The following is a 57,008-nucleotide window of genomic DNA, read 5'->3' on the forward strand; positions in this document are numbered from 1 at the left end:
CGGTCGGCCGGTTCGGCGCCCTGCCGGGCGGCATCACCGGAACCGTCGCGCCGCCGGTGGAGGTCTCCAACGGCTGGCTTGTCAATCCCGATGGACAAGTTGTCATCTGGCACGGACTCAACCAGGTCTACAAGATCCCGCCGTATACACCGTCGTCCGATGGCTTCAGCGAGGACGACGCCGCCTTCCTGGCCGCCAACGGCTTCAACTCGGTGCGCCTGGGGATCATCTGGGCGGGGGTGGAGCCGCAGCCCGGTGTCATCGACTACGACTATCTGGCCTCGATCGAGCACACCGTGCAGATCCTGGCCAAGCACAACATCGTGGCGATCCTCGACATGCACCAGGACCTCTACAACGAGGAGTTCGGCGGCGAGGGCGCTCCGGACTGGGCCACCTTCAACGGCGGGCTACCCCACTTCGGTCTGGGTTTCCCGGCGACCTATCCCCTGAGTCCCGCGCAGAACCATGCTTGGGATGCGTTCTGGGCCAACGATAAAGCCCCCGACGGGGTCGGGTTGCAGAACCATTACGCGCTGTCGTGGCAGGCCGTCGCGGACTACTTCAAGGGCAATCCCAACGTGGCCGGCTACGACATCATGAATGAGCCGTGGGCGGGCACGCACTGGCTGGGGACCATTTTGGGCAACCAGTACTTCGACGCCCAGCAGCTGACCCCGTTCTACGACCAGATCACCGCAGCCATCCGCTCCGTGGACCCGAACAAGACGGTGTTCTTCGAGCCGAACGCTCTCTTCGGCAGCACACCGGTGCCGACGTACCTGGGCACGGTGGATGACCCCAACTCGGCCTTCTCGTTCCACCACTACTGCCTCACGACTGCATTGTTCCCCGGCACCAGCTTCGGCTGTGACTGGAACGCCGACATCGTGTTCGGATACGCGCAGGACTACATGCAGGAGCACAACATCCCGGGTTGGCTCAGCGAGTTCGGCGCCACCAACAACCTCGGCGCGATCGAGGCCAGCCTGCAGGGTTCTAACCGGTATCTGTTCGGCTGGTCCGAATGGGCCTACAGCGGCAAGGACATCACCAGTATCTCGCCGGAGGATCAGGCGCTGGTGTACAACCCGGGCCAGCCCCTGGTCGGCGACAACGTCAACTGGGACAAACTCGACCTGCTGGCCCAGCCTTATCCGCAGGTGATCTCGGGCACCCCGACCTCCTGGTCGTTCGACAACGGCGTCTTCACCTTCAGCTACTCCACCGATCAGGCCGACGGCTCCGGCAGCTTCGACGCCGGCTCGCAGACCACCATCTCCGTGCCACCCAGCCAGTACCCGAACGGCTACACCGTTAACGTGACCGGTGGACACGTCAGCTCCGGCCCGAACGCCCCGGTGCTGACCATCAACTCGGACGCCGGCGCGTCGACGGTGACCGTGACCGTGAAGCCCGCGGCAGGTTAGGGCCGGCGACGCTCCGGCAGCGGCAGCGGCGGAGCGCTGGCGCGCACGGTCTGGCGCACTTCGCCGAGACCCTGTACCTGTAGGGTCACCACGTCACCGTCGCGCAACCAGCCCGGGAACGGTTGCGGCAGCGCGGGATCCAGGTGTTCGAGCAGCGTACAGGTGGGGACGGTACCGGACCCGAAGACGTCGCCGGGCGTCAGCGGCACCCCGCGTGAGGCATAACTGATGATCTCGCCGAAGCTCCAGTCCATGGTCTCGGTGGACCCGATGCCGATGATCACATCGTTGACGATCGCGGTGGCATGCAGACTGAGTTTGCCGTTGCGGCGGTAGGGTTCGAGCTCGTCGGGGGTGACCAGATACGGCCCCAGGGTGACGCCGCTGTCCTTACCCTTGCCCTGCCCGATCGCCAGCACGCCCTCGGCAGCTTGCAGATCGCGGGCCGACCAGTCGTTGAAGATGGTGTAGCCGATGATGGCCTGCTCGGCTTCGGCCACCGACAGGTCGGCCCCCGGTGTTCCGATGACCGCCGCGACCTCCAGTTCGAAATCCTGGCAGACACTGCCGGGTGCCGTCGGCGCGTCGTCATAGGGCCCCAGAACCGTTGACGGGCATGCGAAGTAGAACGCAGGTATCCGATACCAGGCGTCCTCGAGTTCGCGGCTGCGGCCGGTCGCGGCCCGGCAGTTGCGCATGTGGTCCAAGAAGCAGAGGCTGTCGCGGATCGACGGGGGCCGCGGGATCGGCGCCATGAGCGTCACCTGGTCGAGTCGCGGCGTCGCCGACGGCGCTTCCAGCGCGCGCTCACCGGCCTCCCGCAGACCGTCCGGTCCGAGCCGGATCAACTCCAGCAGCGTCGTGCCGGGCGCCGCGGCGTGGATCACCTCGCCGTGCAGCACCCCGCTCCGTTCGCCGTCCTCGCTTCGATAGGTCACCCACCGCACCGGTCAATCCTCACTCACCACGTCGTCGGGCGTCTTGTCGGGCCGCAGACCACGCCAGCTCGGTTGCCGCAACCGGCCGTCGGCCGTCCGCTCGCTGTAGCGCACTTCCCCCACCAGTGCCGGTCGCACGAATGTGACGCCTGCGGCGTCGGCCCGGCTCAGCGGTGCGTCGAAGGGGGTTTTGTCGGTGTGCAGCGGGGCCAGCTTCTTCTTCAGCGCGGCGAGCTGCCCCTCGGTGAATCCGGTGCCCACCCGGCCGACGAACGCGAGCTTGTCCCCCGCCGGGATGCCCATCAGCAGCGACCCGATCCCCCCACCCCGAGCACCCTCGCCGGCACGCCAGCCGCCGATCACCACCTCTTGGGTCCGCCAATGCTTGTCCTTGACCCACGCCGGTGAGCGGCGCCCCGGCTGGTAGGGCGAGTCCCACTTCTTGGCCACCACGCCCTCCCAGCCCAGCCGACGAGACTGCTCGAGTGCCTCGGCGCCGCCGGCGGCCAGCAGGTCCTTGACCACCAAGCCGGTTCCCTGGGCAAGCGTTTCCAGCAGCCGGCGGCGGTCCCGGTAGGTCGCGCGCAGCAACGGACGCCCGTCGAGGTAGAGCAGGTCGAAGGCCCAGAACTCCACGCGGGCCGAGCGGGCGCTGTTCTGCATCGCCGCGAAGCTGGGAACCCCGTCGTCATCGAGGGCGACGACTTCGCCGTCGAACACGACGTGGTGCTCGGTGAGCTGTGCGGCCAACGAGCGCAGCTGCGGGTATTCACCGGTGACATCGCGCCCGCTGCGGGAGCGCAGCCGGACCCGGCCATGGTCGGCCTCCACCAGCAGCCGGTAGCCGTCCCACTTGCCCTCGAAGGCCCAGAGCTCCGGATCCAGACCGGTCACCGGGCCGTGGGTGGCCAGCATCGGGGCCAGGTCGGTGAACGCGAACGTCTTCTGATCTTTCATCCGGTGTGCCAGCCACTGATCGCCGCCGGTCCGGATCAGCGCGTAGCGGCCCGAGATCCGACGGCCGCGCAACACGACGATCACCTCGCCCTTTTCGGCGGAGTCCTCGAATTTCTCGGTCACATAGCTGCCCGAATCCCAGATGCGCACCGTGCCGGCACCGTATTCGCCCTTGGGGATGGTGCCCTCGAAGCCGCCGTACTCCAGCGGATGGTCTTCGGTGCGCACCGCCAGATGGTTGACCGACGTGGTCGTCGGCAGGTTCTTGGGAACCGCCCAGCTCACCAGCACCCCGTCGCGCTCCAACCGGAAGTCATAGTGCAGTCGGCGGGCGTGGTGCTCCTGGATGACAAAGCTATCGCCACCTCCCGGTCCAGGGGAGGCGGCCGGCACCGGTTCGGGGGTTTTGGCGGCGTCGCGTTTGGCCCGGTATTCGGTGAGCCGGTCAGGCGTGCGCAGCGGCGGATCCAGCTCGGCCAGCAGGTCACCGTCACGGGCGACGCGGGCCAGCACCTCGTCGTAGCGCAGCTGCTGCAGCCCGGCGTCGTCGAGCTCCGCCCAACTGCGCGGGGCGGCCACCGTCGGATGCTCACGGCCCCGCAGCGAATACGGCGCGATGGTGGTCTTCGACGCGTTGTTCTGACTCCAGTCGAGGAAGATCTTTCCGGCCCGGAGCTTTTTGGCCATGGTCGCTGTCACCAGCTTCGGCATGGCGCTCTCGAGTTGCTGCGCAACGCGTTTGGCCACCGCGACCGCCCCGGCGCTGGCCACCGGGCGGTCCAGCGCCGCATACACGTGTATTCCCTTGCTGCCGCTGGTGAGCGGGAACGTGTCCAAGTCCAGCTCGGTCATCAGATCGCGTATCGCGCGCGCCACCTCGGCCAGCTGGCTCATCGTCACGCCCTCACCGGGATCGAGGTCGAAGACCAGGCGGGTTGCCAACCCGGGTTTGAGCACTTTGCCGCCGTGCGTCCACTCGGCTTCGAAACGCCACTGCGGCACGTGGACTTCCAGCGCCGCTTGCTGGGCAATCCAGGCCAGGCCGTCGAGGTTGTCGATGATCGGATAGGCGGTGATACCGGAGCGGTGCTGCACCTCGGCGCGGGGCAGCCAGGCCGGCGCCGAGGAGGCGAGCTGCTTTTCGAAGAAGGAGTCCTGTGCCACGCCGTTGGGCCAGCGTTTGCGGGTCACCGGCCGTCCGGCGACATGCGGCAGCATCACCTCCGCGATACGCGTGTAGTAGTCGAAGACGTCGGCCTTGGTGGTGCCCGTGGCCGGGTAGAGCACCTTGTCGGCGTTGGTCAACTTCACCCGTGTCTGGAACGGCTGTGCAGCCATGCTGCCAACCTACGTCGCGATAAAGCCGGTTTCGGGCACGTTCGGGTGGGCATACTTGCCTCATGCGTTCCATCTGGAAGGGTTCGATCGCATTCGGTCTGGTCAACGTGCCGGTGAAGGTCTACAGCGCTACCGAGGACCACGACATCAAGTTCCGTCAGGTACACGCCAAGGACAACGGCCGGATTCGCTACCGGCGAGTGTGCGAGGAATGCGGCGAAGTCGTCGACTACGCCGACATCGCGCGGGCATACGAGTCCGACGACGGCCGGATGGTGGTGATCACCGACGACGACCTCGCGAATCTTCCCGAGGAACGCGACCACGAGATAGCGGTGCTCGAGTTCGTTCCGGCCAGCGACCTGGACCCGATGCTCTATGACCGCTCCTACTTTCTGGAGCCGGCGACGAAATCGATCAAATCGTATGTGCTGTTGGCCAAGACGCTGGCCGATACCGACCGGGTGGCGATCGTACATTTCACGCTGCGCAACAAGACCCGGCTGGCGGCGCTGCGAGTCAAGGACTTCTCCAAGCGTGACGTGATGATGGTGCACACGCTGTTATGGCCGGACGAGATTCGCGACCCCGACTTCCCCACCCTGGACACCAAGGTCGAGATCAAACCCGCCGAGCTGAAGATGGCCGGACAGGTGGTCGAGTCGATGGCCGACGACTTCGATCCCGACCGCTATCACGACACCTACCAGGAGCAGTTGCACGAGTTGATCGAGGCCAAGCTCGAAGGCGACGAGGCGTTCACCCCCGAGGAGCGGCCCGCCGAACTGGATGCCACCGAAGACGTCTCCGATCTGCTGGCCAAGCTGGAGGCCAGCGTGCAGAAGCGCTCGGCGGCCAACAAGGAGCCCGCCAAAAAGGCGCCGGCCAAGAAGTCGACCGCTAAGAAGGCTCCGGCGAAGAAGAAGGCGCCGGCCAAGAAGGCCGCGGCGAAGTAGCCTCGCCAGCCGCCGCTGCAGATCACTGACGTCAGGGTGGGGCCTTGTTGAGAGCGCGTTCGGAGTTGATGCGGCGGGCGTGGTCTTGGACTCGGGTGCGCTTGCGGGTGGGCATCAGGAGGCCGCGGCCCGCCGATGGTGGGAGTGGTGGGGTGGTTGCCGGCGGTCTGCCGGTTGGCATGCACAGGGCGGGGAAGAGCAGGGTGCTGCCCGGTCGGGTGATGTAGGTATGGCCGGTGGGGCTGGTCCACTCCACTGTGCCGTCGGGGTGCTGAGCATCGTGCCAGCCGCCGGGGCCGGTCCAAAACGTCTTGAGCAGATGGTGTTTTCGGCATAGGCAGCGCAGGTTGGCGGGGTGGGTGGGCCCGAACGGATAAGCGATGGCATGGTCGATGTCGCAATAGGTGACGGGCCGGTCGCAGCCGGGGAATCGACAGGTCAGGTCGCGGGCCCGGACGAAGGCGGCCAACGCTGTTGAGGGCCGGTAGTGCGGTTCGGCTGGCAGATCGGCCGGGTGTCGGAGCGGCTTGACGGTGGCGCCGCTGTTGACGAGCTGGGCCAGCAGGGGCGCGGGTACGGTGCCGCCGCCGATGATGTGCCCGGAGAGGCCTCGGCGCGCTTGGCGTTTGGGGGCCGGGGCGGTTGGCGGTTCGTCGCCGTTGCCGAATCGCGAGTCGGCCGGGGTGTCCAGCGCGGCCTGGTCGGCAAGGACATAGACCGTGGTGTTGGCCGCCCGGGCATCGGTGCCGCCGCTGGCCGGGCAGGCGGTGTTGCCACATGCGCAGCCGAGGTTGTCAGCTCCGGCCGCCAAGGCGCCGAGGGCATCGGCGCGGCGCTGGGCCACGGTGCGCGGATCGTCGTCGCAGACGGTGTGGGCCAACTGAGTCAGGCGCCGGTCGAGGGCGGTGGCATCGGTGGCGAACAGCCGGCCCCACAAGGCGGTGATGCCGTTTTCGCTGTTGCGGGTGTCGACGACGACTTCGCGCCCCCGGGCATCCCGCTCTTGGCGCCGGACGGCGTCGGGGTCGTACCGGTCGATCAGGGCGTCGATGGCCGCGGCGACCTTAGCCGCCGAGAGCCGCCCGAGGCCGGTGGCGATCTCGGCGAGGTCGGTATCGACCGCGTTCAGCAGGTACGGGTTGGTGATCAGCGTGGTGCGCCAGACGATCGTGGCGACCAGCCGGGTGTTGATCGCCCCGTCGAAAAACAGCGTGGCAACCTTCGGCAGCCGCTCACGCAGCGCAGAGGCCAGATACATCTGCGATGACGCCATACCCTGGCTGATCTGCTCGGCAGCGGCGACCTCCGCGGCTGCGGCATCCCAGTAATCGCATGACCAGCGCGACCGGTTCACCGCGTCACGCCCGCGGGTACGCCGCGCGACCAACTCGCCGATCGCCGCCAACCGGCGCGCCGAGGCCGCGGCCTCCACCCGGGACCACCCCGAGATGGCCGCCACCAAGGCTTTGTCGTCGGCATCAGCCAACGACGCCGGCCCCGGCAAACCCTTATCGAACATACGTTCGATTATAGCCGAAGCGGCAGACGCCCGCACCTCGCCAATCGGACGCCCCGAATCCAAATTAGAACGTGTTTCAGAAAAGTGGTTCACCTCGCCGCCGATCCTTGTTAGCGTGCCTACGTGATCCTCGACAAATTCCGACTCGACAACTCGGTCGCCGTCGTCACCGGCGCAGGCCGTGGACTAGGTGCGGCGATCGCCGTAGCGTTCGCCGAAGCCGGCGCTGACGTCGTCATCGCCGCGCGTACCCGATCCCAACTAGAGGCCGTCGCCGAACAGGTCGAAGATGCCGGGCGTCGCGCCCACATCGTCGCCGCCGATCTGGCCCACCCCGAAGAGACCGCCAAGCTGGCCGCTGAAGCCGTCGCCGCCTTCGGCAGGCTCGACATCGTCGTCAACAATGTCGGCGGCACCATGCCCAACATGTTGCTGACCACCTCGGCCAAAGACCTCAAGGACGCGCTGACTTTCAACGTCGTCACCGCGCACGCCCTGACCACCGCCGCCGTGCCGCTGATGCTCGAACACGCCGGCGGCGGCTCGATCATCAACATCACCTCGACGATGGGGCGGCTGGCCGGGCGCGGATTCGCCGCCTACGGCACCGCCAAGGCCGCGCTGGCCCACTACACCCGGCTGGCCGCGATGGACCTGTGCCCGAAGATCCGCGTCAACGGCATCGCACCGGGATCGATCTTGACCTCCGCGCTGGATGTGGTGGCGTCCAACGACGAACTCCGCGAACCGATGGAGAAGGTGACTCCGATGCGCCGACTTGGTGATCCGACCGACATTGCCGCTGCCGCAGTCTATTTGGCCTCGCCGGCGGGAAGCTATCTCACCGGCAAGATCCTCGAGGTCGACGGCGGCATCACGTTCCCGAACCTCGATCTGCCCATCCCCGACCTGTAGAGGACACCGCTATGCCCATTCGCGTCGCCCAGATCGGCACCGGCAACGTCGGTGTCCACGCCCTCAAAGCACTGATCACCAACCCGGAATTCGAGCTGACCGGGGTGTGGGTGTCCTCGGACGCCAAGGCCGGCAAAGACGCCGCCGAGCTGGCCGGCCTGGACACGCCGACCGGGGTGTCCGCGACCACCGATCTGCAGCAGATACTCGACGGCAAACCCGACTGCGTGGTCTATACCGCGCTGGCCGACAACCGGCTCGTCGAGGCGCTGGACGACTTCCGGCGCATCCTGGAGGCCGGGATCAACGTGGCCGGCAGCAGCGCGGTGTTCCTGCAGTACCCGTGGCAGGTGCTGCCCGCCGAGATGCTGTCTCCGCTCGAAGACGCCGCGAAAGCCGGCAACGCTAGCTTGTTCGTCAACGGCATCGACCCGGGCTTCGCCAACGACCTGCTGCCGCTGGCGCTGGCGGGCACCTGTCAGAGCATCCAGCAGATCCGCTGCATGGAGATCGTCGACTACGCCACCTACGACAGTGCCGCCGTCATGTTCGACGTGATGGGGTTCGGCAAACCGATGGACGACGTCCCGATGCTGCTGCAGCCGGGCGTGCTCAGTCTGGCGTGGGGTTCGGTGGTGCGCCAGCTGGCGGCCGGGTTGGGCCTGGAACTCGACTCCGTCGAGCAGTCCCATGTGCGGGTGCCCGCACCGGAGGACTTCACCATCTCCGCCGGCAATATCACGAAAGGCACTGCGGCCGCATTGCGATTCGAGGTCCGCGGGATGGTCGACGGCCACCCGGCGGTCGTCCTCGAGCACGTCACCAGGCTGCGCGACGACCTGTGCCCGGACTGGCCGCAACCCGCCCAGCCCGGCGGGTCCTACCGCGTCGAGGTGACGGGCGAGCCGTCGTATGCGCTGGACCTGTGCCTGTCCAGCCCCAACGGTGACCACAACCACGCCGGGCTGGTGGCCACCGCCATGCGCGTCGTCAACGCCGTTCCGGCGGTGGTGGCCGCCGATCCGGGTATCCGGACCACCCTGGATCTGCCACTGGTCACCGGACGGGGGCTTTACGCTCGTCCTTGATGACGCGCGCGGACAAGCCGGTACGGCGACAGCCGGGCTGGTATCTGCTCGGACCGGCGTTCGTCGCCGCCATCGCCTATGTCGACCCGGGCAACGTCGCCGCCAATGTCAGCGCCGGTGCGACGTTCGGGTACCTGCTGGTCTGGGTGATCGTCACCGCGAACGTGATGGCCGGCCTGGTGCAGTACCTCTCCGCCAAGCTGGGGTTGGTGACCGGGCTCTCGCTGCCCGAGGCGGTCGGCAGTGTCGCCCGCCGCCCGGCCCGGATCGCGTATTGGCTGCAGGCCGAGTTGGTCGCCATGGCAACCGATCTCGCCGAGGTGGTGGGCGGCGCGATCGCACTGAACCTCATCTTCGACCTGCCGTTGATATTGGGCGGGCTCATCACCGGCGCGGTGTCGATGGCCTTGCTGGTCATCGGTGACCGGCGCGGACCGCGGGCTTTCGAGCAGGTCTTCAGTGGGCTGTTGGCCATCATCGCGATCGGGTTCCTGGCCAGCCTGGTGGTCGGTCCGCCGCCGGTGACCGACGTCGCCGGCGGCCTGGTGCCCCGCTTCGACGGAACCGAGAGCGTGTTGTTGGCGACCGCGATCCTGGGGGCCACGGTCATGCCGCATGCGGTGTATCTGCACTCCGGCCTGGCCCGCGACCGACACGGGCGCCCGGAAGCCGGGCGAGCGCGGCAGCGCATGCTGCGGGCGACCCGCTGGGATGTCGGCCTGGCAATGCTGCTTGCCGGCGCGGTGAACCTGGCCATGCTGTTGGTGGCCGCCGCGAACCTGGCCGGGCGCGACGGCACCGACTCGATCGAGGGTGCGCACGCCGCGGTACGCGATGCGCTCGGCCCGACGGTCGCGCTGTTCTTCGCGGTCGGGCTGTTGGCCTCCGGCCTGGCCTCGACGTCGGTGGGCGCCTACGCCGGCGCAATGATCATGCAGGGCCTGTTGCGGGTGTCGGTGCCGCTGCTGCTGCGCCGCCTGGTCACGCTGATCCCGGCGCTGGCGATCCTGACAGTGGGCATCGATCCCACTCGGGCATTGGTGATCTCCCAGGTGGTGCTCTCGTTCGGCATCCCGTTCGCGCTGGTGCCGCTGATCCTGCTCACCAGCGACCGCGCACTGATGGGCGCGGACGCGAACCGGCGGCTGACGACGGTGCTCGGGTGGGCCGTCACGGTCGTGATCGGCGTGCTCAACATGGCGCTGGTCTATCTGACCGTCGCCGGGCCGGGCTGAGCGTCAGGCGGAGACGCTTTCGCGCGCCTTGGCCTTCTCCTCGTAGTGCGTGGCCCGCTCGTCGACCATCTTGAGGAACCCGTCGATCTGTTCGCGGGCCTGCTCACCGTCGGGGCCAAAGCCGTCGCGCTCGAAGACCTTCCAGAACCGCAGCACCGGCTGCACCACGTCGTCGTGGTGGATGCGCAGGTCGTAGATACCGGCCTTGGCGATGAGCAGGGCGTTCTCCTGGAAGCCGGGCATGTTCATGCCGGGCATCGAGAAGCCGAGCACCTCGTCGCGGATGGCGCACATGGCCTCATCCGGCGCGATGTCCAGGGCCGCCTCCATCAGGTTGCGGTAGAACACCATGTGCAGGTTCTCGTCCAGAGCGACGCGGGCCAGCAACTGGTCGGCGATCGGGCAGCCCGAGGCCTTGCCGGTGTTGCGGTGCGACACCCGGGTGGCGAGTTCCTGGAACGACACGTAGGCCAACGCCTGCAGCGGGGTCTTGTCGCCGGAGTCATACCCGGCGATGGTGTGCTGCATCCGCATGTTCTCGAGGTTCACCGGGTCGATGCCCCGGGTGACCACGAGGTAGTCGCGCAGCGCGATGCTGTGGCGGCCCTCCTCGGCGGTCCACTGTCCGACCCAGGAGCCCCAGGCGCCGTCCCGGCCGAAGCGGGTGGCGATCTCCCGGTGATAGGACGGCAGGTTGTCCTCGGTCAGCAGATTGACCAGCAGCGCGGCCTTGGCGACCGGGTCCAACGGCGAGTCCTCGGGAACCCAGTCCTCACCACCGAGGAACGCGAAGTCGCGTCCCTTGCTCCACGGCACGTAGTCGTGGGGCAGCCACGGCTTGGCGGCCTTCAGGTGGCGGTTGAGATTCTGCTCGACAATCGGTTCCAGCTCGTGCAGTAGCGCCGTCTGGACGTTCGTCATGTTTGCTCCATCCCGGATCGACATGTGGGCAGTCGATTGGCCCCCCGGCCAAACCTACGGTTCCGTAGGTTTGGCCCCACGGTAAACATGGAGCTTGGCACATGTCAACCTCCGAATTTCGCGCTTTCGGCGCATTCAGCGACTGAATACGTGCGCACGGCCTTTCAAGCGGATGCCGCTAGCTGGTGGCGCGATTCTCCGATTCCCGCTTGAGCCCGTCGGCCTCCATATCGACGTATCGCCGGATGCGCCCGGCCGCGGCCAACCTGCCCAGCCAGGCCATCGGACCGGTCAGCGCGAAGGTCAGGACCGCCCGAACACCGGAATCGGTCGGCATCAGCTCGTGGTAGCCGGTGGACCGCATTCCCGCCGCCGATGCCGTCCAGGTGAAGGACCGCTCGTCTACCAGCTCGGTAATGGTGAAGACCAACGGCCGGCCGGCGGGTTGCTTAACGCGCGCGGTGCTGCCCACTCGCAGTGGACCGGAGTCGAGTCGGGTGATCTCGCGCATCGAGGCCGTCCAGTCCGGCCAGTGCTCGAGATCCGTCAGGACCGCCCACACGTCCGCGGGGCGAGCGGCAATGGAGTCGGTGCGGGTGTAGCGCATTACGCGTGCTCCTTTCCCCACCGGCACGCTACCCAGAATCGGCGAGTAATTGGCCGAGATGGCCCAGCGCCCGGGGATAATCGTGTTCGGCCGGGGTGCCGTAACCCACCACGATCCCCTCGGCTTTCGGCGGTCCGTGCCAGAACGGCGCCAGACCGGTCAGGGCGATCTCGCGCTGCTGCGCGGCGGCCAGGAGATCGGCCTCCGACGCGCCCTCTGGCAGCAGGAGCACCGCGTGCAGGCCGGCCGCGATTCCCTGGAGGGGCATCGTCGGGGCCATGCGGGCGATCGCGCCGGCCAGCGCGTCCCGGCGCTGCCGATAGCGTCGCCGCATCCGCCGGATATGACGATCCAGCGCCCCGGATTCGATCAGTTCAGCCAATGCCAGCTGAGCCAGGATATCGGTGCCGCGGTCGGCGCGGCGCTTGGTCTCGACCACGGCGTCGACCAGATCGGCCGGCAGCGCCAGCCAGCCCAGTCGCAGCCCGGGAGCCAGACTCTTGCTGGCACTTCCGGCATAGACGACCTGGTCGGGGGCAAGCCCTTGCAGCGCACCGACCGGATGACGGTCGTAGCGGAATTCGCCGTCGTAGTCGTCTTCGATGATGTACGCCCCGTGCGCGGCGGCAAGCCGGACGAATTCGGCGCGCCGGTCGGCCGACAGGGTGGCACCCCATGGGGCCTGGTGGGCCGGGGTGAGCAGCACGGCGGCGATCGACGCGGCGGCGAATCCGGCCGGCTGGGCCCCCTCGCCGTCGACGTCGACGGGAACGATGTCGAGTCCGCTTGCGGCGATGGTCGCGCGGTGATCGGGCAGGCCGGGATTTTCCACCGCGATCGACCGCCGGCCGGCTCCGGCGAGCGCCTCGCACACCAGCCGTAATCCCTGGGTGAATCCGCTGCAGACGACGATCCGCTCCGGGGTGGTCAGCACCCCGCGGGCCCGCCCCAGGTAGCCGGCCAGTTCGGTGCGCAGGCGCGGTGCGCCCCGCGGGTCGAGCGGCCCCAGCTCGACATGCGGCGTGACCTGCAGGGCTCGCCGCAGCGCCCGCAGCCACTCGGCACGGGGAAACATGCTCAGGTCGGGGCGCCCGAGCCGGAAATCCGCCACCACCCGAGGCGGGGCCGACACCATCGCTGTCCCCGGCGATATTCCCGGGCCCCGCGCGACCTCGGTGGCCGCCCCCTGCCGACTCCGCAGGTAGCCCTCGGCGGCCAGTTGGGTGTACGCCTCGACGACCGTTCCGCGCGCCAGGCCGAGTTGTGCGGCCAGTGCTCGCGACGACGGCAGGCGCTCACCCGGCGCCAGCCGATTGTCCCGGATGGCCTCGCGTAATGCGTGTTCCAGAGCGGTGCGGCGGCCACGCCCGGGCGGAAGCTCCAGATGTAGATCAACCCCCGAACTGGTCCATGAACCCGGCACGGAATTGGACCTTACTCGCAGACCACTGGGGCCATAGCGTTGTCCGGGTGACCGCTTCTGCCCCGCTGACCGAACGGCGCCTGAATCGGACGGCAAGTCTGACCGCGCAGATCAACGCCGCCCAGCGAGCCGCGGAGTCCATGCGGTCACCGCAGCGGCGCCTGCTCGACGATCCGTGGTCCCGGCAGTTCGTCGGCCATCCCGCGCTGCGGGTGCTGCTGGCCCATCGGTGGATTGGCGATGCGGCACTGCGGGCCTTCGACCGGCGCTGGGGCGGGCTGCACGCACATATCGTGCTGCGTGCCCGCTTCACCGACGACGTCTGCGCGGCCGCCCGCCGCGACGGGATCGACCAACTGGTGCTGCTGGGTGCCGGCTACGACCCGACCAGCCTGCGCCAGGCACACGCCGCGGTGACGATCTTCGAAGTCGACGCGCCGACCACGCAGGCCGGCAAGCGGACGACGACCGAGCGACTGCTCGCGGCACCGCACGCAGGCCACATCGTCTGGGTGCCGTGCGATCTGGAACAAGACGTGCTCCGGGATCGCCTGGCGGCCAACGGGTTCGACCCGCAACGGCGCAGCCTCGTCATCTGGCTGGGGGTAAGCATGTACCTCAGCGCTGATGCGATCGACGCGACACTGGGCGACCTGGCGGCACTGTGCGCGCCGGGCAGTCGGCTGGTCGCCGACTACCTCGACGCCGCCGTCGTCACCGCAGATACTCCGTGGGCCAGTGCCCGACGGGTGGCCCGAGTGGTCGCCCGGCGCGGCGAGCCCTACCGCAGCGGGTTCACCGCACCCGAGATGGCCGCGCTGCTGGCCGAGTATGGCTTCCGCAGGCGTGACCAGGCCGGTGTCGCCGAACTCCTGGACCGCTACGACCCGACTCATGTCAGCGGATTGGCCGGTGACGACTGGCTGGGCATCGTCTGCGCCGAAAGGACGAACGGATGACCGAGGTCGCCACTTCCTTCGTCGAACGCTTCCAACAGGTGTGGTCCGCTCCGAGCGTCGAGCGCCTGGATGCGCTGACAAACCCAGACGTCTGCTACGTCCAGCCGTTGCTCGCCGATGTGCGGGGCCGGGAAGCCGCCGGCGCCTACTGGAAGCGCGTTTTCACGTTGGTGCCGGATCTGCACATCGAAGTGGTCAACTCGGCGGTGACGGCCGACGAGATGGTCTACATCGAGTTCCGGATCATCGGCACCTTCGGTGGCCGGACCGTGACGTGGCCGGCCGTCGACCGCTACGAACTCGACGAGCTCGGACGGGTGCGACGGCGCATTCTGTATTGCGATACGGCGCAGCTGGTGTCGGCCGCGTTGCGGCCGCGCGGACTGCTCGCGCTGTTGCGGGCCGGAGTTCGGCCGGGCGTCGCGGCGGTGCGCTCGCGGTGGACCCGTCGGTGACCGGTGCCATCGGGCGGCGGCCCTCCGACGCCGCCGCGTTCGTCGAGTTCGTGCAGGACACGACCAACGACCACCGGCCCGACGTGGTCTATGAGCTCTATGCCACCGACGCGCGGCTGGTGATGATCTCCGACGGTGCCCGGGAGGAATCGGTTGGCGTGCAGGCGATTTACACCGCGTGGGCGCGCTCGTGCGCGGTGTTCGAGGCGCGCCGGTTCCGGCTGTCCAAGCGATTGATCGCCACCACCGGGGACACCATCGTCAACGAGTGGTGGGGCGGTCCGGATGGCCGGCGCGACGGTTGCGGTATCGAAGTCTGGCGGTTCGATGCGCATGCGAAGGTGCGCGCCGTGCATGTCTACAGCTTCTTGAAAGTGCGCTCCACCCGGCATCCGCTACAGATCTTGCAATTGTTGCTGGGTTCACCCGGCGTAGTGCTCGCGTTCGCGCGGGCCGCGCTGCGCCGGCGCACAAGTCACTGAGCACCAGCGGATACGGTTGTGCCCATGACCGATCTGTGCGGCAAAGTGGCTTTGGTGACCGGCGCCTCGTCGGGCCTGGGTGCGGCGGTGGCGCAGCTGTTCGCGCGGCGCGGAGCAGCCGTGTTCGGGGTGGCGCGCGACGCCGACCGGCTGGCCGCGGTCTTCGCCGATGTGCCCGGAGGCCGGTTCGCCAGCACCGACATCGGCACAGCGCCGGCCTGCACGAGTGCCGTCGAAGAGTGCGTCGCGCAGTTCGGCCGACTCGATGTCCTGGTCAACGTCGCAGGCGCCCACCAGATGCGCCACACCCTCGGCGTCACCGACGACGAGTGGGCCCACGACCTGGCCGTCAATCTCAACGGGCCGTTCTTCCTGTGCCGCGCGGCGTTGCCGCACCTGCTGGAGACGGCCGGCAACATCGTCAACGTCGCCTCGATCGCCGGGGTGGAAGGCCAGGCGTACTCGGCCGGCTATTGCGCGGCCAAGCACGGACTGGTCGGGCTCACCCGCGCATTGGCCGTGGAGTTCACCGCGGAGAAGTTGCGGGTCAACGCAGTGTGTCCGGGCGGGATGCTGACACCGCAGGTGACGAACTTTCAGCTGCCCGAAGGCGCCGACGTCAACCTGATCATGCGGGTGGCCTCGCCGCGCGGGATGAGCACGCCCGGGGATGTCGCCGAGGTGATCGCCTTTCTGGCCAGCGACGCCGCGGCCGCGGTCCACGGCGCGGTGTATATGACCGACAATGGAAAAACGGCCGGTTAGCAGCGGCTATGGAACCGACACTGGGCCCCACCGCGACGCGTCCCTCCCTGCCAGAGGGTTACGGGCTGCCGACTTCCACAGAGGGCTTATTGAGCTGGCCGGAAGTCGAACAGCAACTCATCGCGTCACAGCACTATTGGTTGACCACGGTCCGCCCGGACGGCTCCCCGCACTCCGTACCGCGGTGGGGCGTGTGGCTCGACGGTCGGTTCTATTACGACGGTGCGCCAACCACCCGGCACGCCCGCAACCTCCAGGACAACCCGGCTTGCACCCTGACGCTGGAAAGCGGTACGCAGGTAGTGATCGTCGAGGGTGTCTCCACGGCGACGTCGGCAGACCCAGACGACCTCGGTGCCCGATTGGCGACCAGGTTTGAGAAATACCACCCGCAGTACGCTCCGGGCCCCGATGCCTGGGCGGGACCGGATGGCGGCGGGTTGCGCATGATCGCCCCCCGACGGGCCCTCGCCTGGTTCGCTTTCCCCACCGACTGCACCCGGTTCGTCTTCTCCGGTACCGCAACCTGACGTGCGTCGAGCGCTCAGCGCAGCGGCAGACCGGTCAGCGCCCGGGCGATGACCAGCCGCTGGATCTCACTGGTGCCCTCGAAGATGGTGAAGATCTTGGCGTCGCGGTGCATCCGCTCCACCGGATAGTCGCGGGTGTAGCCGTTGCCGCCGAGAATCTGGATCGCCTCGTCGGTGACGTAGACCGCGGTCTCGCTGGCGACCAGCTTGGCCATCGAGCCCTCCGCGTTGTCGAAGGCCTTGTTATTGCGTCCCATCCAGCCGGCCCGCCAGACCAGCAGCCGGGCAGCGTCGATGCGGCTCTTCATGTCGGCCAACTTGAAGGCGACGGCCTGGAACTCGCCGATCTTGCGGCCGAACTGCTCACGCTGGCAGGCGTAGTCGAGGGCGTATTCGTAGGCGGCACGTGCCACCCCGACCGCCATCGCCCCGACCGTCGGACGGGTGCGCTCGAAGGTCTTCATCGCGGCCTGGCCCCCGGCCGACGCACCGGATTTGACGCGCGCGACGCGGTCCTCGAACTTCTCCCGGCCGCCCAGGATCATGTCCTCGGACAGCCGGACGTTGTCCAGCACGATCTCGGCGGTATGCGAGGCCCGGATGCCGTGCTTCTTGAACTTCTGCCCCTGGCTCAACCCCGGAGTATCGGGTCCGATCACGAACGTGGCCTGGCCACGCGAGCCGAGTTCGGGGTAGACCGAGGCCACCACGATGTGCACGTTGGCGATGCCGCCATTGGTGGCCCAGGTCTTGGTGCCGTTGAGCACCCACTCACGGGTTGCTTCGTCGAAGCGGGCACGGGTACGGATCGCGCCGACATCCGAGCCGGCGTCGGGTTCTGACGAACAGAACGCCCCCAGCTTGGGCTCGTCGGCGGTGCCGAACATCTCCGGCAACCAGCGGCCCAGCTGTTCGGGAGTTCCGTTGCCCGCCAAGGCGGCCGCGGCCAGACCGGTGCCCAGGATGGACAACGCGATGCCGGCGTCGCCCCAGAACAGTTCCTCGAACACCGTCAGCATGCCGATCCCGCTCGGCTCGGCGGCCTGGGTGGCGAACAGTTCCGGTGAGTAGAGCCCGATCTTGGCCGCCTCGGCGATGATCGGCCAGGGCGTTTCCTCGCGCTCGTCCCATTCGGCGGCGGCCGGGCGGACGACGTCGGCGGCGAACTGGTGCACCCAGTCGCGGACCTCGATCACGTCATCGCTGAGCTCTATCGAGAACGTCATGGTTTCTCCTGGGAGGTCGTGGGACGGCGCGGACCGCCGGGTTGATTCTGGCACCTCGATCGCCCTCGATCAGCGCGCCACAACGCTACCGACGTAGTAGGCGCCGAGCCCGCAGCTCAACGTCAGCACCAGGTTGGCCAGCGCGTAAAGCCGTGCGCCGGCGCCGGCCAGCTGCAGGGTCTCGTAGCAGAAGGTCGAATACGTGGTCATCGCCCCGCACAGGCCCGTGCCGATCAGCAGGTGCAGTCGCTCGTCGCCGACCGCACCGGTGAGCACACCCAGGATTAAGCTGCCCAGCACGTTGGCCGTGAACGTGCCCCACGGAAATACGGTGTGGTGGCGGACTTGGACGAATCGGTCGGTCAGGTACCGCAGCGGCGCTCCCACCGAGGCGCCCGCGATGACCAGCAGCCAGGTCACGTGCGCTCGGCGGGTCGACCGACGTGCCGGACGACCTCGACTTCGTCGAGCAGGATCAGGCCCTCGCTGACCAGCTCGTCGAGTTGCGGCAGGAAGGCGCGGATCCGCTCCTCGGTGTCGACGATGATGACCGATACCGGCAGATCCTCGGACAGCGACAGCAGCCGGGTGGTGTGGATCGCCGAGGACGCTCCGTAACCCTCCACACCGCGAAACACCGTCGCACCGGCCAGACCCGCCCGGCGAGCCCGGTGCACGATCTCACTGAACAACGGCTTGCGATGCCAGGTGTCGCTTTCGCCGACGAACACCGTCAGGCGCAACGCAGATCCGCTCAGCTGGGTCATGATGTCCTCCGGATGATCAGACGTCGGGTCAGGGCCGCCGCGGTCCAGGCAGTGATCAGCGCCAGCACCGGAGTGGTGATCAGATAAACCAGGGCCCGCACCGGATGACCGGCTGCGGCAAGAGTGTCGACATCCCCGGCGAACGTGGAGAACGTGGTGTAGCCCCCCAGCACCCCGGTACCCAGCAGCGGGCGCAGTAGCCGATGCCCCACCCACAGCTCGGTGATCGCCACCATCAACGCGCCCATCAACGCGCACCCGGTGACATTGACAACCAATGTTGCCCAAGGGAACCCGCCAGCCGGGGTGGGCCACGTCAGTTCAAGCCCGTAGCGGGCGCAGGCTCCGATGGCGCCGCCGACGGCGACGGCCGCGACCACCGGTATTTGCTCGCGGACTGCGTGAGACCGTCGGCGTCGCACGAACAAATCCGGACCGGCGGTCATGTCACACCTCCAACCCCGCGCGCAATTCACGTGGTAGAAGCCATCAGCCGGGGCGGCGGTTATGGCGAGCTTCATCGCCGCGGTCAACTATAACCACCGATCGAACGGTGCGCGGCCCTGATTCTCCGCTATCCGCCGTGCTTATGCGGCGGTCCCAGCTTCGCCTCTCCTCCGTCGAGCCTCGCTAAACCGCCGTGCTTATGCGGCGGTCCCAGCTTCGCCTCTCCTCCGTCGAGCCTCGCTAAACCGCCGGGCTTATGCGGCGGTCCCAGCTTCGCATCTCCTCCGTCGAGCCTCGCTAACCGCCGGGTTCAGCGGCCTCCCGGGTGATCTGCTCGAACTGGTCTGCCATGGCCTCGGCCAGCGCGGTGGCCGCCGACAGCGGCCGCACCATCACCATGAAGTCGTCGATCTTGCCGTCGTCGTCCACATGCAGGAAATCGCAACCGGTGAGCCGCTTCCCGGCCACCGACGCCTCGAACAGCAGGGCATGGTCACGGCCCGCCGGGTCGCCGATCTCGCGGACGTACCGGAAGTCTTCGAAGACCCGCATCACCGCGCGCAGGATCGCCGCGGTGATCGGCTTACCCGGGTAGGGCTTGAACGCCACCGGACTGGTGAACACGACATCGTCGGCCAACTGCGCCTCCATGGCCGCGGCGTCGCGGGCCTCGACGGCTTGCCGGAACGGGTGCATGCGAGGCCTCTCTGCGTTTTTACACGGTGGCCCACACGGTAGCGGCATCAACCGCCGTTGCGACATCCCGGGCAACCCCGGGGCGCAGCGGCTGCACACTGGCCGTCGAGCGAGTCGCCTCGGTGCCGCTGTCCGGCGCCCGCGCGCCGTCCCGGCGGGAGCGCAGCAGGTGGGGTGCCGCTGCGATCGCCAGCACCGCCGCGCCGGTCGACCCCAACGCCTGCGACCAGCCCAGCGGGCCCACCGGGGTGCAACCCAGCAGCTGGCTGATGCCGGGGATGCTGATCATCGCCGCGAAGGTCGCGAATGAACCGGCGGCGGTGAGCAACACCAACGGCGCGTGGGAATCGACCAGGGTCTGAGCCAGCTCGGTGGTGACCAGCGTGATCAATGCGACGGTGGCGGCGCGCTGCGGACGTCCCGTCACCGAGGCCATCGCCCAGGCCGCGCTGGCGGCCGCCCCGGTGATCGCGCCACGGACTGCCACGGCACGCATCAGCTTGCGTTCGTCGATGCCATGCACGACGCGCTGCGCCGGTCCGGCGGGCGTGCTCACCGCCACGGAGGTGGCCGGCAACGCGTCGGTCAGCATGTTCATCAGCAGCAGCTGGCGGTTGTTCAGCGGCGAGCTTCCGGTCAGGGCGCTGCCGACGACACCGAAGATCACCTCGCCGACGTTGCCGCCGAGCAGGCCGGTCACCGCCAGCTGCACGCCGCGCCACAGTCGCCGGCCCTCGTCGATGGCGTCCACCAACGCGTCGATCCGCCCGTCGGTCAACACGATGTCGGCACCGGCGTGCGCCGCGTCGCTGCCGCGGGCCACCACGCCGAGTCCGACGCTGGCAGCCCGGATCGCCGCCGCGTCGTTGGCGCCGTCACCGACCATGGCGCAGACCAGTCCGCTGCGTTCCAGGGTCTGGACGATTTGCACCTTGTTCTCCGGGGACATCCGGGCGAAGATCACCCGCTCTGCCACGGCGCGTTCCTGGCCCTTGCGCGACAACGCATTCCATTCCGATCCCGTGATGACCTGCGCAGCGCCGACCGGCACCCCGAGTTCCGCGGCGATCGCGGTTGCGGTGATGGGGTGATCACCGGTGATGAGCCGAATGCCCACGCCCCGCTCGGCCAGGTCGGCCAGCAGTTGCGGTGCGGCGGCGCGCGGGGTGTCGGAGATACCGAGGAAACCGGTCAGGCTCAACCCGCTGCGGCACAGTCCGGTGATGGCGTCGGGGTCGTTGCGCAGCGACTGCACCTGCGCGGCGGTCAGCCGCCGGTGCGCCACCGCGATCACCCGCAGTCCCCCGGCGGCCAACTGCGCCACCGGGTCGCCGACATCCGGCCCGAGACCGCGGCAGGCGGCCAGCACCACTTCCGGGGCGCCTTTGACCACCAACTCCCGGCCGGACACCGACGCCGAGAACGCGCGCCCGGAACGGAACGGCAGGTGGGCGTCCGGAGTCGACCACCGTGGGCCGGCGATGTCGGCGGCCGCTTCGATGACGGCCTGGTCGGTGGCGTGGGCGTGCAGGGCGCCCTCGGGGGCCGGTGCGGCATTGGCCGCGCAACGCAGCACGTCGTCGTCTCTGTGCCCCGCCACCGGGTGCACCGCCGTGACCCGAAGCCGGTTCTCGCTCAGCGTTCCGGTCTTGTCGAAGCAGACCACCTCGAGGCGCCCGAGTGCCTCCACAGAGCGGGGAATGCGTACCAGCGCACCGGATTCGCTCAGCCGCTGCGCCGAGGCGTGTTGAGCCAGGGTCGCCATCAGCGGCATCCCCTCGGGCACCGCCGCCACCGCCACCGCGATCGCATTGCCCAGTGCCTGGCGAAGCCCCCCGCCGCGCAGCAGGCCGAGCACGCCCACCAGCAGCCCGCCGGCGGCGCTGGCGGGGAAGGCGCGGCTCATGAGCTGACTGAGCTGGTGTTGCAGGCCGACGACGGGCAGTTGTCCGGCGGCCAGTTCGGCGGCGCGGCGCGCCTGGGTGTCGGCGCCGACCGCGGTGACCAGGGCGACCGCGGTGCCTGCGACGACCGTCGTACCGGCGTAGAGCATGCAGCGCCGATCCGCGAGTTCCGCACCCGGGGTGGCCGCGGTCTGCTTGTCCACCGACAGTGACTCGCCGGTGAGCGAGGATTCGTCGACCTCGAGGTCGGTGGTCTGGATCAGGCGGGCGTCGGCGGGCACGACCTCATTGCTGCGGACCTCGATCAGGGCGCCGGGCAGCAGCCGATCCGCGTCGATCTCGCCGTAGCCTCCGCCGTCGTCGAAAATCCGGGCGGGCGGGGCCTGTTGCGCCAGCAGGCGATTCAGCCGGTTCTCGGCCTGGAGCTGCTGCGCGGCCGCCAGCATGCAGTTGCCGATCAACACCGTGCTGACCAGCATCGCGTCTACCGGCGAGCCGAGCATCGCGGTGGCCGCCGACGACAGCGCCAGCACCGGCATCAACGGATCGGACAGCTCGGCGCGCACCGCCTTGACGAACTGCCACACCATGGCGGGCGGCTGCTCGACGAGTTCGGTTGCGGCCCTGCCCAGATCGGGCGGCGGCAGGATGTCGCGAACCTGGTCGATGGACATCGTGTGCCATTCATAGGCGGGCGCGGGTCGCGGCGCTGCTGTCCGGGCCACCCCGCGGGCCAGCAGGTATCCCGAAACCAGCCCGGCCGCCGCCCCGGCGGTGACCGGCCCGGGGCCCCTGCCCCGGCCGGCCCGCACACCCGGAACCATGAGCACCGCACCGAGTGCGGTGGCCCCGGTGGACAACGAAATGCCCCGTTCGGTGGCCGCCCGCGCCGCCGGCAGCGCATGCAGCACCCGCCAGGCGCCGGTCAGATCCGCCAGCAGCAGGTCGGCGGCGAACGGCGGTGCGGTGGAGGCGGAATCAGGCATGACCCCGAGGCCGACATCGGCGCACGCCAACGCCTGCGCGGCGGTCGACGACAACACCGCCACGGTGCGCCCGTCCTGCTGCAGACCGGCCAACGCGGCCGCGAGAGCCTCGTCGAAGGCCCCGCCGCGGTCCGGGGCCAGCTCGTCGAACACCGGTCGCAGCTCACCCAGCTCGGCCACGTCGAGGGTGACCAACTGCGCTCCGGAGGCCCGCGCCTCGGCCAGCAGCGCCGTCGTCAGCGGGTGACGGGTGCCGCCGGCGAAGAGCACCCGAGGATCGATGAGCACCGCGTCGACCCGGTCGAGTCGGCGCAGCCCCTCCGGGCGCAGCGGCAGTGCCGCATGCTGCTCGACCAACGCTCGGCTCAGGGTCGCCGCAAACGCTTCGGTGGTGGTGCGCAGGGCTTTCGGCCCCGTCACCACCGCTGCGGTCGCGGCCACCGTGAGGCTGCGACTGAAGACGCCCGCCACACCGGCGCCGATCAACTGCACGAACGCCATCCGGTTGCCGTAGCGGTCGGCGGCCCCCTCCGGCAGGGGCACGGGGCGGGCGGGCAGCTGGACCTCGGCCTGCTCGGCGTGCCTGGCCAGCTGCGGCTCGTGGCGGCCCCAGGCCTGTGCTCCGGCCTGGTTCTCAGCGGCTTTGATGCCCTGCAACGCCAGATCCACCGCCAGCGCGGCCGGCGACAGCGTGGCGATGCGCGAACCGGTCGAGATCAGCGACAGCACCGTGTGGGCCGGGCCGGTACCGATCCGGTCGACCAGTTGGCGGCGCAGCCACGGCTGGTAGTTCACCAGGGCCGCTGCGGCGTCGACGGCGACGGGAGCCTGCGGTAGCCGCAGCGCCCATCCGGCGAGCGCGATGGCCAGCCCGGCGGCGTTGACCCCGACCATCACTCCCCGGGCTGCCAGCAGCAGACCATCGCCGGGTAAGGCGGCCGGCGCGGGGGCAGCCGGGATATCGGCGGCAGAACCGTCGTCCCGGCGGCACCGCCGTTCGGTCTCTGCGACTACGCGGCACAGGTCATTCAGCGAGGCCCGGTCGCCGTCGGCCGAAAGCTCCACCACGACCCGCGACAGCGGCAGGTTCAGCCTCGCCGACAGCACACCCGGCTGGGCGCCCAGCGCGTCGAGAACGTGGCGCCCGAGTTCTCCGCCACCGGGCAGTCCGCGCACCTCGATCCAGGCGCGGTCCTCGCCGCTCCAGCAGCGTCGGGTCAGCGATGCCATCTCGCCGGACCGCAGCCGGCCGGCTTCGCGAACCGGCACCGAGGCGACCTGCAGGCCGGCCGACGCGATGACGCCGACCGCTTCGGTGGCGGCCGAGGCGCCGCGAACCGTCGCGTCGACGAGTGTGGTGGTCGCCTGGATCCCCAAGGTGACCGGGCGTAGCAACAAGGATGTCCGGATCAAGTCGACAACAACCAATCGTGTGATCTGACGGTGGGCGCTGAGCGGCCCGGGCAGGTAACCCGCGGCAGCAACCGCCCAATTCTGTCGACACTTTGATGGTTACGCAACTATGCGAATGTGTCGTTCACCGAAGCCCGCCATGGGTGTTGGGCCAAAATGAATGCCGCCATGGCAAAACATCAAGAACGGCCACCCGAAGACATGACTTCCCCCAGCCGATCCGAAGAGCCGACCAGTCCGCAGCTCGCCTCGGCGGCCAGCACGTTCGCGCTGCTCAGCAGCCCGGCGCGGCTACACGTGCTCTGGCTGGCAGCGCAGGGCGCCTATGACGTCACCACCTTGGCGGGACGGGCCGGCATCAACGTCGCCACCATGAGCCAGCATCTGACCAAGCTGCGACTGGCCGGATTGATTCGCGCCAGGCGCGAAGGACGCCACCACATCTACACCGTCGACGATCCGCACATCCTGACGCTGCTCCAGCAGATCTTCGCCCACATCGCACCGGACGGCACCCTCGCGCCGGACCCGCCGTTAGGACCACGCGAGGATCGGTGACCCAGGCCTGAATGAGGCGGTCACGGTGCGAAAGTAGCGAGTCGGCTGGGCTCAGCGCCGAAAAGCACGGCCTCCATCAGGGTGTGGACCCGGGCCCGTTGCTCATCGGTGTCGTCGAAGTTGACCAGGCGGCCGATATCGACGACGAGGGCCAGCGCCGCATGGACACGAAACACCGCTTCGGTCTCTGCTGACCCGACCTGCCCGAGCAGGTGGGCCCACTCGTTGACGTTCTGCCGTTGCAACGCCCGAAGATGGGTCTGGTCGCGCTCGGGTAGGTTGGCGAACTCGGCGAAGTAGATGTTGATCAGGTCGGGTGCGGCGAACGACAGCGCGGTGTAACGCTCGGCGATGCGGGTGGCCGCCTCGCGCGGATCGCTCGACTCGGCCAGCGCATCGGTGATGGCCAACAGCACCCGGTCACTGGCACGCTGTAACGCGGCGACCAGCAGTGCGGCCTTGCTCGGGTAGTAGCGATAGGCGCTGGAACCCTGCAAACCGGCCGCGGTGCCGATCTCCTCGATGCTGGCCTCGTAGAAGCCACGCTGCCCGAACACCCGAATGGCTTCGGTGAGCAGTCGTTCGCGTTTGGACGTGCTCGGCAGTCCCCGCTCGGATCGCCGCGGCACGGGACCGGCCGGCGCAGCGGGCAAGTCGACGGTCAGCACCGACCAGCACAACTCGGCCAGCAACGACTGCAGCGGCGCGGCGGCCAGCCGGGTCCGGTGCGCCGCGATGCTGCCGATGACGCTCAACGCCGCGGCGGCCAGCGTCACGGTGTCGGCGGCGGTGAGCCCCGGACGCAGCGCGGCCAGCGGATCGGCCAGCGCGGAGTTCAGCGCGTCGTAGCTGCCCCGGATGCGCCCGCGATCCGCCGGTTGCAGGTAGCGCCGTTCCCACCGGTAGAACGCGCCCTCGCGCCGCATCCCGATAGTGGCCTCGATCAGCGCGCCGATGATCGCGCGCAACCGGTCCTGCGGCGACTGGTCCGGATCGTCGGCGGTCTGCGCCGCAGTCACCAGCGCCTGCGCGGTGTACTCGGCGGTCGCGACAAGCAGCGCGTACTTGTTGGTGAAATGCCGGTACAGCGCCGGTCCGGAGATACCGACCTCGGCGGCGATCTCGTCGACGCCGACCGCGTGATAGCCGCGGTCACTGAAGGCGCGCGCCGCGGCCCGAACGATCTGCACCTTGCGGTCCCTGGGGCGACGCCGCACCGCGGTGGTGGCCGCGGATCCCCCGCCGGTGGTCACTGATCGCCCCCTCGTGTTGACAGTCCCGTACGATCCCCATAAGTTAACCCCAATTTACATTTTCGTCCACAGAGGAAGTGACGTCTTGCAGGCCCCGAAACTCACCGCCACCCGCGACGGCCGGATTCTGCGCGTGACGCTGACCAACCCGGAGCGGCTCAACGCGGTCGACTACGCGACGATGGCCGCCCTCGGCGACGTGTTCGCCGGAGCGGCCGCCGACCCCGAGGTGCGGGTCATCGTCATCACCGGTGAAGGCAAGGCGTTCTGCACCGGCGCCGACCTGTCGGCCACGGCCGGTGGCGTCACGCCCGACGAGGTGATGGATTGCGCCGGCCGGCTGGTCACCTCGATCGCCGAAACCCCGGTGCCGGTGATCGCGCGGATCAACGGACCTACCGCCGGCGTCGGGGTGGGCATCGCGCTGGCCGCCGACCTGATCTACGCCACCGAGCAGGCCTATTTCCTGCTGTCGTTCACCAACATCGGTCTGATGCCCGACGGCGGCACCACCGCCCTGGTCGCCGCCGCCGGCGGACGGGCCCTGGCCAACGAGATGGCCCTGCTCGGCGAGCGACTGCCCGCGACCGCGGCCAGGGACGCCGGACTGATCAACGCGGTGCTCACCGACGCGGAACTCGACGAGCGGGTCCAGCAGGCCGCCGAAAAGCTGGCCCACGGGCCGCGTCGCGCGCTGGAATTGACCAAACAAGCACTCAACGCCACCAACCTCGCATCACTCGAGGCGGCGCTGGCCCGCGAGAAGGCCGGTCAGGTGGAGCTGCTGGGCTCACCGGACTTCATCGAAGGCGCCACCGCGATGCTGCAGAAGAGAAAGGCGGTGTTCGCCGAATGACCGCACAGCCGTTGCGTTCCCGGCGCAACCACTGGATGAACCAGGTCGCGATTCACGCCGAGATGCGTCCGGACGCCGTCGCTTTCCGCTGCCGGGGCACCGACACCACCTGGCGCCAACTGCATGACCGATCGGAACGCCTCGCGGCAGCACTGTTCCGGCGCGGCATCGGCTTCGGTGACCGCGTTCTGATCGTGATGCTCAACCACACCGAGTACGTCGAGTCGGTGTTGGCGATCAACGCCCTGGGCGCCATCGCGGTGCCGGTGAATTTCCGTCTCACCGATCCTGAGATCCGCTACATCGTCTCCGACAGTGGGGCCAAGGGCGTCATCACCGATCAGTTGCTGGCCCCGCTGATCGATGCGGTCCGGCGGAACACCACCGGGCTCGAGGTGGCCGTCGTCCTGGGCGATGATTACGAATCGCTCATCAGCGAGCCGGGCGAACCGCATCCCGGCGCCGATGTGCCCGAAGACACCCCGGCGCTGATCATGTACACCTCGGGCACCACGGGAAGCCCCAAGGGCGCCATCCTGTCCCATTCGAATCTGCAGGCCCAATCGCTGACCTGTATCCAGGCCCTGCAGACCAGCCCGGACAGCGTCTATTTCTGCGCCGCACCGATGTTCCACATCGCCGGCCTGGGCAGCATCGCCCCCAACCTGGTGCTGGGCACCAAGACGGTGATCCACCCGCTGGGCGCGTTCAACGCCGCCGAGACCCTCGACGCCTGGGAGCGCGAGCGCGCCACATCGGTGTTCCTGGTACCGGCACAGTGGCAGCTCATCTGCGCGGATCCGACGGTGCGGCAACGGGACCTGGCTCTGGAGGTGATCAGCTGGGGCGCCGCTCCCGCATCGGACACCGTGCTGCGGGCGATGGCGGAGACCTTCCCGGACGCGCTCAACGTCGCGGTGTTCGGCCAGACCGAGATGTCGCCGATCACCTGCGTCCTCGACGGGAAAGACGCCATCCGCAAGCTCGGCTCGGTGGGCAAGGTGATCCCGACCATCGCTGCCCGGGTAGTCGACGAAAACATGAATGATGTGGCCCCCGGCGAGATCGGCGAGATCGTCTACCGCGGACCGACATTGATGCAGGGCTACTGGAACAAGCCGGAGGCGACCGCCGAGGCGTTCGCCGGCGACTGGTTCCACTCCGGTGATCTGGTCCGCGTCGACGACGAGGGCTTCGTCTACGTCGTCGACCGCAAGAAGGACATGATCATCTCCGGCGGCGAGAACATCTACTGCGCCGAGGTGGAGAACGCGCTGTTCGAGCACCCACAGATCCGGGAGGCGGCCGTGATCGGGCGAGCCGACGACAAATGGGGCGAGGTCCCGGTGGCCGTGGTCGCCGTAGTGGCCGAAGCCGCCGGCGACGCCCCGCTGACGTTGCGCGATCTGGAACCCTTTCTCAACGAACGGCTCGCCCGCTACAAGCACCCCAAGGAACTCGTGCTGGTCGACGAGTTGCCCCGCAACGCCAGCGGCAAGGTGGTCAAACACCAGCTGCGCAAGACCTACGGCTAGGAGTGACAGTGGATCTCAATTGGTCGGCCGAGGAAGCGGCATTCCGCGACGAGGTTCGCACGTTCCTCGCCGAACACCTGACCCCGGAGCTGCGTCGCGCCGGAACCCTGATGACGAGTGTGTACGCCGATCACGAGGCGAGCATGCGCTGGCAGGCGATCCTGCACGAACGCGGCTGGGCCGCACCGGCGTGGCCGGTCGAGTACGGCGGCTGCGACTGGACACCGTTGCAGCACTACATCTTCAGTCGCGAATGCGCGCTGGCCGGCGCGCCGATGCTGTCGCCGATGGGTATCAAGATGGTGGCCCACGCGATCATCGGCTTCGGCACCGCCGAGCAGAAGGACTGGTTCCTGCCGCGGATCCTCACCGGCGAGGTGTTCTTCTGCCAGGGCTACTCCGAGCCGGAGTCCGGCTCGGACCTGGCCTCGCTGTCCATGGCGGCAGTCGATGACGGCGATCATCTGGTGTGTACCGGCAGCAAGATCTGGACGACCCACGCCACCGAGGCGAACTGGATCTTCTGCCTGGTCCGCACGTCGCGCACCGGCAAGAAGCAGGAAGGCATCACCTTCGTGCTGATCGACATGACCACACCGGGTATCGAGATCCGGCCGCTGGTGATGACCTCCGGTGAGGAGGTGCAGAACCAGGTGTTCTTCGACGAGGTGCGGGTGCCGAAGGCCAACGTGCTGGGGCGGATCGACGACGGCTGGACCGTCGCGAAGTACCTGCTCAACTTCGAGCGGGGCGGGGCGATGGCCCCGATGCTGCAGGTGTGGGCCGACGCGGTGGCCGACCAGGCGGCCGGGCAGCCCGGTCCGGACGGCACCCCGCTCACCGACGATCCGGCGTTTCGGCTGCGGCTGGCCGATGTCCGGATCCGCACCGACATCTTGGAGATCCTGGAATTCCGCACCATCGCCGCGCTGGCCAAGGGCCACGACCCGGGGCCTGCGGCCTCGATGCTGAAGATCCTGGGCACCGAACTGAGTCAGACGATCACCGAACTGGCGCTGGAGGCCGCCGGTCCGCGTGGCCGCATCTATCAGCCGCACGCCACCATGCCCGGCGGGCCGGTCCCCGACTTCGTCGCACCGGACAGCGGCTACGTCAGCGGCCAGCCGTGGCAGGCGGTTGCCCCGCTGCGCTACTTCAACGACCGCGCCGGCTCGATCTACGCGGGCAGCAACGAGATTCAACGCAACATTCTGGCCAAGGCAGCATTGGGGTTATAGATGGACTTCTCGTTCACCGACGAACAGGAACTGCTGCGCACCACGGTCGGCAAATTCCTCGCCGACCGCTACGACTTGGAGCGCAGCCGCGCTGCGGCCAAGACGGGCGCCGGCTGGCAGCCGAACATCTGGCGCGCCTTCGCCGACGATCTGGGCATCCTCGGCGCGACCCTGCCGGAGCGCACGGGCGGGCTGGGCGGCGGGCCCATCGAGCTGATGATCATCACCGAGGCGCTCGGGCATGCGCTGGTCATCGAGCCGTTCGTCGAGACCGTCGTGCTGGCCGGCGGGTTGTTGCAGCGCGGGGGCGGCCCGCGCGCCGAAGAGTTGCTGACGCGGATCGCGGCCGGAGACGCGGTCGTCGCGGTGGCCGTAGAGGAACCCGCCTCGGCCGGGACCTGGCATGACGTGACCACCACGGCGCGCCGCGACGGCGATCACTGGGTGCTCGACGGCGCCAAGATCGCGGTGTCGTCGGCGCCGCTGGCCAGCCAGCTGCTGGTGACCGCCCGGACGTCGGGTGCACAGCGGGACACCGCCGGCATCTCGCTGTTTTTGCTCGACTTGAACCAGACGAGTGTGGCCATGGAGCCGTTGCGCACCATCGACGACCGCCGGGCCGCCGATCTGACCTTCGACGGTCTGCGACTGCCCGCCGACGCGCTGTTGGGCGCCGAGGGCGACGCGTGGCCGGCGCTGGAGCAGACCGCCGACGAGGCCACCGCGGCGATCGTGTCCGAGGCGGTAGGTTGCCTGCGACGGGTGCTGGCCGACACCATCGACTACACCAAACAGCGTCAGCAGTTCGGCCAGCCCATCTCCTCGTTCCAGGTGTTGCAGCACCGCATGGTGGACATGTACCTGGAGGTCGAACAGGCCGTCGCCGCGCAGTACCTGGCGATCATGAAGCTCGACGCCGAACCGGCGGAGCGGGCCCGGGCGGTGTCGGCGGCCAAAGCCACCGTGGCTCGCGCCGCCCGGTTCGTCGGGCAGAGCGCGGTGCAGACCCACGGTGCGATGGGCATGACCGAGGAGTTGGCGCTCGGCCACTACTTCAAGCGGCTGACCGCGATCGAATACCAATTCGGTTCCCGCGACCGGCACCTGGCCCGGTATGCGGGCCTGACCGCGATCCGCTAGCCGCGCCGTCGCTGCCGGTAGCGTCGAGACATGGGTCTGGTTTTCTCCAGCACGGTGGCGGCGCCGCAAGCGGAAGTGTTCGCCTGGCATGAGCGGCCGGGAGCGTTCACCCGGTTGAGCACGCCGTGGCAGCAGATGCGGCTGATCGCCGAGGCCGACTCGGTGCGCGACGGCACAGCCGTACTGGCCCTTCCGGGCGGGCTTCGCTGGATCGCCGAACACCAGGCGGCCGGCTATGACCCGCCTCGACGGTTCGTCGATGAGCTCGGTGGGCATGGCTTGGCGTCGCTGCCGACCCGGTTGGCGATGCGGTGGCGGCACACCCATGAGTTCGACGATCTCGGCGAGGGTGTCACGCGGATGACCGACGTGATCGACACCCCGATACCCGGGTCGATGCTGCGACCGATGTTCGTCTATCGGCATCGGCAACTGGCTGACGACATCGCCGCCCATCGCCGCGCCGGGCAACACGGGCTGGGGCCGATCACGGTGGCCGTCACCGGATCATCCGGTCTCGTCGGCTCGGCCCTGGCCGCGTTCTTGAGCACCGGTGGCCATCGGGTTATCCGGTTGGTGCGACGTGCCGCGGGCAGTTCCGATGAGCGGCAATGGAACCCCGATGATCCCGACCCGGAGCTGTTGGCCGGCGTCGATGCGGTGATTCATCTGGCCGGGGCCTCGATCGCGGGCCGCTTCACCGCCGGGCACCGGCGGGCGATCCGTGACAGCCGGATCGGGCCGACCCGCCGGCTCGCCGAGTTGGTCGCCCGGGGCACCGACGGGCCGACCACACTGGTCTGTGCTTCTGCGGTCGGCTACTACGGTTACCACCGCGGCGACGAGGTGCTGACCGAGGACAGTCAACGCGGGGACGGGTTTCTCGCCGATGTCGTCGCCGACTGGGAGGACGCGCTCGCCCCGGCAGCGCAGTCCGGCAAGCGGGTGGTCCGCATCCGCACCGGCATCGTGCAATCGCCGCGCGGCGGGACGCTGCGGCTGCTGCGGCCGCTGTTCTCCGCGGGGCTGGGCGGGCGACTCGGCGACGGCCGGCAGTGGCTGTCGTGGATCGGGATCGACGACTTGATCGACATCTATCACCGCGCGCTGTGGGACACCGGCCTGTCGGGAGCCGTCAACGCCGTCGCCCCGAATCCGGTGCGCAACAGCGACTACACCGACACCCTCGGCCGCGTACTACACCGGCCCACGATGCTGCCGGTCCCGCGGCTGGGGCCACGTGTGCTGCTCGGCGACCAGGGTGCGCGTGAGCTGGCGCTGGCGAGCCAGCGGGTGCTGCCCGCGCGGTTACGCGATGCCGATCACCGGTTCCGGATGCCCGAACTCGAACAGGTGCTGCGGCATCTGCTGGGCCGCACCGGCTAGGAGGCCACCCCGGTAGGCGCGATCTCCAAACCGATGTGAACCTTGTCGATCCCACCGCGCACGACCGAGTGCGGAACGAACCACCACGCGTGCCACCAGTAGCGCTTGACGACCGCGCCGTAGACGCGCCTGGTCTCACTCTTGGGCAGCACCCGGGCCACCGCCTCGACCGGCTCGCCCTTCGGCGCACCGAGCACGCCGCACTTCTGGATGGTCACGCGTGGCGTGTTGCGGATGCGCCTGGTCTTCCATGAGCCGTCATCGGTGATCACCAATAGTTTGCCGTCGTCAGGCGCGGCCCACACCGCCGTCGGCTTGGCCCTGCCGTCCTTGGTGAAGGTGGTCAACAGCAGGTACTTCTCGCGGTACACGTCAGCGAACGTCGGCATCGCGCCAGGATAGCGCCGTGCGTCCTACCCCGACGGCGTCAGCGGCAAGCGCAACGCGCCCGGGGCGCTGTCGGGCACCGTCGGGTGCTGTGGGAACACCGGCGCAATGCGGCGATACGGCGCCCCGAGCGGTGGACGGGGGTCCGGTTCACCATGGTTGGGCCACAACGCCATGGCCCGTTCGGCCTGCGCGGTGATGGTGAATGACGGGTTGACGCCCAGGTTGGCGGTGATGGCCGAACCGTCGACGACATGCAGGCCGGGGTGGCCGAAGACCCGTTGGTAAGGGTCGATGACACCCGTTTGCGCGGAGTCACCGATCGGGCAGCCGCCGATGAAGTGCGCCGTCAGCGGGATGTTGAGGGCGTCGAGGTAGGTGCCGCCGGCGAACCCGCCGACGTGATCGGCCATGCGTCGCGCCACGTCGTGCGCGATCGGGATCCAGTCCGGATTAGGTTCGCCCACACCTTGTTTCGCGGTCATGCGAGTGCCGAACAGGCCACGTTTGCGGTAGGTGGTCAGCGAGTTGTCCAGCGACTGCATCACCAGGATGATGATCGAATGTTCGGAGGCGCCGCGCGGGAACATGCTGTGCAACATCATCGCCGGGTGCCGTGCGATGGTCAGCATCAGCCGGGCGAAACGCCAGGGGCCGCCGTCGACCAGATGGGTGCCCATCATCGACAGCAGGTTGGATCCCTTTCCGTAGCGGCACACCTCGACGTGGGTGTTGGCCTCCGGGTGGATCGACGAGGTGATTGCCACGCCCTGGGCGAAGTCGTCGCGGTCGGGCGCGAACACCACCGGCACCTCTTCGGAATTGGTGCGTGTCAGCTCCCCCAGCCGCGGGGACAGCTCCGGCAGTGATCCGGTGTCGCGCAACTGGTGCAGCAGCCGCTGGGTGCCCAGTGATGCGGCGGCGAACACCACTTGGCGCGCGGTGAAATCCCGCTTGTGCTTGCGCAGCCACCGGCCGGTGCGCACCGTGCTGACGAGGTAACCGCCGTCGCCGTCCGGGCGCACATCGGTGACCATGGTCAGCGGATGGATCTGCGCGCCGGCATGTTCGGCCAGATACAGGTAGTTGGTCTCGGTGGTGTTCTTGGCGTTGTGCGGGCAGCCGGTGAAGCATTGTGCGCAGCCGATGCAGCCGGCGCGCTCCGGTCCGGCGCCGCCGAAGTACGGGTCCGCGACCGTCTTTCCGGGTTCGTCACCGAAGAACACCCCGACGTTGGTGGGGTGGTAGGTGTCTTCGACCCCGAGCTCACGGGCCACCGCCAGCAACACTTCATCGGCGGGGGTGGTGTGCGGGGTGGGCGTCACCCCGAGCATGCGCCGGGCCTGCTCGTAGTACGGCGCGAGTTCGGCTTTCCAGTCGGTGATGTGCGCCCACTGCGGATCGGAGTAGAACCGCTCCAACGGCTCGTAGAGGGTGTTGCCGTAGATCAACGATCCCCCGCCGACCCCGACCGCGCTGGCGATGAACGTCTTGCCCAGCACGGTCAGCCGTTGCGGCCCGAAGCAGCCCAGTTTCGGCGCCCACATGGCCTTGCGGACGTGCCAGTTGTTGGGCGGGAAGTCGGCGGGGGCCCAGCGCCGGCCCATGTCCAACACCGCTACGCGGTAACCCTTCTCGGTAAGGCGCAGTGCCGTCACACTGCCGCCGAAACCCGAGCCGATCACCACCACGTCGTAGTCGTATGCCATTCGGAGCTCCTGATGCGTTCGCCCGGAGCGGGCGCGGTCCTATGGCGTAGTGAAGCACGCCGCCGACCCGTCTCGCGCAGGTTTGGCACGGCGGTGCCCGGGTGGGGAAGCTATCCCCCGTCGGGACTGCGGGCAGGCACCACCAACAACAGCGACGCCACCAGGACCAGACCGAGGCTGACCACGTTGAGTACCGCGTCACGCGGGCCGTACACGTGCAGCATGCCGAGGTGGTAGATCAGGTGCAGCGTGTTGAAAACCGACACGCAGATCGCAGTGACCACAACGACGGCGCGGTTGCTCAGGTAATACAGCGCCAGGGCGCTCAGGGCCGCCAGCCCCAGGTACATCGAACCGACATCCTTGACGAAGTGCTCGTTGTAAGGGCCGAGTACCGGCAGCCAGGTCATCCCCAGACCGGGAAAGGTGTTGTACCAGTGCAACGGAAAGAAGTAGGCCCACCCCCCGACGCCGAACCCGACGATCGTCAGGAAGATCAGGCAGCTACGGTGCACGATTGGTTTCATTTGCCCTCCTGTGTGAGCGCGTCCAGCCACTCGGCAAAGGTTTGCCGGCCTCTCGGCCCGGGACCGGTGGGCAGCAGTGCGCCGGTGGCCATCGCCTTGCCGGCCGCGCCGGGTAGCCGTAGCGGAAGGACGAGCCGGTGCTCACCACGCCGCCGGATCAACTGCCGGGCCATGTCGACCACCGATTCCGCCCGGGGGCCGGCGAGCTCCGGTGCCATCTGCTGGGGTTCCCCGGTGGCGAGGTCCACCAGGTGGGCGGCGACTTCGCTGACGGCGATGGGTTGCGAGCGCATTCTCGGGACCAGCGCGATCGGGCCGGGCAGCTGCGCGAGGACTTGGGCGGCGAATTCGTGGAATTGGGTGGCCCGCAGGATCGTCCACGGAATGGGTCCGGCCTGCACCACTTCCTCCTGGCGCAGCTTGCCCCGGTAGTAGCCGGTGGGCGCCCGGTCGATACCGATGATCGACAACGCGACGTGGTGACGAACTCCGTTGCGCTGTGCAGCGGCCAGCAGATTCGCCGTGGCGCTGCCGAAGGAGGCCTGCGCCTTCGTGGCGTTCATGGTCGCGAAATCGGTGACGTCGATGACGGCGTCGACGCCGTCGAGCGCGGCGTCGATGCCGGTGTTCTGGATCAGGTCGACCCCGTGAGCGCGGGCGAGAATCACCGGTTGGTGCCCCTGGTCGCGGAGTCGGTCGACGACGTGGCGTCCGGTCTTGCCGGTTCCGCCGGCAACCGCGATCTTCATGAATGGTCTCCTTCCCGGTCGGGCTACGAATACTGACGAGGTAGCCCGGCCGAATGTGACGCGGTGACGCTGCCGGCGCGGCGATCAGCCCATTCTGGCCGACAATGGCGGCACACACAGGCAGGATCGTGTGCACAGCAGGGTGAATCTGTCTGGAGGTGTCATGGCCGATCGCTTCACCATCCCGCCCGCCGAGGTGTTGCGGGCGCGGGAGAAACTCGTCCTCGACCACTTCCACGACGAGGTGCGCCAGGACTGGGACGACGTGCTGGCCACGTTTCCCCACCCGCACTACGAGATCATCCCCACGCTGACCGTGCACGACGGCGACGCCGAGGTCCGCGACTACTACCGCGACACCCGCGTCGCCTTCCCCGACCAGGACCACGAGATCATCGCGCTGCGGCACAGCGCCGACGCGGTGATCGTCGAATTCTGGTTGCTGGGAACGCATCTGGGTCCGCTGGGAGCGATACCGGCCACCGGGTCGCGGCACCGCACCCGGATGACGGCCTACTTCGTCTTCGATGAGCACGAGAAGCTGATCGTCGAACGGATCTACTTCGACACGCTGTCGATGCTCAAGCAACTCATCGGCGGGCTCAACTTGCGCAACCCGCGCAACTGGCCGTTGGTGATCCGCGGGGTGCGCGGGCTGCTGGCGATGTCGGCCGAGCCCGACCCGCTGCTGGTCGACACCGCGGCGGCCGACCTGACGACGCCCGGGTGACGGCAGCCGGCCCCCGGTGGACCATGGCGAGCCCAGGTGCCGTCGTCACCAGATCCCCGACTACCATTAGCTGTCCCTATGGGCTTTTCGACACCTCGCTCGGATTGGCCCGCGCCCCCGTAGCTCAGGGGATAGAGCACGGCTCTCCTAAAGCCGGTGTCGGCGGTTCGAATCCGCCCGGGGGCACCACTGGTAGCGGACGTGCAGCCCCGGATCACCCGCCGGGAACAGGTCCGAGTTGGCGCTTGAGCATCCCGTAACCCCACGCCAGGACTAACCACGGGGCGATCAGCCACGGGCCGTTGAGAAGAATGAACTTGACGCCGAGGTCCATGAAGCTGGAGGTGTTCACCGAGGGAAACCCGCTGATGATCTCGGTGCCGTAGTAGTACCACGTCAGCACGGTGTGGGTGACCGCCGTCGACATGATCAGCAGCGTGCCTCGATGGTCGAGGAATTTCGACCGGAACAGCAAGATCAAGCCGGTCATGCCGATGCAACCGTTGATCACCGACAGCACCTCGATCATCAGGAAGTCCGGAGCGGCGTCCAGGTAGCGCATGTCACCGCCGTCGATGTAGTTCCACCACGGGTACGCCCAGGCGGCGTCGCGGGCGGCGGGAATGGCCTTGTGCAGGATGAGCCAGCCCAACTCCCAGGTCAGATGCGTGGTGTAGGAAACGAACGCGAACGCCAACACGACGCCCTGCAGGCGCTGGAACCGCGTCCACTGCCGCAGCGACGGGATCGGCAGGAACGCCGCGAAGATGCCCAGGAAGTACGCGACCGTTACCTGCACGACCATCGCGTTGGCGATGCCGCCACGATCAAACCCGCTGTGGAACGCCAGGTAGCTGTAGAGCGGAAAGCTCACGGCGAGTGAACCGAAGGCCACGATCCACACGATCCGCAGAGCACGCGACGGCGGAAGCTTCGTGGTGAGGGTCGGGGGTGTCTCGGGTTCGGCCGCTGATGTCGCTGCTGTCGCCGTCATCCACGTCCTCTTTCGCCGCCTCGGACACGTATTGGGTAACGATCATTACTTTTATCAGAACAGTGATTACTGGACGACGGTATCATCGTGACGGCACGGGCGGACAAGAACTCAAAGGTGAGCGATCTCGGATGAACGCCGCGGAACGGAAGCGGTCGGCAACCAGCCTCGATGACGCGCGACGCGCGATGTATCGCCGTCAGATCCTGGCGGCCGCCGAGCACGAATTCGGCCAGACCGGCTTTACCGGCGCGCGAGTAGGTGCGATCGCAAAGCGCGCCGGGGTGTCGCTGACGACCGTCTACCGCCACTTCTCGGGCAAGGACGAGCTGTGGGATGCGCTCAACGCCGAGCGGATGACGGAATTTGTCGCGGCCGTCCAAGAGCGCACCGACAAGAACGCCACTGCGCTCGACAACATCCTCAGCGCAGCGCGTGTCGAGGTCGAGTTCTTCGCCGGCCATCCGAACTTCCTGCACCTGCATCTTCGCGATGGCCTCAGCTGGGGCACCGCCACCACCCTGATCGACGCCGGCCGCGGCGAACAGCGTGAGGTCTGGCGTAGCGGCATGGACATGATCACCCGCGCCGCCGAGGCCGCAATCGAAGCCGGCGAGATCACCCGACTGCGGCCGGCAGTCGTTGCCTCCCTGGTGATCTCGGCCCTGCAGATCTGGTTGACCGACTGGGTCGCCGACGACTGCCGCCAGCCGGTCGAGGCGCTGGCCGAAGAAGTCGTCGCGCACCTGCGTCGCTGCCTGACGGCTTGAGATCAGCCCCCGAACAGGTCCATCAGGTCGAAGCTGGGGGTGCTCGCGATCAGGTCCGCCATGTTCGCCCACTGCTGAGTCGCCTGCTCACCCAGTTCGGTGGGCCAGGCGTCGGTGGCGGTCAGGATCGCCGTCGCGAAGTCGTCCCGGGCGTTGAGCAGCCCGGCCAGGATGCTGGTGTTGGGATCGAACAGCGCGTCGTTGATGGCCGGGATCAGCAGCTGCGGCATCACCACCGACAGTGCGGTCTGGGCCAGCGCCAGCGTGATCGGCATATTGATGTCGCTGGCCAGCAGCGGCAGGTTGTTCCACACCGCTGTCAGGCTTTCCACCGGGTGGTCCATGATGCTGTTCCACACCGCATCCCAATTCGGGCTGAGCGCGTCGGTGAACCGCAGCGCGATCGGGGTGAAGGGCTCATGGCCGAACACGGCCTCGTAATTCTCGTCGCCCATCAGGCCCTGCAACCCGTTCATCAGCAGGTTCTGCAACACCCAGTCGGGCTGGGCGTGCATCCGCGACACATCCAGGCCGTAGCCGTAGGACAGCACCCGCTGCGCCATGTCGGCGGCGAATTCCTCCGGGCTGACGGTGGGGGTGTCCTCCGGTAGGACGCCGGCCAGGTCGCTGAGCTGCACCACCTGCGTCTCCACGCTCAGGCCGAGCGCATTGTCGGGGTCGGTGACGTTCTCGAACCGGGCGAAGATCTCACCCGTGTTGATTCCGCCGGTGTCCAGCCAGTTGGCCACACCCGGGTTGGTGCCGCTGATGACGTAATAGGTGTAGCCGTCCTCGGCGTGGTAGGTGGTGGTGTGGTTGAGCGTGGTCTGCGCCATCACGTAGGGCAACGCGCCACCGTAGACATTCATCAACTCGATACCGCTGTAGGCCGCATCCACCGTCGGCACCTTCACGACCAGTGCCTCACCGGGATCCAATGCGAAGTTGCCGCCGGTGACGACCGCGCTCTCCAGCCCGGCGCCGTAACTGGTCTGCGGACTCAAGTCGAACATGGTGTTGGCCGGAACGTTCATGCCCACCGACGCCCCGCCCTCGATGGCGCGGGTGTTGAACGGGCCGATCACCTGAGCGAAGGCACTGAACAGCGTGGTGAGCATCGAGTCGACGGAGGTGATGCCGCCCGGCTGCTCCAGCGTGGCCCCGACCGGATCGTCGCTGGGGAAGAACCCGCCCTCGGGGATGGCGAAGAACGGCGGGCAGTCGGCCACACATTGCAGGGTGACGTGACCGGGGCCCTTCGCCCAGTCGCCGAGCATGTCCCGGATCAGCAGCGAAGCGGCGCCGCCGACGGTGGCGTCGGTGGAATCCATGAAGTTGACGGCGCCCTCCGGCGCCTCCGGCCCGATGTACACCGTGAAGGTGCCGTCGGGGTTGACCACCAGCCCGTGACCCATTTCCAGATTCTCGATGGCCTGCGCCGACCCGCCGGTAATGGCCTGGGTGCTGATCACGAAATGCTCGGTCCCCCCGCCCAGGGTCCCGTTCAGCACATAAGTCGCACCCGGCGCCAAACCGGCGGTCACCCGGTAGTAGATGTCGGGCGTGAAGAAATCGAAGTACTGGCGGGGGTCGGCGGCGTTGCCCGCGATCACCTCGGGCGATTGGAAAAAGACCCCGTTGAACAGTTGGGTGACGCGTGACAGGCCGGCGCTGAGCAACTGGTAGTTGGTGTTCTGCAGCATCGTCATCAGGTTGTCTTCGCTGCCGGGCACCGCGTAGTCGAGTTCCATATTGACGCCGACGAGCCGCTGCATCTCCGCGATCAGCTCATCGATCGCCGGCTGAAACCCAGCCGTCGACGTCAACGCCACCGCCGGCGTGGTCCGGGCGGTGACCGCCGGGGTGCCCACCACCATCGACAGCGCGGTGCCCACTGCTGCTGTGGCGAACCCGTACCGCCGGATTAGGCCGCAACGGTCGCCTTCGGTGCTCCCGGTCATCTGCACGGCCACTCCTTCGGATTGAGCTCTCATTATTTGCACATCGAATTAATGGCGAACTCTCATTCGGGACCCTACGTCGGTATCCCAAGGCGTGCAACAGCTCACACCCGAATTCCGCTACTGGTGTCGCGAAACCCTTTGATATGCCATCGGCCGGTGGCGCCGGGTAGGTTGCGCTGCATGTTCAAGCGATGGGTTTCTGCGTTCGGCGCGGTGACGACCGCTCTGACCTTGACGGGATGCGGGCTGACCGTGACCAAGGCCGGCCCGGACCCGCTGGCACACCTGGCGCCGCGCAGCACCCCCAACGGCATGGTGTTGGTGTCGCCGGATAACTTCGTGCGGGCCGTCACCGACCAGGAGTTCACCAACGTCGTCAATGAGAACGGTTTCGGTCGGTTCTTCCACATGCGTGAGCTCACCCCGATCGACCGGCAGCTGGTGGTGCGATCCAACCGGGACACCCTGTATTCGGCGGCGGTGTTCGACCTGCAGGCGGCTCCGGTGACGATCACCCTGCCCGACCCCGGTGAGCGGTACATGTCGGCGCAGGTGATCAACCAGGACGAGTACGTCACCGACATGTTCTACGGCAGCGGCGAGCACACCCTCGACCAAGACCACGTCGGCACCCGCTACGTGATGATCACCGTCCGCATCCTGGCCAACCCCAAGGACCCCGATGACCTGCGGGCAGCACACCGCTTGCAGGACCAGATCACCGTGGCCCAGCAGGAGTCCGGAACCTTCGAGGTCCCCCGGTGGGATCCGGTCAGCCAGAAGAAGGTCAGCGACGCGCTGCTGGTGCTGGCCGAGACCATCCCCGACACCCGCGGCATGTTCGGCAGCTTGGCCGACACCGACCCGGTGCGGCACTTGATCGGCGCCGCAGCGGCCTGGGGCGGCAGCCCGGAGACTGAGGCGCTGTACCTGAACGTCACCCCGGCCCGCAACGACGGCAACACGGTGTATCGGCTGACCGTCAAGGACGTCCCGGTGAGTGCCTTCTGGTCGGTCAGTGTCTACAACAAGAACGGCTATTTCACCGAGAATCCGCAGCAGGCCTACTCGGTCAACGACGTCACCACGACGAAGGCCGATGACGGATCGGTGACCATACAGTTCGGCGGCTGCTCGGCTGATGTCGTCAACTGCCTGCCGGTCACGCCGGGATGGAACTACCTGGTCCGGCTCTATCAGCCCGAGCAGGAGATGCTGTCCGGGAAGTGGGCGTTCCCCGAGGCGCAGCCGACGGAGACGGCCGGCGACCGGACCACCCCGACGCCCACGGCATCCGCCCCCGCACCGCCGGCGCGTCCGCCACGCTGACGGCATGGCGGCGGCCCGGCGCCGCCACCGTTAGTCTGCAGATTGTGGTGATCATCAGGCAGTCGCCGGGCTAGGTGACGGCGACACAGCACGCCTACTTCGCGTACGGGTCCAACCTGTGCGCACAGCAGATGGCGCGCCGCTGCCCCGAAGCGTCGGATCCTCGCCCGGCGACGCTGGCCGACCATGACTGGCTGATCAATCAGCGCGGTGTGGCCACCGTCGAGCCGTTTCCCGGATCGCGGGTGCACGGGGTGGTGTGGCGGGTGTCCGATCGCGACTTGGCCGCGCTGGACAGCGCCGAAGGTGTCCCGGTGCGCTACCGCCGCGACCGGCTGACCATCGACACCAGCGACGGTTCGTCGCCGGCGTGGGTCTATATCGATCATCGGGTGCAGACCGGTGCGCCGCGCGACGGTTATCTGGAGCGCATCATCGGCGCGGCCGTCCAGCATGGGCTTCCGCCGGCATGGATCGAGTTTCTGCGGCGCTGGGATCCGATCCAATGGCCGCTGCGCCTTCCGGCCGCCGAAGAAGCCGGACCGCAGTCGCTTTCGGCGTTGCTGGCCGAACCCGACGTCATCGAGGACAGTCGGCTGCGGTCGCGGTTCGGCTTCCTGGCCATTCACGGCGGGGGCTTGGAGCAGATGACCGACGTGATCGCCGAACGCGCCGCCGACGCGGCCGGGGCATCGGTGTATCTGGTGCGGCACCCCGACGGGTATCGGCGGCACCTGCCGTCGACGCGTTATCTCGCCGCGGAGTCCCCGCGGCTCACCGAATTTCTCGACCATGTCGACGTCGTGGTGTCGCTGCACGGCTACGGCCGGATCGCACGCAGTACCCAGCTGCTGGCCGGTGGCCGTAACCGCCGCCTGGCCGAGCACCTCGCCCGCTGCCTGGTGCTGCCCGGTTATCAGGTGATCACCGACCTCGAGGCGATCCCGGTGGGGTTGCGCGGCCTGCATCCGGCGAACCCGGTCAATCAGGTCCGCGGCGGCGGGGCCCAACTGGAACTGTCGCCGCGGGTCCGGGGGATCAGTCCGCGCAGCCAACCGCCCGGCCCGGACGGCCTGTCGCCGGTCACGTCGGCGCTGGTGCGAGGCTTGGTGCTGGCGGCCCAGTCCTGGGATTAGGAGGTAGGTGGTGGTGGACAGGCGGTTTCGCTTCGGTGTCGGCGTGCACGCGATCAGGTCCGCGACCGCGCTGGCCGAGACCGCGCGGCGGCTGGAGGGGTTCGGGTTCGATGTTCTCCACGTGCCCGATCACCTCGGCGCCCCGGCCCCCTTCCCCGCGTTGGTGGCGGCCGCCGCGGCCACCACCAGCATCCGGCTGGGCACGTATGTGCTCAACGCCTGTTTTTACAAGCCGGCCCTGTTGACCCGCGACATCGCCGACACCGACCTGCTGTCCGGCGGTCGGCTGGAGGTCGGCCTGGGCGCCGGGTATGTCCGGGCGGAGTTCGAAGCCGCCGAACTACCGTTCCCGACGGCCGCACGCCGCATCGCCTACCTGGAACACCTCACGACGTATGTGGCGACTCACCAGCCGGACGTGCCCATCCTCATCGCCGGCAGCGGCGACCGACTGCTCACCGTGGCGGCACGGCACGCCGGCATCATCGGACTGACCGGGGCACGGGTGGCCGGCGCGGATGACGCACTGGCGGAGCGCGTGGCCTTCGTCCGCGCCGCCGCCGGCGATCGGTTCGACACGCTGGAACTGAATCTCGCCATCACGGCTGTGCCCACCGATGCCTCCGGGATGCCCGACCTGTCGCTGACTCGCCGATTCGCCCCGACCCTGTCGGATCAGGAACTGCTGGCCATGCCCGCCGTGCTGTCGGGGTCACCGCACGAGATGGCCGACACGCTACGGGAATACCGCCGGCGCTACGGGGTGAGCTACTTCACCGTGCAGCAGCACCACGCCGAAGCCTTCGCGAAGGTCATCGCCGCGCTGCGGTGACCCGGAGTCGCCGCCGAGCGATCCCGCGGCGTCAGCAGGAGCCCGGCCAGCCCGCCAACGCCACGTCGGCCAGCGCGTGCAGATCGGCACGACTGACTCCGCCTCGTGCCTGGATTGCGATGCCCTGACACACCGTGGCGATCCAGCGGGCAAGCAGCAGGGTGTCGACGCCGGACAGCTCGCCGTCGGCCACCGCCGCGTCGAATCGCTGCGCGAGCCGGCGCACCGACGCCTCCCGCATTTCGGCCACTCCCGGGCCGTCGTCGACGGTGAAACAGCCGCGCGGGTTGCCGCTGACGGCGTCGGCCGCCCCGTGGACCACCGCTGCGGCGACGCTGCGGGCGGTCGGCAGCGCGAGCGCCTCGACCAGGTAGCCGCCCGGCCCCGCGACGTACCGCTGCATCGCTCGCTCGTACAGCTGCTCCTTGCAGCCGAACTCCGCGTAGATGCTGCGGCGGTTGACCCCGGTCGCGGCGCTGATGTCGGAGATCGAGACGCCGTCGAAGCCGTGGGCCCAGAACAGCTTCATCGCCTCGTGCTCGACTTGATCGGGGTCGAACTCGCGTGGCCGGCCCACCGCCATCGCGCCCCGCCTCTCTGTGACTCCGACCACACCGGGAATGCATTCGCTTCGGAACGGCCTTGAGCTCATAGTACTAAGTAACACGTCGGTTCGTAATTAGCTGAAAGGCCACGACATGAGCACAGCACCCCTGACGGGACGGCGGGCACTGGTCACCGGAGGTTCCCGCGGCATCGGTGCGGAGACCGTACGGCGATTGACCGCCGACGGCGCCGCGGTGGCGTTCACGTATTCGGCATCGGCGGCCGAGGCCGACAAGGTCGTCGCCGAGGTCACCGCCAACGGCGGAAAGACGGTCGCCATCCAGGCCGACTCCGGCGATCCCGCCCAGGTGGTGGCCGCGGTCGAGCAGGCCGCCACCGAACTCGGCGGGCTGGACGTGCTGGTGAACAACGCCGCCGTCGCGCACGGGGCGCTGGTCGATGACTTTCCGGCCGAGCAGTTCGACCGCCTCGTGGCGGTCAACATCGGCGGAATGTTCTGGGCGACACGGACCGCGGTGAAGCACCTGGGTGAGGGCTCGCGGATCATCAACATCGGCAGCATCAACGCCGATCGGATTCCGACCGCCGGGTTCTCGGTATACGGCATGACCAAGGGCGCGGTGGCGTCGTTCACCAGGGGCCTGGCACGCGAACTCGGACCACGCGGCATCACCGTCAACAACGTGCAACCGGGCCCGATCGACACCGACGCCAACCCCGACAACGGCGGCGCCTTCCCCGAGGGCTTGAAGAAGCTCATGCCGCTCGGCCGCTACGGGCACGTCAACGATGTCGCCGCCATCGTGAGCTTTCTCGCCGGCCCCGAGTCCGGATTCGTCACCGGCGCGAACTGGAACGTCGACGGCGGTTTCACCGTGTAGCCGCCGGGGCCGGAGCTCAGCCTCGACGCCCCGCCGACACCAGCGCCCACACCGAGCAGCCCAGTGCGCCGACCACGCTGACCGCGCCGATGTACAGCCCGTAGCCCGCGGTGATCGGCGCGACGACGTTGAGCCGGTAGAACGCCACGCCCAACGCGACGATGGCCAGTGAGACCACCAGTGCGGCAACCGATGCCAGTCTGCTGAACAGCCCACGGCCGATCATCGCACCGGCCACCAGCAGCACGGCGGCCAGCAGCACGATCAACTGGCCGACGCCGAAGCGGGGCGGCAAGGCGATACTGCCGGCGGTGCCGCCGATCGCGCTGGCACGCCCTCCCCCGTGGGCCGAGGTGGTCAGCCAGGGCAGCCACGCACTGACCGACAGGATCGCAGCAAACAGTGCGACGAGCCAGCCCGGGTGTACGCGAGTCATGTTGTGACACTAGCCCGCATCGACGCGCTCGCCGTGGCCGCGACTGCCCCGGTAACGGGATGGCATGGCGCCCAACCGCTCAAGCCGGCGCGAACACCGTGACGAACTTCTGCAGCGACTCGTTGATGTCGCTCTTCAGCGCGGCGGCCACCAGCATGCCGATCGGCCCGAACAGCGCCGGTCCGCCCAGGTGGACATCGAAGCTGACCTTGGAGCCGTCGCCGGCCGGGGTGACCTTGGCGAGCAGCTTGATCTTGACCCCGCCCTTGCCGTCGCCGTTGAGGGTCATCCCCGTCGGCGGTTTGTAGTTCACGATCGTCCACTTGATCCGGTTGGGCATGCCTTTGACCTCGACGATCGACTCGAGTGTCGTGCCCTTCTCCAGGGTTTCGGGCAGCACGCTGCGCCACACCCGGTGGATGGTCAGCCACTCCTTGTAGCGCGACAAATCCGAGGCGTGCCCCCAGGCCTCCTCGGGAGGAAGTGGGACGTCGATGGAGCCGGAGAGCTTGGCCATGTGATTCTGTTCCCTTCTTGTCCCGGTTATCGCGTGTTCATCGCTGGGTCAGTGTGATCGCTGGGTCATTGTGTTCGTTGCCGACTCTCGCCACAACTTGGGTCGCTCGCCGAGCATGGCGCCGCGCGCCCACCACACCGCCTCGATGGCGACCGCACCGACTGCCCCGACACCGAGTGCCAGCGACGTCAGTGCCACATTGGAGGGATCCAGCAGGAACTTCTCCCGGGCCAGCGGGATCGCGAAGATGCCCACATAGGCCAGGCCACAGCAGATCACCAGCGTCAGCCGCCACCACTGATACGGCCTCGCCACGACGGCCAGCACCCACCCGGCGGTGGTCAGCAGGGTGATCAGGGCCGTGGTGGAGGCCTGGATCTGCTGCACCGATGTGGCTTCACTGCCGCGGTAGGCCAATAGGTATGAGGTGAACGTGGCGATGCCGACCACCAGGCCGGCCGGCAGCGCCCCGCTCATCACTCGCTGTACGAATCCGGGGTTCGCCCGTTCGTTGTTGGGCGCCAGCGACAGGATGAACGCCGGGATGCCGATGGTGAACCAGGCGGCGACGGTGACGTGGATCGGCTGAAACGGGTACAGCAGCGGCTCGGTGCCGAACAGCGCCGAAGCCAACCCGACCAGGCCGACCAGCAGAGCGAGCAGAACCGAATACACCGTCTTGGTCAAGAACAGGTTCGCCACCCGTTCGATGTTGCCGATCACTCGGCGGCCCTCGCCCACCACGTAAGGCAAGGTGGCGAACTTGTTGTCCAGCAATACGATCTGCGCCACCGAGCGTGCCGCCGAGCTCCCCGCGCCCATCGCGACACCGATATCGGCGTCTTTGAGCGCGAGCACATCGTTGACGCCGTCACCGGTCATGGCCACGGTGTGGCCATGGGCCTGCAGGGCGCGCACCATGGCGCGCTTCTGATCCGGGCGAACCCTGCCGAACACGGTGTGCTCGTCCAGCGCGTCGGCCAACCGGTCCGGCTCGGGCGGCAGCTTGCGAGCGTCCACCGCATCCCCGTTCAATCCCAGCTCGCCGGCCACCGCGGCTACCGAGACGGCGTTGTCACCGGAGATCACCTTCACCGAGACCCCCTGCTCGGCAAAATATTCCAACGTGGGCCGGGCATCCGGCCGGATCTTCTGCTCCAGCACCACCAGCGCGGCCGGAGTGACCTGCCCCGGTGCGTCCGGGTGATCGACGGGCAGGTCGCCGATCCCCAGCAACAGCACCCGCAAACCCCTCGCCCCGATCCGCTCGGCCTGTTCGGCCGGCGCCGACGACGGCTCGAGCAGCACGTCCGGAGCCCCGATGATCCAGTTACCGTGTTCGCCGTATGAGACACCGCTCCACTTGGCAGACGACTTGAACGGTTCGAAGGCGTTCGCCACCCAACCCGGCGACGTCGGGAACGCCGCGGCAATGGCCTGCATGCTGGCGTTGGGCCTGGCGTCGTCGGCGGCCAGCGCCGCCAGCGCACGATGCACTGGAAGACCTGCGCCACCGTCGAATTCGATGACCTCCGAGATCTGCATGCCGTTCTCGGTCAGCGTGCCGGTTTTGTCCGTGCAGACGACGTCGACGCGGGCCAGCCCCTCGATCGCCGGCAGTTCCTGCACCAGGCACTGCCGCCGTCCCAGCCGGATCACCCCGACCGCGAATGCCAGCGACGTCATCAGCACCAAGCCCTCGGGAACCATCGGCACCAGCGCCCCGACCATCGCCAGCACCGAGGCCCGCCAGCCCACGTCCGTGGTGAACAACTGCGTGTAGATGATCAGCAGCCCGGCCGGGATGAGCAGATAGGTAATGAACTTCAGAATCTGGTCGATGCCGTTGCGCAGTTCGGATTTCACCAGGGTGAACTTGGTGGCCTCCTCGGCCAGCTTGGCGGCGTAAGCCTCGCCGCCGACCCGGGTAGCCCGGTAGGCGCCGCTGCCGGAGATCACGAAACTGCCCGACATCACGTGGGCACCGATGCTCTTGGCGATCGGCTCGGCTTCACCGGTCAGCAGCGATTCGTCGACCTCCAGATCGGACGCCTCGACGACATCGCCGTCGACGACGATCTGGTCACCGGGACCGAGTTCGATGACGTCGTCGAGCACCACCTCCCTTGGCGGCAGCTCTGCCGTCCCGGATTGCCTGCGCACCACCGGTTTCGCCTGCCCGACAATGGCCAGCTTGTCCAGCGTCTGCTTGGCGCGGATCTCCTGGACCATGCCGATGACACTGTTGAAGACGATCAGCAGTCCGAACAGCCCGTTGATCAGCGAACCGGTGGTGAGCACGATGGCGAACAGCACGCCCAGGATCGCATTGATCCGGGTGAAGACGTTGGCCCGGACGATCTCGTGCAGACTGCGCGCGGCACGCACCGGAATGTCGTTGGTCTGGCCGTCGGCGACCCGCTGGGCGACGTCGTCGTCGCTGAGCCCCGCGGCGGCCCGCGCGACGGTCAAGACCGCCACCACGGCTCGATGTCGCCGGCCGCCGGCCGGATCCGCTCGCCCGGACGCGGGACGGCCACCGCCACCCCGGCCGGCTCGGCAGCGGCCAGCAACCGTTCCACCGGCTCATCCCAGCGATGCGGCGCAAGCCGGAACGTGCACCAGTGGATCGGCACCAGCGTCGCACCGTCGACGTCCAAGTGCGCCCGGACGGCCTCCTCGGGGTTCATGTGCACGTCCGGCCAGGCGGTGTTGTAGGCGCCGATCGGCAACAGGGTCATGTCGAACGGACCGTGGTCGGCGCCGATCTGCCCGAAGCTGCCGGTGTAGCCGGAGTCGCCGCCGAAGTAGACCCGATGATCGGGCCCGGCGATCACCCAGGAGGCCCACAGCGTCATGTTGCGGGTCAAGAACCGGCCGGAGAAGTGGCGGGCCGGCGTGCACACCAACGTGAGTTCGCCCAACGAAACCTGCTCATCCCAATCGAGTTCGACAACCCGGTCAGCGGGAATGCCCCACGCCCGCAGGTGCGCACCGACGCCCAGTGGAACCACGAACGGCGCCCGCTGGCTGCGGGCCAGCGCGGTGACGGTGTCGATGTCGAGATGGTCATAGTGGTCATGGCTGATGACGATCGCATCGACCGCGGGCAGCGCCGACAACTCCACCGGCGGCGGATGCAACCGCTTGGGGCCGACGGCATCCGACGGCGAACAACGCTCACTCCACACTGGATCGGTCAGCACCCGGTAGCCGTCGACCTCGATCAGCGCGGTGGCGTGGCCCAGCCAGGTGACCGTCAGTGGTTCGGCGGCGCCGGCGAAGTCGGGGACCACCAGCGGGACCGGCGCCACCGGCCGGCTCGCGCCGCGGTCGGCGAACAGCTCCCGCAGCATCAGCCGCTGTTGTTCGCGATCCATGTTGACCATCGAGGCACGCTCGATGTTGTGGAAGACCCCGTCGCGGTAATGCCTGGAGCGGCCGGCAACCGCGTCGATGGCGTGCGGTGCGGCACCCAGGGCCCCGGGCGTGCCGCGCAGCGCACGAACGGTCCATCCGCCGGCGGCCAAGGACGCGGTGGCGGCGGCCAGCCGAACCACACCGCGCAACATGTTGCCGAGTCTAGGGCGGTGACCGGCGGTTTCCGGATCCGTGGCGTTTGCGCTCACCGCGGGCTCCGGTCAGGCGCCCTGGAACTTCGGCGGCCGCTTCTCGATGCGGGCCAGCTGCGCCTCGACCACGTCCTGGCTGGCCCAGGCCCGGTCGAACAGTTCCTTGTGCTCCGGCGTCTGTTCCTGGTAGGCGCCGTCATCGTTGAGCACCCGCTTGGCGTGCTGCAGGGCGAGCGGCGCCAGCCCGGCGATCTCCTGCGCCCAGGCCTGCGCGTCGGCAACGGTGCCCAGCCGGTTGGCCATGCCGGTCAGCAGCGCCACGTCGGCGGGCAGCTTCTCCGCGGTGAGCATCATCGCCCGGGCCCGCCCGTAGCCGACCAATGAGGTCAGCCGACGGATGCTCCAGTTGTCCAGTGCCAGGCCGTACTTGGCGACCGGGAACTGGAAGAACGCCTCGGGGGCCACCACCCGCAGGTCGCAGACCATCGCCAGTTGCAGACCGGCACCGATCGCGGCGCCGTTGATCGCGCCGATCACCGGCAGCGGGACGTCGCCGATGCTCTGGTGCAGGGCGCGCAGCTTGTCGGGGTAGTCGGCGGCGAACGCATCGCCGGACAGATCCGCGCCGGCACAGAACACGCTGCCCTGCCCGGTCAGCACGATCGCGCGGACGTCGTGGCTGGCGGCGTCGACGATCGCCTCCCGCAGTTCGGTGACAAGCTGGGAGTTCAGCGCGTTGCGCCGTTCGGGACGTTGCAGCTCGATCGTGGTGACGGCTTCGTCGCGGGTAACACCGATCATGACGCACCAGCCTAATTAGGCTCGTGGTGTGAGCAGGATCGGGGCCGATGAACTACGGGACGCGGTATTGGACCACGGCTCGTTCATCAGCTGGGATGACGAGCCGCTGGCATTGCCGGTCAGCGACGATTACGCCGCCGAACTGGCCGCCGCCCGGGCCGCCACCGGCCGCGACGAGGCGGTCATCACCGGCGAGGGCCGGGTGGGCGGGCGCCGGGTCGCGGTGATCGCCAGCGACTTCGACTTCCTGGCCGGCTCGATCGGGGTGGCGGCCGCCGAGCGGATCACCACCGCGATCGAGCGGGCCACGGCCCAGCGGCTGCCGCTGCTGGCCTCTCCGAGCTCGGGCGGCACCCGGATGCAGGAGGGCACCGTCGCCTTCCTGCAGATGGTCAAGATCGCCGCCGCCATCGAGCTGCACAAACGCGCCCACCTGCCCTACCTGGTCTACCTGCGCCACCCCACCACCGGTGGGGTGTTCGCCTCCTGGGGCTCACTCGGGCACATCACGCTCGCCGAGCCGGGGGCGCTGGTGGGCTTCCTGGGTCCGCGGGTCTACGAACAGCTCTACGGCGCACCGTTCCCGCCTGACATCCAGACCGCCGAGAACCTTCAGGCCCACGGCGTGATCGACGGCGTGATCCCGGTGAAGTGGCTGCGGCGCACCTGCGCCCGGGCGTTGAAGGTGATGCTCGACGAACCCCCGGCGCCACCCGCGAGCCCGGCCTGCGAGCCGATACCCGATCTGCCGGCCTGGGACTCGGTGTGCGCGTCGCGCCGCCCGGATCGGCCCGGCGTCGGTTTTTTGCTGCGACACGGCGCCACCGAACAGGTGTTCTTGTCGGGCACGGGAAGCGCCGAGCGGGGCGCCACCATGCTGCTGGCGCTGGCCCGTTTCGGCGGTCAGCCCGCCGTGGTACTGGGGCAGCGGCGGGGCCCGGACCGGCTCACCGACCCGATCGCGCTGCGCGACGCCCGGCGCGGCATGGCGTTGGCCGACGACTTGCAACTGCCGCTGGTGCTGGCCATCGACACCCCGGGGCCCGCGTTGTCGGTGGATGCCGAGCAGGGCGGGCTGGCAGGCCAGATCGCGGCGTGCCTGGCAGAGCTGGTCACGCTGCGGGTGCCGACGGTGTCGGTGCTGCTCGGTCAGGGCAGCGGCGGGCCCGCGTTGGCGATGGTGCCGGCGGATCGGGTGCTGGCGGCGACGCACGGCTGGCTGGCACCGCTACCCCCGGAGGGCGCCAGCGCCATCGTCTTCCGCGATACCGAGCACGCCCCGGAGCTCTCGGCCGCACAGGGCATCCGCTCGGCGGATCTGAAAGCGCACGGGATCGTCGACGTAATCGTGGCCGAGCGGCCAGATGCCGCCGACGAGCCGATCGACTTCGCCAAACGGATGTCGCGGGCCATCGCCGGGGCACTCGACGCGTTGCGGCGAGTGCCGGCCGAGCAGCGGATGGCAGCCCGCCTACAGCGCTACCGCCGGATCGGGCTGCCGGGCTGAGGGCACTAGCCGGTGATCATCGCCACGGCGATTCCCGCCAGCGCCATTCCCATCACCTGTCGGAGCCGCACCCGCTCCCCCAGTAGGAGGACCGCCAGGATCACGGTGGCAGCCGGGTACAGCGAAATCAGCACGCTGGCCAATGACAACAGTGCGTGCTTCAAGGCGAACAGCATGGTGACGTTGGCGGCAGTGTCGAGCAGCGCGATCAGGAACGCCAGCCGCAGCGGCGTCCCCGTCGGCACCCGTAGATTACGGCTGGTCGCCGCCACCACGATCACCAAGATGGTGGCCGCACCACGTGCGAACAACAACGGCCACAGCCCGGAATCCGACGGAGTGCGATCCAAGAAGACGAAGTTCAGCCCCAAAGCCACCCCCGAGGCGACCGTCAGCCAGAGCACGCCGCGGGTGAGGCCCGGACGGTGGACGCCGTCGTCGCCGGAGTGCCAGCTGATCAACACCACCGCACCCAACGCCACCGCGATGCCCGCACTGGCGAGCATGCCGGGCCGCTCCCCCAGCACCCGTCCGATGCACACCGGCACACTGGCATCCACCACCGCCGCCAGCGGCGAGACCACCGAGATCGGGCCGGCCGCCATCGCCGCGTAGAACCACCAGATACCCAGGGCCTGGCTGAGCCCGCCGAGCGCGCCGAGCATGACGGCGCCCGGCGTGATGTGGCCGCCGCCGATCATCGCGAGCGCTCCCAGCATCACCATCGAGACCGGGGTGGACACCAGCACCACCCGCAGTGCGGCGACCCGGCGCGACGCGACGCCGCCGACGAAGTCGCTGATCCCGAAACTGGTGGCTGACGCCAACGCCAGCCCCTGGGCGGCCGGCGAGCCGATCACCCCGCAACCTTGGCGTCAGATGTGTCCATCACGGCGAGAAGTGTAAGCGCGCAGCGGTGTCCGACCCGCGGCTCTGACCGCCGCCAACAGGGCGTTTGCACGCCGTTTCATTAGAATTCGGCTGCGCTTAAGCCAACGAGCGCCGCCAGGCGTCATGCAAGGCGGCGTAATGCCCCCCGGCACGGATCAGATCGGCCGGTGGCCCGTCTTCGACGACGGTGCCGTCCTCGATCACCAGCACCCGGTCGGCGATCTCGACGGTGGAGAGCCGGTGGGCGATCACCAGCGCGGTCCGCCGGGCCAACACCGTGCGCAGCGCCTGTTGCACCATCCGCTCGCCGGGAATGTCCAGCGCCGAGGTCGCCTCGTCCAGAATCAGCACCGCCGGATCGGCGAGAAACGCTCGCGCGAATGCGACCAGCTGACGCTGGCCCGCCGACAGCCGTCCGCCGCGCTTGGCCACGTCGGTGTCATAGCCGTCCGGCAGGGCGGCGATGAACGCCGCGGCGCCCACGCCGGCCGCGGCGGCGACCACCTCGGCGTCGGTCGCCTCGGGACGGCCGAACCGGATGTTGTCGGCGAGCGTCCCGGAGAACAAGAAGTTCTCCTGGGTCACCATCACCACGTGCCGGCGCAGCTCCGCCTGCGTGAGATCACGCAGGTCGACACCGTCGAGCGTCACCGAGCCCGCTGCCGGGTCGTGGAACCGGGCGATCAGCTTGGCGATGGTGGTCTTGCCCGCACCGGTGCTGCCGACCAGCGCCACCGTCTGGCCGGCCGGGATGCTCAACGACAGTCCGTCCAGCACCGGCGCATCGGCCCGGTAGCCGAAACACACGTCGCGCAAGGCGATCTCGCCGCGCACCTCTGCGAGGGTGACCGGAGCGTCGGGGTCGGCTACTCCGGGTTTCTCGGCGAGCACCGCGGCCAGCTTCTCCAGCGCCGCGGTCGCCGACTGGAAGGTGTTGAGGAATTGGGTGATCTCCTGCATCGGGTCGAAGAACATCCGCAGGTAGAGCAGGAACGCGGTGAACGTCCCGATCGTCATGTGCCCGTGCAGGACTCGCCAGCCGCCGTAGAGCACCACCATCCCGGTGGTGAGGTTGCCGACCAGTTTGACACCGGGCGAGAAGACGGCGACCAGTTTGAACGCCTTCTCATTGACGGCGCGGTAGCGGTCGGCGACTCCGGCGAACAGTTCGGCGTTGCGTACTTCGCGCCGGTAGGCCTGCACCGCCCTGATACCGGTCATGGTCTCGACGAACTGCACGATCACCCGCGCGGCGTGTTCGCGCACCGCGGTATAGGTCTTCGACGACTCGGCCCGAAACCAGCGCAGCAACGCCACCAGCACCGGGAAGGCGCCCAAACACATCAGGCCCAGCCGCCAGTCCAGCACGACCAGCAGCACCGCGGTGCCGGCCAACGTCAGCACGGCACTGACCAGGCTGTCGAACCCGCCCAGCAGCATCTCCTGGATCGCGTCGACGTCGTTGGTCAGCCGGCTGACCACCCGCCCCGAGGTGTAGCGGTCGTGAAAGCCGACGTCGAGGCGCTGGAAGTGCCGGAACACCCGTCGCCGTAGCTCCAGCAGCACCCGCTGGCCGATCTTGCCCGACCACTGCAGGAAAAGCATGCGGCTGCCGGCCTGCACGAGCACCACCGCACCCAGCGCGGCGATGATCGCCGTCAGCACTGCCGTCGAGCCGTCGGCGGCGATGGGCGGGATTCCCCGGTCGATACCGCGCTGCGCCAGAATCGGAACCGCAAGGCGGGCAGCGTTTTCCACCACAACGATCAACGCCAGCAATACGACTGCGACGCGGTAGGGGCGCAGCAGCGACCACAGCAGGCCGCGCGCTGCGGCCCGGCCGGCGACGGCCGTCACCGCCGTGCCCACTCGACGAGGTGCTCGGCGCCGTCATCGAGCTCGTCGTCGGCGGCCAGCAGGTAGCGGTACCGCGGCACCGTCGCCAGCAGTTCGGCATGGGTTCCGACCGCTGTGATCCTGCCGTGCTCCAGCAACGCCACCCGGTCGGCCAGCGCCACGGTCGAGGCCCGGTTGGCGACCACGATCGCGGTGATCGACGGCCGACCGTCGGCGCCGCGCAGCACCCGGCGCAACGCCGCCGTCACGGCGGCCTCGGTGTGCACATCCAGTGCCGACAGGGTGTCGTCGAGCACCAAGACCGCCGGCGCGGCCACCAGGGCCCGCGCCAGCGACAGCCGTTGACGCTGCCCACCCGACAGGCTCATCCCCTGTTCACCGATGCGGGTGTCGAGGCCGCACGGCAGGTCATAAACGAATCCCGCCGACGCCACCTCCAGGGCGCGGGCCAGCTCCGCGTCGGTCGCCTCGGGCCGACCCAGCCGCAGGTTCTCGGCCACCGACATGGAGAACAGCGTGGGGTCGTCGAACGCGGTGATCACCGCCGAACGCAACGCGGCCAGCGTCAGCGAACGGATGTCCCGCCCGCCGATCAGGATCTGCCCCTCATCGGCGTCGTAGAGCCGCGACAGCAGCATCGCCAGCACCGACTTGCCGGATCCGGTGGCGCCCACCAGCGCGATGGTCTCGCCGGCTTCGACGGTGAGATCGACCCCGCGCAGCACCCACGAGCCGTCGGGACCCGAATCGCCGAAGCGGAACCCGACATCGCGCAGCTCCAGTCGCCCGGACGGCGGCACCGGATCGTCGCCGTCGGTGATCTCGATCGGCGCGTCGAAGATCTCGGTGACCCGGTCGGCCGCGGTCATCGCCTCCTGGGTGGCCGACAGCAGAAAGCCCAACGACGACACCGGCCAGACCAGCGACAGCATCAAGGTGATGAAGGCGACCAGGGTGCCCATCGTGACCTGGTGGTGTCCGGCCGCGTACGCACCGACCGCCAGCACCACGATCAGCGTGAGGTTGGGGATCACCTCCAGCAGCGTCCAGAACTTCGACGTCACCACCACCTTGTCGACGCCCAGGTCGCGCAGCCTCTCGGCCTGCGCGTCGAACCGGGCGAACACGTGGTCCTCGCGGCCGAACGCCTTGATCGTGCGCAGCCCCACCGCCGATTCCTCGACATCGGTGGCCAGCTGGCCCGCCTGGTCCTGCGCCCGCCGCGACAGCCGGGTGTATTGGCGCCGGAAGTGCTGCACCGTCAGCGTCACCGGCACCATCGACACGCAGGCGAGCATGCCCAGCGGCCAGTACAGCAGCAGCAGGATGGTCGTCACCGCGACGATCTGCAACGTGTTGAGCACCAGGAACACCAGAACGAATGCCAGAAACCGGCGGATGGTGGCCAGGTCGTTCATGATCCGCGACAGCAGCTGCCCGGACTGCCAGCGCCCGTGGAAGGTCATCGGCAGGATTTGCAGCCGGGCGTAGAGGTCCTTGCGAAGGTCGGCTTCGACGCCCATGGTGGCGTGCGCGACCAGCCAGCGCCGCACGAACCACAGCACCGCCTCCCCGACCCCGAGCGCGGTGGCCGCCGTCCCGAGCACCCACAGTCCCGGCTGGTCGCGGTGGGCAACCGGCCCGTCGATGACGGCCTTGGTGACCAGCGGGATCGTCACGGTGGCAGCCAGACCCACGACGGCCACCGTGACCATGGTGATCCACCTCGCCCGGTAGGGCCGCAGGTACGGCGCCAAGCTGCGCAACGCGGACGCCGGCTTCACCCAATCGACCTTAGATCGAAGGCGGCGACCCGCGGCGCATCCCTCGCTTGATGGCAATGTTCAGGCAAAATGGCGGCCATGAACAATCCCGCCAACGCTGCCGCCGCCCCCCGGGTACTGGTGGTCGACGACGACTCCGATGTGCTCGCCTCGCTGGAGCGCGGACTGCGACTGTCCGGATTCGAAGTGGCGACGGCGGCCGACGGCGCCGAAGCGTTGCGCAGCGCCAAGGAGACCCGCCCGGACGCCATCGTGCTCGACATCAACATGCCGGTGCTCGACGGCGTCAGCGTGGTGACGGCACTGCGGGCGATGGGCGATGACGTGCCCGTCTGCGTGCTGTCCGCGCGCAGTTCGGTCGACGACCGCGTCGCCGGGCTGGAGGCCGGCGCCGACGACTACCTGGTCAAGCCCTTCGTGCTCGCCGAGCTGGTGGCCCGGGTACGGGCGATGCTGCGGCGGCGCGGGTCGGCCGCCAGCTCGTCGTCGGAGACCATCACCGTCGGCCCGCTGGAGGTCGACATCCCGGGCCGGCGCGCCCGAGTCAAGGGTGTCGACGTGGACCTGACCAAACGCGAGTTCGACCTGTTGGCCGTGCTCGCCGAGCACAAGACCGCGGTGCTCTCCCGCGCCCAGCTTCTCGAGCTGGTGTGGGGCTATGACTTCGCCGCCGACACCAACGTCGTGGACGTGTTCATCGGCTATCTGCGGCGCAAGCTGGAAGCCGGCGGCGCGCCACGGCTGCTGCACACCGTGCGCGGGGTCGGATTCGTCCTGCGCACGCAGTGAGGACCACGATGAACGTCATGAACATGCTGCGGCGCATCTTCGCTCGAACGCCGTCGCTGCGCACCCGGGTGGTGCTGGCGACCGCCATCGGCACCGCCATCGTGACGGTCATCATCGGCGCCATCGTGTGGGTCGGGATCACCAACGACCGCAAGTACTGGCTGGACCGTCGGCTCGACGAGGCGGCCGGCCTGACGGTCCCGCTCATCGGCCTGGGTGAGCTGCCCCGCGCGGCCGGTGGGACCGACGCCGTGATCACGCTGCGCCGGGCAGGTGAGGTGACGTCGAACTCCGCGGTGGTGCTGCCCGAGCTGGAGGCGGGATACGCCGACACCGAGATCGACGGCGTGCGCTAC

The 57,008-nt window shown here is 68.5% G+C and carries 52 protein-coding genes, 1 tRNA gene, 1 pseudogene and 1 riboswitch (1 of these 55 running past the window's edge); of the genes and pseudogenes, 26 read left to right on the plus strand and 28 right to left on the minus strand.

The annotated features are described in order from the left end of the window. The coding region (locus ACAG20_RS12660) for a cellulase family glycosylhydrolase (RefSeq protein ID WP_370492769.1) at positions 1–1,430 on the plus strand (1,430 nt) is incomplete at its 5' end. On the opposite strand, the pseudogene ACAG20_RS12665 reads toward ACAG20_RS12660, so the two are convergent. Then, positions 1,430–2,377: pseudogene (locus ACAG20_RS12665) on the minus strand (fumarylacetoacetate hydrolase family protein); the annotation flags it as partial. The gene ACAG20_RS12660 and the pseudogene ACAG20_RS12665 overlap by 1 nt on opposite strands. A 3-nt stretch (positions 2,378–2,380) precedes the next feature. Continuing rightward, positions 2,381–4,663, minus strand: a complete 2,283-nt coding sequence (locus tag ACAG20_RS12670) for an ATP-dependent DNA ligase (protein ID WP_370492770.1) — start codon at positions 4,661–4,663, stop codon at positions 2,381–2,383. A gap of 62 nt (positions 4,664–4,725) precedes the next feature. On the opposite strand from ACAG20_RS12670, the gene ACAG20_RS12675 reads away from it, so the two are divergent. Continuing rightward, the gene (locus tag ACAG20_RS12675) at positions 4,726–5,619 is read left to right on the plus strand and encodes a Ku protein (RefSeq protein ID WP_370492771.1); all 894 of its coding nucleotides are present in this window, start codon (positions 4,726–4,728) and stop codon (positions 5,617–5,619) included. A 31-nt stretch (positions 5,620–5,650) separates the two neighbouring features. Here ACAG20_RS12675 and ACAG20_RS12680 read toward each other — a convergent pair whose 3' ends face one another. Further along, on the minus strand, positions 5,651–7,138 hold the full coding sequence (locus ACAG20_RS12680; protein ID WP_370492772.1) for a DUF222 domain-containing protein: 1,488 nt from the start codon (positions 7,136–7,138) through the stop codon (positions 5,651–5,653). 123 nt (positions 7,139–7,261) lie between these two features. Between ACAG20_RS12680 and ACAG20_RS12685 the strand changes: the two genes are divergently transcribed. Genes ACAG20_RS12685 through ACAG20_RS12695 form a run of 3 tightly spaced genes read left to right on the plus strand, consistent with a single transcriptional unit; the run spans position 7,262 to position 10,376 of the window. Further along, positions 7,262–8,053: an SDR family oxidoreductase gene (locus ACAG20_RS12685; protein ID WP_370492773.1), complete on the plus strand. Its 792-nt coding sequence runs from the start codon at positions 7,262–7,264 to the stop codon at positions 8,051–8,053. A gap of 11 nt (positions 8,054–8,064) precedes the next feature. Continuing rightward, positions 8,065–9,141 (plus strand): diacylglycerol kinase, encoded by a 1,077-nt coding sequence (locus tag ACAG20_RS12690; RefSeq protein WP_370492774.1) that lies wholly within the window; start codon positions 8,065–8,067, stop codon positions 9,139–9,141. After that, entirely contained in the window at positions 9,141–10,376 is a 1,236-nt protein-coding gene (locus tag ACAG20_RS12695; protein WP_370492775.1) for an Nramp family divalent metal transporter, read from the plus strand. Before ACAG20_RS12690 ends, ACAG20_RS12695 begins: the two co-directional genes overlap by 1 nt. 3 nt (positions 10,377–10,379) lie before the next feature. Here the strand turns inward: ACAG20_RS12695 and ACAG20_RS12700 are convergent, their stop codons facing one another. The 3 genes from ACAG20_RS12700 to ACAG20_RS12710 all read right to left on the minus strand — a co-directional run bounded on the left by ACAG20_RS12700 (position 10,380) and on the right by ACAG20_RS12710 (position 13,327). Then, complete coding sequence (locus ACAG20_RS12700; protein ID WP_370492776.1) at positions 10,380–11,297, minus strand: acyl-ACP desaturase; 918 nt, start codon at positions 11,295–11,297, stop codon at positions 10,380–10,382. 178 nt (positions 11,298–11,475) lie between these two features. Further along, positions 11,476–11,904, minus strand: a complete 429-nt coding sequence (locus ACAG20_RS12705; RefSeq protein WP_370492777.1) for an SRPBCC family protein — start codon at positions 11,902–11,904, stop codon at positions 11,476–11,478. A gap of 28 nt (positions 11,905–11,932) precedes the next feature. After that, complete coding sequence (locus tag ACAG20_RS12710) at positions 11,933–13,327, minus strand: PLP-dependent aminotransferase family protein (RefSeq protein ID WP_370492778.1); 1,395 nt, start codon at positions 13,325–13,327, stop codon at positions 11,933–11,935. Positions 13,328–13,392: 65 nt separating this feature from the next. Between ACAG20_RS12710 and ACAG20_RS12715 the strand changes: the two genes are divergently transcribed. From ACAG20_RS12715 to ACAG20_RS12735, 5 genes are all read left to right on the plus strand, one after another. Further along, positions 13,393–14,286: a class I SAM-dependent methyltransferase gene (locus tag ACAG20_RS12715; protein WP_370492956.1), complete on the plus strand. Its 894-nt coding sequence runs from the start codon at positions 13,393–13,395 to the stop codon at positions 14,284–14,286. Then, positions 14,283–14,741, plus strand: a complete 459-nt coding sequence (locus ACAG20_RS12720) for a nuclear transport factor 2 family protein (RefSeq protein ID WP_370492779.1) — start codon at positions 14,283–14,285, stop codon at positions 14,739–14,741. The genes ACAG20_RS12715 and ACAG20_RS12720 overlap by 4 nt, the downstream gene beginning before the upstream one ends. Continuing rightward, positions 14,726–15,223: a hypothetical protein gene (locus ACAG20_RS12725; protein WP_370492780.1), complete on the plus strand. Its 498-nt coding sequence runs from the start codon at positions 14,726–14,728 to the stop codon at positions 15,221–15,223. Before ACAG20_RS12720 ends, ACAG20_RS12725 begins: the two co-directional genes overlap by 16 nt. A 24-nt stretch (positions 15,224–15,247) precedes the next feature. Continuing rightward, on the plus strand, positions 15,248–15,988 hold the full coding sequence (locus ACAG20_RS12730) for an SDR family NAD(P)-dependent oxidoreductase (RefSeq protein WP_370492781.1): 741 nt from the start codon (positions 15,248–15,250) through the stop codon (positions 15,986–15,988). An 89-nt stretch (positions 15,989–16,077) separates the two neighbouring features. Beyond that, positions 16,078–16,518, plus strand: a complete 441-nt coding sequence (locus ACAG20_RS12735) for a pyridoxamine 5'-phosphate oxidase family protein (RefSeq protein WP_370492782.1) — start codon at positions 16,078–16,080, stop codon at positions 16,516–16,518. Between the two features lie 14 nt (positions 16,519–16,532). Here ACAG20_RS12735 and ACAG20_RS12740 read toward each other — a convergent pair whose 3' ends face one another. From ACAG20_RS12740 to ACAG20_RS12765, 6 genes are all read right to left on the minus strand, one after another. Beyond that, positions 16,533–17,744, minus strand: a complete 1,212-nt coding sequence (locus ACAG20_RS12740; RefSeq protein WP_370492783.1) for an acyl-CoA dehydrogenase family protein — start codon at positions 17,742–17,744, stop codon at positions 16,533–16,535. A gap of 69 nt (positions 17,745–17,813) precedes the next feature. Then, positions 17,814–18,164 (minus strand): fluoride efflux transporter CrcB, encoded by a 351-nt coding sequence (gene crcB, locus ACAG20_RS12745; protein WP_370492784.1) that lies wholly within the window; start codon positions 18,162–18,164, stop codon positions 17,814–17,816. Next, on the minus strand, positions 18,161–18,511 hold the full coding sequence (locus ACAG20_RS12750; RefSeq protein ID WP_370492785.1) for a DUF190 domain-containing protein: 351 nt from the start codon (positions 18,509–18,511) through the stop codon (positions 18,161–18,163). Before ACAG20_RS12750 ends, crcB begins: the two co-directional genes overlap by 4 nt. Further along, positions 18,508–18,957, minus strand: a complete 450-nt coding sequence (locus tag ACAG20_RS12755) for a CrcB family protein (RefSeq protein WP_370492786.1) — start codon at positions 18,955–18,957, stop codon at positions 18,508–18,510. Before ACAG20_RS12755 ends, ACAG20_RS12750 begins: the two co-directional genes overlap by 4 nt. Before the next feature lie 27 nt (positions 18,958–18,984). Further along, positions 18,985–19,045, minus strand: a riboswitch (Fluoride riboswitch). Between the two features lie 210 nt (positions 19,046–19,255). Then, positions 19,256–19,654, minus strand: coding sequence for a nuclear transport factor 2 family protein (locus tag ACAG20_RS12760; protein ID WP_370492787.1), 399 nt, complete (start codon positions 19,652–19,654; stop codon positions 19,256–19,258). Positions 19,655–19,673: 19 nt separating this feature from the next. Beyond that, positions 19,674–23,954 (minus strand): HAD-IC family P-type ATPase, encoded by a 4,281-nt coding sequence (locus tag ACAG20_RS12765; protein WP_370492957.1) that lies wholly within the window; start codon positions 23,952–23,954, stop codon positions 19,674–19,676. Positions 23,955–24,125: 171 nt separating this feature from the next. Here ACAG20_RS12765 and ACAG20_RS12770 point away from each other — a divergent pair, with 171 nt between their 5' ends. Continuing rightward, positions 24,126–24,515, plus strand: a complete 390-nt coding sequence (locus tag ACAG20_RS12770; protein ID WP_112683461.1) for a helix-turn-helix transcriptional regulator — start codon at positions 24,126–24,128, stop codon at positions 24,513–24,515. A gap of 20 nt (positions 24,516–24,535) precedes the next feature. Here the strand turns inward: ACAG20_RS12770 and ACAG20_RS12775 are convergent, their stop codons facing one another. Beyond that, positions 24,536–25,768: a TetR/AcrR family transcriptional regulator gene (locus tag ACAG20_RS12775; protein WP_370492788.1), complete on the minus strand. Its 1,233-nt coding sequence runs from the start codon at positions 25,766–25,768 to the stop codon at positions 24,536–24,538. An 85-nt stretch (positions 25,769–25,853) separates the two neighbouring features. Here ACAG20_RS12775 and ACAG20_RS12780 point away from each other — a divergent pair, with 85 nt between their 5' ends. From ACAG20_RS12780 to ACAG20_RS12800, 5 genes are read left to right on the plus strand one after another with little or no spacing between them, the layout of a single operon-like run. Then, entirely contained in the window at positions 25,854–26,624 is a 771-nt protein-coding gene (locus ACAG20_RS12780; RefSeq protein WP_370492789.1) for an enoyl-CoA hydratase, read from the plus strand. Further along, positions 26,621–28,159, plus strand: coding sequence for a fatty-acid--CoA ligase FadD5 (gene fadD5 / locus ACAG20_RS12785; protein ID WP_370492790.1), 1,539 nt, complete (start codon positions 26,621–26,623; stop codon positions 28,157–28,159). The genes ACAG20_RS12780 and fadD5 overlap by 4 nt, the downstream gene beginning before the upstream one ends. Positions 28,160–28,167: 8 nt before the next feature. Next, positions 28,168–29,397: an acyl-CoA dehydrogenase family protein gene (locus tag ACAG20_RS12790; RefSeq protein ID WP_370492791.1), complete on the plus strand. Its 1,230-nt coding sequence runs from the start codon at positions 28,168–28,170 to the stop codon at positions 29,395–29,397. Further along, positions 29,398–30,537 (plus strand): acyl-CoA dehydrogenase family protein, encoded by a 1,140-nt coding sequence (locus ACAG20_RS12795; RefSeq protein WP_370492792.1) that lies wholly within the window; start codon positions 29,398–29,400, stop codon positions 30,535–30,537. It begins immediately after the preceding gene. Between the two features lie 30 nt (positions 30,538–30,567). Continuing rightward, the gene (locus ACAG20_RS12800) at positions 30,568–31,923 is read left to right on the plus strand and encodes a TIGR01777 family oxidoreductase (RefSeq protein WP_370492793.1); all 1,356 of its coding nucleotides are present in this window, start codon (positions 30,568–30,570) and stop codon (positions 31,921–31,923) included. Here ACAG20_RS12800 and ACAG20_RS12805 read toward each other — a convergent pair. From ACAG20_RS12805 to ACAG20_RS12820, 4 genes are all read right to left on the minus strand, one after another. Further along, on the minus strand, positions 31,920–32,312 hold the full coding sequence (locus ACAG20_RS12805; protein ID WP_370492794.1) for a PPOX class F420-dependent oxidoreductase: 393 nt from the start codon (positions 32,310–32,312) through the stop codon (positions 31,920–31,922). The genes ACAG20_RS12800 and ACAG20_RS12805 overlap by 4 nt on opposite strands. 24 nt (positions 32,313–32,336) lie before the next feature. Then, entirely contained in the window at positions 32,337–34,019 is a 1,683-nt protein-coding gene (locus ACAG20_RS12810; protein WP_370492795.1) for a GMC oxidoreductase, read from the minus strand. A gap of 110 nt (positions 34,020–34,129) precedes the next feature. Further along, complete coding sequence (locus tag ACAG20_RS12815) at positions 34,130–34,546, minus strand: hypothetical protein (protein ID WP_370492796.1); 417 nt, start codon at positions 34,544–34,546, stop codon at positions 34,130–34,132. Then, complete coding sequence (locus tag ACAG20_RS12820) at positions 34,543–35,295, minus strand: SDR family oxidoreductase (protein ID WP_370492797.1); 753 nt, start codon at positions 35,293–35,295, stop codon at positions 34,543–34,545. Before ACAG20_RS12820 ends, ACAG20_RS12815 begins: the two co-directional genes overlap by 4 nt. A gap of 163 nt (positions 35,296–35,458) precedes the next feature. On the opposite strand from ACAG20_RS12820, the gene ACAG20_RS12825 reads away from it, so the two are divergent. Together ACAG20_RS12825 and ACAG20_RS12830 are read left to right on the plus strand one after the other, a co-directional pair. Beyond that, positions 35,459–36,025, plus strand: coding sequence for an ester cyclase (locus ACAG20_RS12825; protein ID WP_370492798.1), 567 nt, complete (start codon positions 35,459–35,461; stop codon positions 36,023–36,025). 113 nt (positions 36,026–36,138) lie between these two features. After that, positions 36,139–36,214: transfer RNA gene (locus tag ACAG20_RS12830), tRNA-Arg, on the plus strand. A gap of 25 nt (positions 36,215–36,239) precedes the next feature. Here the strand turns inward: ACAG20_RS12830 and ACAG20_RS12835 are convergent. After that, the gene (locus ACAG20_RS12835) at positions 36,240–37,019 is read right to left on the minus strand and encodes a hypothetical protein (RefSeq protein WP_370492799.1); all 780 of its coding nucleotides are present in this window, start codon (positions 37,017–37,019) and stop codon (positions 36,240–36,242) included. Here ACAG20_RS12835 and ACAG20_RS12840 point away from each other — a divergent pair. Continuing rightward, positions 36,998–37,789, plus strand: a complete 792-nt coding sequence (locus tag ACAG20_RS12840) for a TetR/AcrR family transcriptional regulator (RefSeq protein ID WP_370492800.1) — start codon at positions 36,998–37,000, stop codon at positions 37,787–37,789. The genes ACAG20_RS12835 and ACAG20_RS12840 overlap by 22 nt on opposite strands. Before the next feature lie 2 nt (positions 37,790–37,791). Here ACAG20_RS12840 and ACAG20_RS12845 read toward each other — a convergent pair whose 3' ends face one another. After that, positions 37,792–39,750 (minus strand): hypothetical protein, encoded by a 1,959-nt coding sequence (locus tag ACAG20_RS12845; RefSeq protein WP_370492801.1) that lies wholly within the window; start codon positions 39,748–39,750, stop codon positions 37,792–37,794. 324 nt (positions 39,751–40,074) lie between these two features. Here ACAG20_RS12845 and ACAG20_RS12850 point away from each other — a divergent pair, with 324 nt between their 5' ends. The 3 genes from ACAG20_RS12850 to ACAG20_RS12860 all read left to right on the plus strand — a co-directional run bounded on the left by ACAG20_RS12850 (position 40,075) and on the right by ACAG20_RS12860 (position 43,050). Then, positions 40,075–41,082 carry a DUF1254 domain-containing protein gene (locus ACAG20_RS12850; RefSeq protein ID WP_370492958.1) on the plus strand — a complete coding sequence of 336 codons (1,008 nt, stop codon included), beginning with the start codon at positions 40,075–40,077 and terminating at the stop codon, positions 41,080–41,082. A gap of 74 nt (positions 41,083–41,156) precedes the next feature. Beyond that, complete coding sequence (locus ACAG20_RS12855; RefSeq protein WP_112683426.1) at positions 41,157–42,218, plus strand: poly-gamma-glutamate hydrolase family protein; 1,062 nt, start codon at positions 41,157–41,159, stop codon at positions 42,216–42,218. Between the two features lie 7 nt (positions 42,219–42,225). Then, the gene (locus tag ACAG20_RS12860; RefSeq protein ID WP_205868779.1) at positions 42,226–43,050 is read left to right on the plus strand and encodes a TIGR03621 family F420-dependent LLM class oxidoreductase; all 825 of its coding nucleotides are present in this window, start codon (positions 42,226–42,228) and stop codon (positions 43,048–43,050) included. Positions 43,051–43,081: 31 nt separating this feature from the next. Here ACAG20_RS12860 and ACAG20_RS12865 read toward each other — a convergent pair whose 3' ends face one another. Then, positions 43,082–43,633 carry a TetR/AcrR family transcriptional regulator gene (locus ACAG20_RS12865; protein WP_112683427.1) on the minus strand — a complete coding sequence of 184 codons (552 nt, stop codon included), beginning with the start codon at positions 43,631–43,633 and terminating at the stop codon, positions 43,082–43,084. Positions 43,634–43,748: 115 nt separating this feature from the next. On the opposite strand from ACAG20_RS12865, the gene ACAG20_RS12870 reads away from it, so the two are divergent. Further along, a complete protein-coding gene (locus tag ACAG20_RS12870) occupies positions 43,749–44,498 on the plus strand; it encodes a 3-oxoacyl-ACP reductase family protein (protein ID WP_112683428.1) in 750 nt (249 codons plus the stop codon). Positions 44,499–44,514: 16 nt separating this feature from the next. On the opposite strand, the gene ACAG20_RS12875 is transcribed toward ACAG20_RS12870, so the two are convergent. The 5 genes from ACAG20_RS12875 to ACAG20_RS12895 form a co-directional block, all read right to left on the minus strand. Next, entirely contained in the window at positions 44,515–44,934 is a 420-nt protein-coding gene (locus ACAG20_RS12875) for a hypothetical protein (RefSeq protein ID WP_112683429.1), read from the minus strand. A gap of 79 nt (positions 44,935–45,013) precedes the next feature. Then, the gene (locus tag ACAG20_RS12880; protein WP_112683430.1) at positions 45,014–45,451 is read right to left on the minus strand and encodes an SRPBCC family protein; all 438 of its coding nucleotides are present in this window, start codon (positions 45,449–45,451) and stop codon (positions 45,014–45,016) included. Between the two features lie 48 nt (positions 45,452–45,499). Beyond that, the gene (locus ACAG20_RS12885; RefSeq protein ID WP_370492959.1) at positions 45,500–47,923 is read right to left on the minus strand and encodes an HAD-IC family P-type ATPase; all 2,424 of its coding nucleotides are present in this window, start codon (positions 47,921–47,923) and stop codon (positions 45,500–45,502) included. Then, entirely contained in the window at positions 47,920–49,023 is a 1,104-nt protein-coding gene (locus tag ACAG20_RS12890) for an MBL fold metallo-hydrolase (RefSeq protein WP_370492802.1), read from the minus strand. The genes ACAG20_RS12885 and ACAG20_RS12890 overlap by 4 nt, the downstream gene beginning before the upstream one ends. Before the next feature lie 69 nt (positions 49,024–49,092). Further along, positions 49,093–49,824, minus strand: a complete 732-nt coding sequence (locus ACAG20_RS12895) for an enoyl-CoA hydratase (protein ID WP_370492803.1) — start codon at positions 49,822–49,824, stop codon at positions 49,093–49,095. A 28-nt stretch (positions 49,825–49,852) separates the two neighbouring features. On the opposite strand from ACAG20_RS12895, the gene ACAG20_RS12900 reads away from it, so the two are divergent. Further along, on the plus strand, positions 49,853–51,331 hold the full coding sequence (locus tag ACAG20_RS12900) for a carboxyl transferase domain-containing protein (protein WP_370492804.1): 1,479 nt from the start codon (positions 49,853–49,855) through the stop codon (positions 51,329–51,331). Between the two features lie 5 nt (positions 51,332–51,336). On the opposite strand, the gene ACAG20_RS12905 is transcribed toward ACAG20_RS12900, so the two are convergent. The 3 genes from ACAG20_RS12905 to ACAG20_RS12915 form a co-directional block, all read right to left on the minus strand. After that, a complete protein-coding gene (locus ACAG20_RS12905; RefSeq protein WP_370492805.1) occupies positions 51,337–52,191 on the minus strand; it encodes an EamA family transporter in 855 nt (284 codons plus the stop codon). 127 nt (positions 52,192–52,318) lie between these two features. After that, positions 52,319–54,079, minus strand: coding sequence for an ABC transporter ATP-binding protein (locus ACAG20_RS12910; protein WP_370492806.1), 1,761 nt, complete (start codon positions 54,077–54,079; stop codon positions 52,319–52,321). Beyond that, complete coding sequence (locus ACAG20_RS12915) at positions 54,076–55,794, minus strand: ABC transporter ATP-binding protein (RefSeq protein WP_370492960.1); 1,719 nt, start codon at positions 55,792–55,794, stop codon at positions 54,076–54,078. Before ACAG20_RS12915 ends, ACAG20_RS12910 begins: the two co-directional genes overlap by 4 nt. Positions 55,795–55,941: 147 nt before the next feature. On the opposite strand from ACAG20_RS12915, the gene prrA reads away from it, so the two are divergent. Both prrA and ACAG20_RS12925 read left to right on the plus strand, forming a co-directional pair. Next, positions 55,942–56,652, plus strand: a complete 711-nt coding sequence (gene prrA, locus ACAG20_RS12920) for a two-component system response regulator PrrA (protein WP_112683467.1) — start codon at positions 55,942–55,944, stop codon at positions 56,650–56,652. Positions 56,653–56,669: 17 nt separating this feature from the next. Beyond that, positions 56,670–57,008, plus strand: partial view of a HAMP domain-containing sensor histidine kinase gene (locus ACAG20_RS12925; RefSeq protein WP_112683468.1) — the beginning only. The gene runs 996 nt beyond the window's last position; the window shows 339 of its 1,335 coding nt (coding positions 1–339); it begins with the start codon at positions 56,670–56,672; its stop codon lies beyond the right edge, outside the window.

The organism is Mycobacterium sp. pW045, from assembly GCF_041287085.1.
Lineage (GTDB): Bacteria > Actinomycetota > Actinomycetes > Mycobacteriales > Mycobacteriaceae > Mycobacterium > Mycobacterium algericum_A.

What these genes read in the sequence shown, in the direction of transcription:
- ACAG20_RS12835 (WP_370492799.1), bottom strand. Translation starts at nt 37,019, where the DNA reads ATGACGGCGACAGCAGCGACATCAGCGGCCGAACCCGAGACACCCCCG.
- ACAG20_RS12720 (WP_370492779.1), top strand. Translation starts at nt 14,283, where the DNA reads ATGACCGAGGTCGCCACTTCCTTCGTCGAACGCTTCCAACAGGTGTGG.
- ACAG20_RS12680 (WP_370492772.1), bottom strand. Translation starts at nt 7,138, where the DNA reads ATGTTCGATAAGGGTTTGCCGGGGCCGGCGTCGTTGGCTGATGCCGAC.
- ACAG20_RS12795 (WP_370492792.1), top strand. Translation starts at nt 29,398, where the DNA reads ATGGACTTCTCGTTCACCGACGAACAGGAACTGCTGCGCACCACGGTC.
- ACAG20_RS12760 (WP_370492787.1), bottom strand. Translation starts at nt 19,654, where the DNA reads ATGCACCCGTTCCGGCAAGCCGTCGAGGCCCGCGACGCCGCGGCCATG.
- fadD5 (WP_370492790.1), top strand. Translation starts at nt 26,621, where the DNA reads ATGACCGCACAGCCGTTGCGTTCCCGGCGCAACCACTGGATGAACCAG.
- ACAG20_RS12890 (WP_370492802.1), bottom strand. Translation starts at nt 49,023, where the DNA reads ATGTTGCGCGGTGTGGTTCGGCTGGCCGCCGCCACCGCGTCCTTGGCC.
- ACAG20_RS12690 (WP_370492774.1), top strand. Translation starts at nt 8,065, where the DNA reads ATGCCCATTCGCGTCGCCCAGATCGGCACCGGCAACGTCGGTGTCCAC.
- ACAG20_RS12820 (WP_370492797.1), bottom strand. Translation starts at nt 35,295, where the DNA reads ATGAAGATCGCGGTTGCCGGCGGAACCGGCAAGACCGGACGCCACGTC.
- ACAG20_RS12705 (WP_370492777.1), bottom strand. Translation starts at nt 11,904, where the DNA reads ATGCGCTACACCCGCACCGACTCCATTGCCGCTCGCCCCGCGGACGTG.
- ACAG20_RS12865 (WP_112683427.1), bottom strand. Translation starts at nt 43,633, where the DNA reads ATGGCGGTGGGCCGGCCACGCGAGTTCGACCCCGATCAAGTCGAGCAC.
- ACAG20_RS12695 (WP_370492775.1), top strand. Translation starts at nt 9,141, where the DNA reads ATGACGCGCGCGGACAAGCCGGTACGGCGACAGCCGGGCTGGTATCTG.
- ACAG20_RS12800 (WP_370492793.1), top strand. Translation starts at nt 30,568, where the DNA reads ATGGGTCTGGTTTTCTCCAGCACGGTGGCGGCGCCGCAAGCGGAAGTG.
- ACAG20_RS12825 (WP_370492798.1), top strand. Translation starts at nt 35,459, where the DNA reads ATGGCCGATCGCTTCACCATCCCGCCCGCCGAGGTGTTGCGGGCGCGG.
- ACAG20_RS12895 (WP_370492803.1), bottom strand. Translation starts at nt 49,824, where the DNA reads ATGATCGGTGTTACCCGCGACGAAGCCGTCACCACGATCGAGCTGCAA.
- ACAG20_RS12875 (WP_112683429.1), bottom strand. Translation starts at nt 44,934, where the DNA reads ATGACTCGCGTACACCCGGGCTGGCTCGTCGCACTGTTTGCTGCGATC.
- ACAG20_RS12845 (WP_370492801.1), bottom strand. Translation starts at nt 39,750, where the DNA reads ATGACCGGGAGCACCGAAGGCGACCGTTGCGGCCTAATCCGGCGGTAC.
- ACAG20_RS12810 (WP_370492795.1), bottom strand. Translation starts at nt 34,019, where the DNA reads ATGGCATACGACTACGACGTGGTGGTGATCGGCTCGGGTTTCGGCGGC.
- ACAG20_RS12700 (WP_370492776.1), bottom strand. Translation starts at nt 11,297, where the DNA reads ATGACGAACGTCCAGACGGCGCTACTGCACGAGCTGGAACCGATTGTC.
- ACAG20_RS12740 (WP_370492783.1), bottom strand. Translation starts at nt 17,744, where the DNA reads ATGACGTTCTCGATAGAGCTCAGCGATGACGTGATCGAGGTCCGCGAC.
- ACAG20_RS12750 (WP_370492785.1), bottom strand. Translation starts at nt 18,511, where the DNA reads ATGACCCAGCTGAGCGGATCTGCGTTGCGCCTGACGGTGTTCGTCGGC.
- ACAG20_RS12915 (WP_370492960.1), bottom strand. Translation starts at nt 55,794, where the DNA reads ATGGTCACGGTGGCCGTCGTGGGTCTGGCTGCCACCGTGACGATCCCG.
- ACAG20_RS12815 (WP_370492796.1), bottom strand. Translation starts at nt 34,546, where the DNA reads ATGAAACCAATCGTGCACCGTAGCTGCCTGATCTTCCTGACGATCGTC.
- ACAG20_RS12770 (WP_112683461.1), top strand. Translation starts at nt 24,126, where the DNA reads ATGGCAAAACATCAAGAACGGCCACCCGAAGACATGACTTCCCCCAGC.
- ACAG20_RS12880 (WP_112683430.1), bottom strand. Translation starts at nt 45,451, where the DNA reads ATGGCCAAGCTCTCCGGCTCCATCGACGTCCCACTTCCTCCCGAGGAG.
- ACAG20_RS12870 (WP_112683428.1), top strand. Translation starts at nt 43,749, where the DNA reads ATGAGCACAGCACCCCTGACGGGACGGCGGGCACTGGTCACCGGAGGT.
- ACAG20_RS12730 (WP_370492781.1), top strand. Translation starts at nt 15,248, where the DNA reads ATGACCGATCTGTGCGGCAAAGTGGCTTTGGTGACCGGCGCCTCGTCG.
- ACAG20_RS12670 (WP_370492770.1), bottom strand. Translation starts at nt 4,663, where the DNA reads ATGGCTGCACAGCCGTTCCAGACACGGGTGAAGTTGACCAACGCCGAC.
- ACAG20_RS12675 (WP_370492771.1), top strand. Translation starts at nt 4,726, where the DNA reads ATGCGTTCCATCTGGAAGGGTTCGATCGCATTCGGTCTGGTCAACGTG.
- ACAG20_RS12840 (WP_370492800.1), top strand. Translation starts at nt 36,998, where the DNA reads ATGTCGCTGCTGTCGCCGTCATCCACGTCCTCTTTCGCCGCCTCGGAC.
- ACAG20_RS12755 (WP_370492786.1), bottom strand. Translation starts at nt 18,957, where the DNA reads ATGACCGCCGGTCCGGATTTGTTCGTGCGACGCCGACGGTCTCACGCA.
- prrA (WP_112683467.1), top strand. Translation starts at nt 55,942, where the DNA reads ATGAACAATCCCGCCAACGCTGCCGCCGCCCCCCGGGTACTGGTGGTC.
- ACAG20_RS12805 (WP_370492794.1), bottom strand. Translation starts at nt 32,312, where the DNA reads ATGCCGACGTTCGCTGACGTGTACCGCGAGAAGTACCTGCTGTTGACC.